This window comes from Tenacibaculum sp. SG-28 (genome assembly GCF_002954385.1).
In the GTDB taxonomy this organism is placed as follows: domain Bacteria; phylum Bacteroidota; class Bacteroidia; order Flavobacteriales; family Flavobacteriaceae; genus Polaribacter.
The window spans coordinates 19,887-69,744 of the sequence record NZ_MQVY01000007.1 but is presented as its reverse complement, the minus strand read 5'-3'; the positions used below and the strand labels follow the sequence as shown (position 1 = coordinate 69,744).

Here is a 49,858-nt window from a genome sequence, read left to right as displayed (position 1 = left end):
GCGCATTTTTTTCTTGTATTGTAATGTTTTTTCAATTTTTGAATGTGTTCTATCAGGTATGATAAGCGGTGCTATTTATGCTTTTACATAATTAGGATTTTAATTGTTTACATTTTGTTGGTATGTTATTGTTCTCTTTTTCTGTTGCAAATAGCATACTTCCTTTTTAGATTTGATATTTTGCGCTGACTTCTTACTATAAAAGGCATATGCTATATCTTCTAACTACTTGTCATATGGTTTAATTATTTATATTTGTAGAAAGTCATTAGAAATTGTAGATTGTTTTTATTTATAATTTTATACCATCAAATCTATGAATAAAGAAAATATACTATTGGTTATAATTATTGTTAGTTTTATTTTAATACTTCTCAATTCTATATTTGCTTCTAATGAAATGGGTATTTTATTTTGGTTGTGAATAATTGGAAATGCGCTGCTAATCTTCGCAATGTTTTTGACTTTACAATTTAACACAAAAGAAAAAGAGAGTTGATTTTATGGGATTATTGAATAAGTTAATAGGAAATGCAAGTGAGGTTTCTTCGGAGAAATTAACCGAAAAATATGGTCGGCTTCTCATTGAAAATGAAGTTGTTGAATTAGGTTTTAAATTGTTACGTGATACTTTTATGTTTACTAGTAAACGATTAATTCTTATTGATGTACAAGGTTTAACCGGTAGTAAAGTGGAATATAAATCCTTACCCTACAAAAATATCTCAAGAATTTCCTTAGAAACAGCAGGGACATTTGATTTGGATGCCGAATTAAAAATTTGGATTTCTAGTGAAAATACCCCTTCCGTTAGTAAAAAGTTCAACAAGAGTATTGATGTATATGAGGTACAAAAATATTTGGCTAAAAAAATAATGTAGGCATTTAAAATAAAATGACAACAGTTCTTTATTTCGATTTTACCAATTATTTTCGTATTACAATTGATTTAACTATTATTAGGATACCATTCGATGGAATTTCTAAAACAATATATTAACCAAATCTCTCCTATATCGGAGCATACCTGGAACCATCTCTCCAAACTCTTTGAGAAGCAGCATTTAGCTGCTAATGCCTATTTTATTGAAGAGAGTAAATATGCTAAGCAAATTGCATTTTTAGAAGAAGGAGTGGTAAGAGCCTTTTTTACAAACAGCGAAGCAAAAGAATACAATAAGCAATTTTTCGTAGGGCCAAGTATGATAGGGGCTTATACTTCTCTATTAAATAAGCAACGGAACTTAATACCGCAACAGGCTTTAACGGAATGTGTAATTTGGGTAGCCGAATACGCAGCGTTGGAAAGATTGTTTTTAAAATTTCATGATTTAGAGAGATTGGGTCGAAAGATTGCGGAATTTTATTTTTTAGAAAAGGAAAAAAAGGAGTTGGAAATGGCTTTAATGAATGCAACAGAACGTTATTTACTTTTTAGAAAAAAATTTCCTAATTTAGAGCAATTAATACCGCAATATCACATCGCATCCTATCTTGGTATTTCTGCAACACAACTTAGTAGACTTAGAAATAAGTTGACAAAAAAGAAGTAGTAGTAAGGCATTCTTTACATAGGTAAACGCTTTTTACAATGTTTCGAAGGAGTTTTGCTTTTCAACATAAAAAAGTTAAAGCATGGAACAAAAAAATTTAAATCGTATACTACTATGGAATTTCCTTTTAGCCATATTATTTATACAGTCGTGTGCATTAAAACCTACGGCCTGGCAGGCTCCAACAAAACCTGCTTTAGAGGTTAATGATAAATTACTAACTGCCACAAAGATTCCATTAAATGGGTGGTACGGTCCTGAAGATATTGTTTTTGATCAACATGGAAATCTGTATTGTGGTGTTCACATTGGTAAGCGAGATTTTAGTGATGGGAAGATTCTAAAAATTTCTCCAAATGGAGTTGTTCAGGAATTTTACGATGCTAGTTCGTGGGTTTCTGGTTTACATTTTGATTCGAATAATAATCTTATAGCCTTAAGTCATAGGCAAGGACTTATAAGTATTTCTCCAAACAAGGAAGTTAAAGTACTAGCCAAGACAGATGAAAAAGGTAGGCCTTTCTTAATTCCCAATGGCCTTGATATTGCTACGGATGGAAATATTTATTTTTCCAATACCTCTCATGACGCCCCCTACGATATCCAATATGGTAGAAAATTGATTTTAGAACTACAACCAAATGGGGGATTATACCAATACAATCCAAAAACTAAAAAAGTCACCACACTTATTGATGGTACTTATTTTGGTAATGGCGTTGTTCTTTCTAAAAATGAAGATTTTATTTTGATGACAGAAACAACTAAATATCGAATTCTTAAATATTGGTTAAAGGGAGCTAAAAAAGGAGAGAAAGAAATATTTATGGACAATCTTCCAGGTTTTCCCAATGGAATTTCTATGCGTAAAGATGGTAGTTTTTGGCTTGGATTTTCTACAAAAAGAAATGATGCATTAGATAAAATCCATGCTAAAAAGGTATGAAAAAATTTATTTATGCTCTCCCGGAATTCATGCAGCCAAAGCAAGATGAATACGGTATTGTTTTACATGTTTCTGAGAACGGAAAGATAATATCTTCCTTATGTGATACAACAGGAGAAGTTATTCCAGAGGCAGGAGCCGTAAAGGAAAACAATGGTGTTTTATATATTGGCGGGGATATTCTTCCGTATATTGGAAGGTATGTTGTAGAATAACGATATACAGCAACGAACTGGTATATTAAATCCGATCACCAAAATGGTACATGCCATATAAAACCGTTTTGGTGGTACTGTTTTTTAGCATGGCATTCATTTTTGAAAGTAACTTGCGCAACTCTTGCGAGATATCTTTTGATAACTTTTAATTTCTAGTTATCTTGTAGAAAGTTTAATAATAGTAAGATGCACAAGGATCTATGCATTTTTACATGATTTGATTTAAAATGATTCTATCTATTGTTTTAATGTCTTTACTTGCCGGTATTACTGTTTTCTTTGGCGGAGTATTAGCTTACTATTTTGATGCTCATTTTGAGGATACTCCTTCGAAATATCAATTTATTCATACGCTAATGTCTTTTGGTGCAGGAATTATTCTTTCTGCCGTAGCATTAGTTTTAATTCCAAAGGGCATGGAGGAATTGGAGCTTTTGCCAATGGCATTTTCTTTTGTCATAGGAGCAGTATTGTTTATGTTCATAGATCGCTACCTTGGTAAAAAAGGAGGTAAAACAGCAACACTTCTAGCTATGCTTATGGATTTTATTCCAGAGTCTATAGCACTTGGAGCAGTATATGCTATTGAAACTAATATGGCAACTTTATTAGCATTGTTTATAGGGCTTCAAAATTTACCAGAGGCATTTAATTCTTTTCGAGATCTTACAAAGAGTGGTTTTTCTGCTAGAAAGACATTGTTTCTTTTTTTTATTTTGAGTTTTTTTGGAATTGTTGCAGCATTAATAGGCCATTTTGTATTGTCGGAATATCCTGATTTAACCGCGCATTTGATGACCTTTGCCAGTGGCGGTATTTTGTATTTGCTTTTTCAGGATATTATCCCGGAAAGTAAATTACAAAATAATTACAATACTTCTCTTGGGGCAACCTTAGGTTTTTTAGTTGGTATTATTGGAGAAAAAGTGATTTAATGCAGGTTCTCATTATTTAAAAGTGGTATCGTAAATAACCACTTTCTCCAAACAGGAAAGTGGCTGTGATATCGGTTTATGCGCCAGGTAAATTGCCGCTCCCTTTTGCTGGTAAATAACTATTTGTGGAAAGGTAGGTATCTACTGAAAGTGCTGCTTCACGACCCTCAGATATGGCCCATACAATTAAAGATTGTCCTCTTCTCATATCTCCAGCAGTAAAAATATGAGGGATATTTGTCTTGTAGTTGTTAGCTTTATAATTACTATTTTCCTCTAAGTTTATACCCAACTGTTCACTTAATGTTTTCTCCGGTCCTGTGAAACCAAGCGCTAAAAGCGCTAAGTCACAAGCCCAGATTTTTTCTGTATTCTCTTTTTCAACTAAGGTTGGTCTTTTTCCAGGAGCAATTTCCCACTCCACTTCAACTGTTTTTAAAGCGGTAAGGTTTCCATTACTGTCGGTTATAAACTCTTTGGTGTTAATTAGCCAATTTCTGTCACATCCCTCTTCGTGAGATGAAGTAGTTTTCAGGATGATTGGCCAATATGGCAAGGTGCTTTTTCACTTCTTCCTATTGGTGGTTTCGGCATTATTTCAAAATTTGTAACTGATTTTGCACCCTGTCTATTGGAGGTACCTACACAATCTGATCCTGTGTCACCACCACCAATTACGATAACATTTTTATTTGTCGCACTAATTATAGCACCGTTAATTGGTTTGTTAAAAATTTGTTTGGTCTGTTGGGTTAAAAAATCCATTGCTTGGTGCACTCCATTTGCGTCTATTCCTTTTACTGGGAGACTCCTTTTTTTGGTAGCACCTCCACAAAGTACAATAGCATCAAAATAATCTAAATTTTTTACATCGTAGTTGACCCCAACGTTTACGTTGGTTTTAAATATAATCCCTTCCTTTTCTAAAATGGACACTCTTCGATCAATAATTTGTTTTTCTAATTTAAAATTTGGAATTCCATAACGAAGCAAACCGCCTACTTCATCCTCCCGTTCAAAGACGGTTACGTTATGTCCGGCTCTGTTTAATTGCTGAGCTGCAGCCAAACCTGCAGGGCCAGATCCTATAATTGCTACTGTTTTTCCCGTTCTTTTTTTAGGAGGTTCGGGCACTATCCATCCATTCGAGAATGCTTTTTCTACAATATTTTTTTCGATATTTTCTATAGAAACCGGATTGTCAACTAAGCCCAAAACACATGCTTTTTCACAAGGAGCAGGGCACAGTCTACCGGTGAATTCTGGGAAATTATTGGTAGCATGTAATAATGCAGAAGCTTTTTTCCATTCCCCTCGATATACCATATCATTAAAATCTGGAATTAAATTTCCTAAAGGACAGCCACTGTGGCAAAACGGAATACCACAATCCATACAACGCGATCCTTGCTCTTGTAATTCCTTTTCGTGTAAGGCTATGGTAAATTCTTCGTAGTTATTAATTCTCTCCTGTACAGTTTTTGCTCCTTCGTTTTTTCTTTCTATTTCTAAAAATCCTCCTATCTTACCCATAATTATGCTGATATTTTTTTCAATATTATTTCTTGTTTAGATAGCTTTTTTAATGCTTTCTTATAGTCTCTTGGAAATACTTTTAAAAAGTATTGTTTGCAATTTTCCCAATCGGCAATAAATGCTTTGCCAAGTGCACTATTGGTGTAGTTTACATGCGTTTCAATATGCTCTTTTAATACGTCATAATCTTTTTCCTTTAAAGGGTCAAGATCTACCATTTCTGTATTACATAACGTACTAGAAAAATCCTTGTGTTTATCAAAAACATATGCAATACCACCACTCATTCCTGCAGCAAAATTTCTTCCTGTTTTACCGAGAACTACCACAGTACCACCAGTCATATATTCACAACCATGGTCTCCAACGCCTTCAACAACTGTAATTACCCCAGAGTTCCGAACAGCGAATCGCTCTCCTGCGATACCGTTAATATAGGCTTCTCCACTAGTAGCGCCATATAAGCTCACATTTCCAGTTATGATGTTTTCCGAAGCTTCAAAGGTGGCATTTTCTGGTTTTTTAACAATTAGTGTTGCACCAGAGAGTCCTTTACCCAAATAATCGTTTGTTTCTCCGGCTACGGTTAAAGTTATTCCTTTAGTGGCAAAAGCACCAAAGCTTTGCCCGGCAGATCCGGTGAATTTAAGGTTGAGGGTATGATTTGGTAAGCCATTTTCTCCATGTCTTTTGGATATTTCATTACTTATAATAGCACCAACCGCTCTATCGGTATTTTGAATGGTGTACTCTAAAGTAGTTTCCGTTGCATTTATAATGGCAGCTTTTGCATCGTTTAAAATTTTAGTATCCAATACATTTTCTAGGTTGTGATTTTGCTTTTCCGTATTGTATTTAATAGTTACTTTTTCAGTTTTTGGTTGGTGTAAAATAGCGGAAAGATCAATTCCGTTAGCTTTGTAATGGTTTATGGCTTTGTTGGGATTTAGTTTTTGAGTTTGCCCAATCATTTCATTTAAGGTTCTAAATCCAAGTTGTGCCATGATTTGTCGTAACTCCTCTGCTACAAAATACATAAAGTTGATTACGTGCTCCGGAGTCCCTTTAAAGTTTTTTCGAAGTTTAGGATCTTGTGTTGCAATTCCTACAGGGCAAGTATTCAGATGACAAGCCCGCATCATGATACATCCTGAGGCAACCAAGGGGGCTGTAGCAAAACCAAATTCTTCTGCCCCCAATAGCGCAGCTATTGCAACATCTCTTCCAGTTTTTAACTGTCCGTCGCATTCTAAAACCACACGGTTTCGCAATCCATTCAGTTCTAGGGTTTGTTGCGCTTCTGCTAAACCTAGTTCCCAAGGCAATCCTGCATGTTTGAGTGATGTAAGTGGTGAAGCACCAGTTCCGCCATCAAATCCGGAAATCAAGATAACATCGGCCTTGGCTTTTGCTACTCCTGCTGCAATGGTTCCAACTCCAACTTTCGATACTAGTTTCACATTAATTCGAGCCTCCCTATTTGCATTCTTTAAATCGAATATTAGTTGTGCTAAATCTTCAATAGAATAGATGTCGTGGTGTGGCGGCGGTGAAATTAATCCAACATAAGGTGTCGAGTTTCTTACTTCGGCAATCCAAGGAAGTACTTTTTCTCCTGGTAATTGTCCGCCTTCTCCTGGTTTTGCACCTTGTGCCATTTTAATTTGTATTTCTTTGGCGTTGGTTAGGTAATTACTAGACACACCAAATCTGCCAGAGGCAACTTGCTTTATAGCACTGTTCTTCCAATCGCCATTTGCTTCTCTAAGGAAACGCTGTTTGTTTTCTCCACCTTCCCCAGAGTTACTCTTTCCGCCAATTCTATTCATCGCAATAGCGAGATTCTCATGTGCTTCTTCGCTGATGGATCCATAAGACATTGCACCAGTTTTAAAACGTTTAACTATTTCTGTCCAGGGTTCTACTTCATCAATAGAAATAGGATCTAGGTTGTGGAATTCAAACAAACCTCTAAGGGTCATTAAATTTTCATTCTGCTTGTTGATATTGTCGGCATATACTGTATAGCTCTCTTTACTTTTTGCACGAACTGCTTGTTGTAATTTTGCTACTGTTGTTGGATTAAACATGTGTTTTTCTCCATTTCTTCGCCATCGATAATCGCCACCTATTTCCAAATCTAGCGCCGCGTTGTAGTCTTCTAATTTAAATGCTTTATCAAATCGCTTTTGAATGTCTTTGTCTAAAACCACCAAACCAATACCCCCGATTCTCGAAGGCGTAAAAGGAAAATATTTTTCAACAAAAGTTTTCTTGAGTCCCAATGCTTCAAAGATTTGCGAGGCTCGGTACGAATGCAGTGTTGAAATACCTATTTTATTCATTATTTTCAGGAGTCCTTTTCCAATCGCTTTATTAAAGTTTTCTACGGCAGTATCCTCGTCTATGTCCTTTATTACCTTTGTTCTTACTTGTTCGCGAATAATCTCATTAACCAAATACGGATTTATGGCACTTGCACCGTAGCCAAATAACGTAGCAAAGTGATGCGGTTCCCTTGCTTCAGCCGTTTCTAATACAATGCCAAATTTGGATCTTTTTTGTAGATTGTTTAACGAATGGTGTACAAAAGAACATGCAAGAAGCGCAGGAATTGGTGCATTGTCTTTATCGATATTTCTATCGGAAAGAATAATAATATTTGCGCCTTCAAAGACTGCTTTCTCTACCGCAACAAGTATGTTGTCTAATGCCTTTTCAAGGCCATTTACGCCTTGTGATATTGGATATAAAATTGGGATAGAAACGGATTGGAAGTCTGGATGGTCTATGTTTTTTATCTTGTGCAGGTCATCGTTAGAGATTACAGGGTTGTTGATGCGCAGTTTTTTGCTTGTTCCGGAATTATATCAAAAATATTCTTATCGCCTCCTATAGCCAAACTTATGTCGGTAATCAGTTCCTCTCTGATACCATCTAATGGAGGGTTGGTAACTTGGGCAAATAATTGTTTAAAATAGTTATATAGTATCTGCGGTTTATCCGAAAGTACTGCTAGGGGAGTATCTGTTCCCATAGATCCAATAGCTTCTTTAGCTAAGGATGCCATAGGAATTATAATAGTATTTATCTCTTCAATGGTATATCCAAAGGCGCGCAATCGGGTATGGTAGTTTGTTGGTTCAATGGGTGGAATGTGATTCTTGTATGGAACTTTTGCTAATGGTAAGGTGTGTTCTGCCACCCATTTTTGGTACGGTTTATCGGAGATTATTTTTGTTTTTATTTCTTCATCTTCAATAATTCTCCCCGCATTCATATCTACCAAGAACATTTTTCCTGGTTCTAATCTTCCATGTCTCTCTACATTTTCAGGTGCTACCTGAACCACTCCAATTTCAGAAGACATAATAACAAAACCATCCTTGGTTACCGTGTATCGCGATGGTCGTAAACCATTTCTGTCCAATAGCGCACCAATATAATTTCCATCGGTAAATGGTATAGAAGCGGGTCCGTCCCAAGGTTCCATAATACAGGAATTGTATTCGTAAAAAGCCTTTTTATCTGCCGACATGGTTTGGTGTTTTTCCCATGCCTCTGGTACCATCATCATCATTACCTCTGGTAAAGACCTGCCTGTCATCAGCAATAATTCAACCACCAAATCCATAGATGCAGAGTCTGATTTTCCATCCCTAACAATAGGGAATATTTTATGGATGTCTTCGCCAAATAATGGGCTTTGCATCAATTCTTCTCGGGCGCGCATCCTACTCACATTGCCACGCAGGGTATTGATTTCTCCATTGTGACACATGTAGCGAAAGGGTTGTGCTAAGCTCCAAGCAGGAAAGGTATTGGTTGAAAATCTCTGGTGTACTAATGCTAGTCGCGTAACCACATCCGTTTCTTTAAGATCTTTATAATACCTACCGATGTCTTCCGGAATTAGTAACCCTTTGTATATAAGTGTTGTCGTAGAGAGGCTAGAAATATAAAAATAATCTGCTTGTGACAGTTTAGAATTGGCGATGGTATGTTCTGTTATTTTTCGTGCAGCAAACAATTTAGCGTTGAATGTAAGTTCATCTATAGCTTCGTTGTTTTTATCAATAAATACTTGTCTTATTTTGGGTTCGGTTTGTGCTGCAATTTTTCCCATAAAAGAGGTGTCTACAGGAACATCTCTCCATCCAATTATTCGAAGACCTTGCTTTTCTATTTCTTGTTCAAATACGCTAATACAATACGTCGATTGGTTAGAGCTTTTTGGCAAAAACACCATACCAACAGCATATTCACGAACCGCAGGAATTGTAAAGGAACACACTCGATTAAAAAAGGCATGGGGTATATCAATTAAAATACCTGCACCATCTCCTGTTCTTCCATCGGAACTAACGGCTCCTCGATGTTCTAGCTTTACTAAAATTTCTAAAGCATTATGTATGATCGTATTCGATTTTTCTCCATTCAGGTTACAGATAAAACCTGCACCACAATTATCTCTTTCAAACTCACTCAAATATAGTCCTTGGTCTTTCATCTTTTAAATTTTGTGTTTTAGTGTTCGTTTAATCTGAAGTCTGGATAAGAATTTATTCCGTGTTCGTATTTATCTAAGCCTTCTAATTCTTCGCGTTCCGTAACTCTTATACCACTTATTTTTTCACCGTGAAAAGGATTAGAAACGAGGATATAATGCAAAGGGCAGCATAGCAAATCACTCCAATGCATTGTGATAAAAATTGCTCCCATCCCGCTAGATTTCCAAATATGCCAACTGCTATGGTTCCCCATATTCCACAGAATAGATGAACGGCAATTGCACCTACAGGATCATCCAGTTTTAATCTGTCAATTAAGCCTACTGCAAGAACGACAATAATACCTGCTATTGCGCCAATAAGGATTGCATCTGAGGGAGACATTTGATCGGCACCGGCAGTAATTCCAACAAGACCTCCTAGTATCCCATTGAGAAACATGGTTAAGTCGAAATTTTTATAGAGTGCGGTAGAGGTGATAAAGGCTAGTACACCACCAGCAGCTGCTGCTAGACATGTTGTTACTAGAGTTAAGGAGGTAGCAGTTGGATCTGCGGATAATACAGATCCACCGTTAAAGCCAAACCATCCTAACCATAATATCAAGACTCCTGCTGTTGCAATTGGTACGTTATGACCCGGTATTGCCTGTGCCTTCCCGTCTTTAAATTTTCCAATTCTCGCCCCCAGTAAATACACTGCAACTAAAGCTGCCCAACCACCAACAGAATGCACTAGGGTAGAACCAGCAAAGTCATAAAAGGGAGTTTCTAGCCTGTCTAAAAAGCCACCTCCCCATTTCCAAGATCCTGCAAGAGGATAGATAAAACCTACGTATAGTATTGTGAAAATGATAAAGGGGCCTAACTTCATTCGTTCTGCAACAGCTCCAGAAACTATAGTTGCAGCGGTAGCAGCAAACATGCCTTGAAATAAGAAGTCAGTCCAGTAGGTATAACCTTTATTATAGGCTAAATCTAAACTTCCGTTTTGTAGAGGAGGCTCTAATCCAAATCCGGAGAAACCAAAAATTCCTAACGAATCTTCGGCGAATCCTGGGTACATCAAATTGAACCCTATAAGACAGTATAACAACAGTCCAACGGTTATTATAAATATATTTTTGAATAAGATATTAATCGTATTTTTTTGGCGCGTAAGACCTATTTCTAAAAATGCGAATCCTAGGTGCATAAAAAATACTAATGCTGTACAGAGCATCATCCATACATTGTTTAAAGTAAGTATATCCATTGCTTTTCTTGTTAGTTTAGTGTGTCTCCTCCTTTTTCTCCTGTTCGTATTCGATAACTTTCTTCAATCGTAGAAACGAAAATTTTGCCATCACCTATAGCACCAGTTGCAGCGGCTGCTAGAATTGCATCTATAGCAGCTTTTTCAAATTCATCATTTACAACGATAGATAAGTACCTTCTTTGGATATCACTGGTATTATAGGCTACCCCTCGATATACGTGTCCTTCTTTTTCATTCCCAAGCCCCGTTACATCCCAGTAGGAAAAGAAATTAATACCGGCCTTATGAAGGGCATCTTTTACCTGATGAAATTTAGATTTTCGTATAACCGCTTCAATTTTTTTCATTTGTTATATTGTTTTTGTTTTGTGAGTTGAAATACCTTCAAGATTATATTTTCCATTCTTATTTGTATTCCTATGTTTTTGTTTCCTTCATTTACACAATCTGATACCGTGAAAATTGAGTTTAGGAGTGTTATTGTTGTTTTAATTCTTTTATATATCTTTTAGATTGTAAAATAATGCTAGTGCTAAATCCTGAAATAAAGCGATAAATATGTGTCATATTATTAGATTTTGACAAACTGTTTTCTACTCTAAGTGGTTGCACGGAGTTGCTAATTTTCAATTTTTAGTGCACATAAGCAAATGAGCTTTAGAAGTTTAGGTTTCTACAACGTTTTCGCTGCTAGGAGGGTATTAAAAAAAGAGGGCTAAAAATTTTTATATGATAAAAGCAAGTATGCTGTAATGCTATAAAATGCGAACTGCTTAATTTCTGCTTCTTTTATTATTAATTTGATAAAAATGCATTTTCCACAGAAAAAAAACGATATCCATTAAATTATTTTCACCAATTCGTTGATTTTGATGATTTTTTTTTACAAAAAACATAAATTTGTTGATAATTCAATAATTATTTAGAATTAATAAAAATAAAAAACTATAAAATAGCTGTATTTTTACCCCTATGAACTATACAAACATTTACCTTCTCCAAATTCAGTATTTAGGATTTCGTTTTCACGGTTGGCAGAAACAGCCAAATCTTAAAACAGTGCATTGGGCAGTGGATAAAACACTTAAATTTGTTTGTAAAGGAATTCGCAATAAATCAATTGGGGTAGGAAGAACCGATGCCAAAGTATCGGCTACAGATTTCTACGTACAGTTGTTTATTGATTCTGCGGTAGTAAAAGAAGATTTCATCAATTCTTTCAACAAAAATTCTCCAACAGATATTCGCTTGGTACAAATACAAAATATTGAGGATGCTTCTTTCAATATTATCCAACATCCAAAAACGAAAGAGTATCGATATTATTTTTCTTTTGGGGAAAAGAACCATCCATATGCAGCTGCCTTTTTAACTGGAATTATAGACGATTTAGACATTGGTTTGATGCAACAAGGAGCGATGCTTTTTGAAGGGTTTCACAACTTCAAGAGATATTGTACAAAACCATCCGAGGATACCAAAGTAGAAAGGCGTATAGAGTTTTGTAGAATCGTAGTAAATACAGATTTAACCGCGTCTTTTTTTCCGGAAAGGAGTTATGTACTCGTAGTAAAGGGGCAGGGTTTTTTGAGAAATCAAATTCGTTTAATTATGGGAGCTCTTTTTGATTTGGGAAAAGGAAACGTAACGCTAGATTTTATAAAGGCATCCTTGGATCCAAAAAGTTCTATTTCGTTTATAAAATCTATAGCCCCTTCTTCTGGTCTTCATTTACATAAAGTTCAATTTGAAAACGTGAAAGAGATGTAGTTTAGAGGTTTTATTTTTTGCCCAATTAAATTGTAAAAAAAAAGCCTTTCCAAACATATGGAAAGACTCTTTGTTTTATAGGAAACTATTCTTTAGTCTTTTAGTAAGCTTCTTGAAATAACTATTTTCTGAATTTCAGAAGTTCCTTCGTAAATTTGCGTGATTTTGGCATCTCGCATTAATCGTTCTACGTGGTATTCTTTTACAAAACCATTACCGCCATGTATTTGCACAGCCTCTACGGTGTGTTCCATGGCAACTTTAGAAGCATATAACTTGGCCATTGCACTTGCTCGGTCGTAATTGATTCCAGCGTCTTTGTCACAGGCAGCTTTCATCACTAAATGACGAGCAGCTTCGATCTCTGTGTACATGTCGGCCAATTTGAAGGCAATTGCTTGGTGGTTGCAAATTTCCGTTCCAAATGCTTTACGCTCTTTGGAGTATTTTAGCGCAAGTTCATAGGCTCCTGAAGCAATACCTAATGCTTGTGCAGCGATTCCGATTCGACCTCCAGAAAGCGTTTTCATTGCAAACTTAAATCCAAATCCATCTTCACCAATTCTGTTTTCTTTTGGAACTTTAACATCGTTAAATTGAAGTGTATGGGTATCTGATCCACGTATTCCTAATTTATCTTCTTTCGGACCAATATGAAAACCTTCCATACCTTTTTCCACAATAAAAGCGTTAATTCCTCGGTGTTTTTTGCTTCTATCGGTTTGGGCGATTACTAGATATACATCCGAACGTCCTCCGTTGGTAATCCAATTCTTAGTTCCGTTCAATAAGTAATAATCTCCTTTGTCTTCTGCAGTGGTAGCTTGTGAAGTAGCATCACTTCCTGCTTCTGGTTCACTCAAACAAAAAGCACCTATTTGTTCTCCTGTCGCTAATTTGGTTAGGTATTTTTCTTTTTGTTCCTCCGAACCGTAGGCTTCTAAACCGTAACAAACCAAAGAATTGTTTACAGATACCATAACCGATGCTGAGGCATCAATTTTAGACAATTCCTCCATGATCAGTACGTAAGAAATAGTATCCATTCCGCTACCTCCATATTTAGGATCAACCATAATTCCCATGAAACCAAGTTCTCCCATTTTTCGTACTAATTCGTCAGGAAAAGTTTGTTTATCGTCTCTTTCAATAACTCCTGGTAATAATTCGTTTTGCGCAAAATCTCTTGCAGCATCACGGATCATTAAATGCTCTTCAGTAAGATTAAAATCCATTTATTTAATTTGTTAATATGATTGTTATATTCGTAAAAAATGCGCTCAAAGATACTTGTTTATAATCATATTATCAAAAAATACGGGGTGTTTAATTCATTAAAACTAATTTTTATCTAATTTTTACCAAAATTTGATAATTTCATTTTTAAATGCAATGAAAGAATGATCTCTATATTCGCAATATGGGTGAGAAAATATTTTGTTTAGGAGTAATGTCAGGGACCTCACTAGATGGTGTAGACATTGTATATGCTGTCTTTAATCCGAAAAGATATTCCGAGTTTGAGATTGTTTATTCAAGAACAATTCCATATGCGAGTTCTTGGAAAAATATACTGCAAAAAGCAATTACATACAACGATTTAGAGTTAGAAGAACTATCTGTTGCATATGCGCAGTTACTTGGTACGATGCTTCAAGATTTTATACATAGTTACCACATTACAAAAATTGATTTTATCGCAAGTCACGGTCATACCATAAAACACCAACCAAAATTAGGGTATACGCTTCAGATTGGAGATGGGCAAACAATAGCAAATAAAACCAAAATACCTGTGGTATGCGATTTTAGGAGTCAGGATGTAGCTCTGGGTGGGGAAGGAGCCCCTTTAGTTCCTATCGGTGATAAATTACTTTTTTCAGAGTTTGATAGATGTGTGAATTTGGGAGGTTTTGCGAATATATCATTTGAAAACAAACAAAAAGATCGTATTGCCTTTGATATTTGCCCTGTAAATATTGTACTAAACCATTATGTGCAAGACCTAGGCTTTGATTTTGATGATGGTGGGCAAATAGCAGCAAAAGGTGTTTTGAATCACCAATTGTTAGAACACTTGAACCGCTTAGATTTTTATCAAAAAGCACCACCAAAATCACTAGGATTAGAATGGGTACAGGATATTGTATTTCCGCTAATCGAAACGAATAATTTTTCTATTCCTTCTATTTTGCGAACTTTTACGGAACATGCGGCAATACAAATAGCGTCCCATATTAAAGAATCTAAACATGTGCTCTTTACTGGTGGGGGAGTTTTCAATAGTTTTTTAATTCAAAGGATTGCATATCATACAAAAAAACAATTAGTGCTTCCAAATAAAGAACTTATTGAATACAAAGAGGCTCTCGTTTTTGCTTTTCTCGGGTTGCTAAGAATGCAAAACCAAACGAATTGTCTTGCTTCTGTTACCGGGGCATCTAAAGATCACTGCTCAGGAGTTATTTTTTATCCACAAGAGTAAGTTATGTAGTGGGTATAACCAATAAATTTTACACGGTTTGAAGTAAAAATGTTTATTTCCCATGCATAACCATAGATAAACTACTTTATGTTAGAAAATATATAATTTTTACACTAAGTTTGTGTATTGAACAAACTTCAAAAATCAGTAATATGGATCAGCTTTAACCCCACTATATGGGGAAAATATTTTGCAATAGTTTCAAAAGCTATGGAAAAGAGGATAAATAATAAAGTTGAAAAATTTTTAAACATTAAAAATGAAAGAATTACTTAAGAAATATGAAGAAAAACAACCAGAGATAGTTTTTAATTGGAAAGATTCTGAAACGGAGGCGGAAGGCTGGACGGTCATAAACTCACTACGTGGAGGAGCAGCTGGAGGAGGAACAAGAATGCGTAAAGGCCTAGATAAATACGAAGTAATGTCACTTGCTAAAACCATGGAAGTGAAGTTTACCGTTTCTGGTCCTGCCATTGGTGGTGCTAAATCAGGTATAAATTTTGACCCACACGATCCTCGTAAAAAAGGAGTTTTAGAGCGTTGGTATAAGGCCGTTGCTCCTTTGTTAAAAAACTATTACGGAACAGGTGGTGATTTAAATGTAGATGAAATCCATGAAGTTATTCCGATTACAGAAGATAGTGGTGTATGGCATCCGCAAGAAGGTGTTTTTAACGGACACTTTAAACCAACCGAAGCAGATAAAATTAATAGAATAGGGCAGTTACGCATGGTGTGATTAAAGTTTTAGAAGATGAAAGTTTATCGCCAAGTGTAGCCAAAAAATATACCGTTGCCGACATGATTACCGGATATGGTGTAGCAGAGGCAGTTCGCCATTACTACGATATTTACGGTGGAAGTGTGAAAGGAAAAAGAGCCATTGTACAAGGCTTTGGAAATGTTGGCTCTGCAGCCGCATATTACTTAGCTCAGATGGGAGCAAAAGTAGTGGGTATTATCGATAGAGTTGGTGGCGTGATTAAGGAGGAAGGTTTTACCTTTGAAGAAATTCAAGATTATTTCCTAGCCAAAGACGGTAACACGTTGGTAGCAGAACACATGATTCCTTTTGAAGAAATAAATACTCGTATTTGGAACTTACCATGTGAAATATTTGCTCCTTGTGCGGCTTCACGATTAGTGCAGCAAGATCAAATTAACAAAATGATCGATACTGGTTTAGAAGTTATCTCTTGTGGTGCAAATGTTCCTTTTGCAGATCCAGAAATCTTTTTCGGTGCTATTATGGAAGATACGGACAAAAAAGTAAGTTTAATTCCAGATTTTATTTCGAATTGTGGAATGGCTAGAGTGTTTGCCTACTTCATGGAACGCCGCGTTGAAATGTCGGATCAGGCAATTTTTGAGGACACCTCAAATACCATTAAAAAGGCATTACAAAGAACTTTCGCACGTAGTGCATCAAAAACAAAAATAAGTGAAACTGCTTTTGAAATAGCTCTTAAAGAGTTAATGTAAAAGTATAAATTAAATAGTAGTATGTTTAAGTATTTTTTAGGAAACAGTCCTAAGTGGTTTAAAATGACAATGATTGGATTTTTAATATTCAATATTTTTTCATTTTTTATTCTTGGTAAAACCATAACAGCGTGGCTTTTTATTGGAGAGTTTATTTTTACCCTTGCCATGGCTTTAAAGTGTTATCCATTGCAGTCGGGAGGCTTATTAGCGATAGAGGCTTTAGCATTAGGATTAACAACGCCTGATAATGCCTACCACGAAGTCAATCAAAATTTAGAAGTTGTACTTCTTTTGGTATTCATGGTCGCAGGAATATATTTTATGAAACCGCTATTGATGTATATTTTTAGTAAGGTTTTTACCAAAATTAAATCCAAAATACTTTTATCACTTCTGTTTGTTTTTATATCTGCAGTACTTTCTGCATTTTTAGATGCTCTAACTGTTACTGCAGTACTAATTAGTGTAGCAGTTGGTTTTTATGGCGTTTACCATAAAATTCATTCCAATATATCCGACTACGATAAAGATGGAGTGCTAGATCGTAAAGAGTTAAGCGGAGAAACGTTAGAACAGTTCCGAAGTTTTTTAAGAAGTTTAATCATGCACGGAGTAGTGGGTACTGCCTTAGGTGGCGTGTGTACCCTTGTGGGAGAACCTCAAAATTTATTAATTGGGGAAAGAATGGGTTGGGATTTTATCCAGTTCTTTCTGCAGATGGCGCCAATCACAATTCCTGTCCTTTTTGCCGGATTACTAACTACAATTGTATTAGAATCTACAGGATGGTTTGGTTTTGGTGCTAAATTGCCAAAGGTAGCTTCTGATATTATTGAAGGATATACTGCGGAAGAAGATGCAAAGCGAACAGAAAAACAAAAAATCGGTTTAATCGTGCAAGGTATTGCTGCTCTTTTATTGATCGTTGCTTTGGCATTGCATATCGCCCCTGTTGGATTTATCGGTTTGGCGCTGATAATCGTACAAACTGCCTTTATGGGAATTATTGACGAACACCAATTAGGTCCTGCATTCGAGGAAGCACTTCCTTTTACAGGCTTGTTAGTTGTGTTTTTTGTAATCGTAGCGATGATTCATGACCAACATTTATTCAAGCCAATTATCGATTGGGCGTTACAGCAAGACCCAGCAGAACAACCTGGTCTTTTTTATATTGCAAACGGATTTTTATCGGCTATTAGTGACAATGTATTTGTTGCAACGGTATATATTGGGGAAGTACAGAGTGCATTTCAAAATGGAGAGATTAGTAGAGAGCATTTTGAGAAACTTGCTATTGCTATAAACACAGGAACAAACCTTCCTAGCGTCGCAACACCGAATGGCCAAGCTGCCTTTTTATTTTTGCTTACTTCTTCATTAGCACCGCTCATTAATTTATCGTACGGTAAAATGGTTAAAATGGCCTTGCCCTATACCATAGTGCTTGGGGTTTTAGGTTATATTATGGTAAAAATTACCTTGTCATAGGCAAAAAAGCACAACGATAAATTGTATATATTTAATCCTGAATTGTAAGATTCAGGATTTTTTAAACAATTAAAGACCATCACAATCGTTAATTATAATAATTTAAAACAATTTTAATGGGAGTTTATTTTCAGAATGAAGCGCAAGAAATAGAAGCAGTATCGCAAGAAAAAACGTTGTCTATTTATAATTTAATAATGGATGGAGGGCTTGGTGGACAGCTCATAATAGCCTTGTTGTTTATTTTATTGGCAGTTGCATTATACATTTATTTTGAACGTGTTTTTGCCATTAAGGCAGCCTCGAATGTAGACAAAAATTTCATGAATCAAATCAAGGATCACATTACCAACGGGAAATTAGAAAGTGCTAAAACCTTGTGTGCTAATACGCCAACACCGACGGCGCGCTTAATTGGTAAAGGCATATCCAGAATAGGGAAACCACTTGATGATATTAATACTGCTATAGAAAATGCGGGGAAGCTAGAGGTGTATCAATTAGAGAAAAATGTAAGTGTTTTAGCCACTATTGCTGGTGCTGCTCCGATGATTGGTTTTTTAGGTACGGTAATCGGAATGATTGTAGCCATTCACGAAATAGCAAATTCTGGCGGGCAAATTGATATAAAAATGTTATCGGATGGCTTGTATACGGCAATGACTACTACTGTTGCAGGTTTAATAGTTGGTATTGTTGCTTACATTTCCTACAACCATTTGGTAGTTCGAACGGATAAAGTGGTGTATCAAATGGAAGCAACCTCAGTTGAATTTTTAGATTTATTAAACGAACCAGTGTAATGAATTTAAGAGGAAGAAATAAAGTGGATCCTAGTTTCAATATGTCGTCGATGACCGACATCGTATTTTTGTTACTCATTTTTTTATGTTAACCTCTACTTTAGTGACGGTAAGCGCAATTGATGTGATACTCCCGAAAGCAGGAGGTAAAACAGAGAATCAAACCTCTGTTGCGGTTACCATAACTGAAAATTCTTCTTTTTACATCGATAAAAAAGAAGTTAGTGCTGCACAGTTAGAGCTAGAATTACTAACAAAAGTTGGTGTAAATAAAGAAAAAACTGTGGTTATTAGAGGCGATCAAAATGTACCTTACAAACTAGTGATGCAGGTTATTGACATAGCTAATAAGAATAAACTTAAAATGATTTTAGCGGTAAAAGGAAAATAAGACGATCTTCAGTGAGGTAATTGCTTATTTTTAGGTTGGATGTACAGTTATGAAATATTTGAATACAAAACATAAGAGAAAATCCGCAGGGCTAACGATGCTAATTTTATCCCTTCTACTTGTTGGGATATTTAGTTTTGGAATGACCTATCTCGACCCTCCTGTAGAATACGGCGTGGCAATAAATTTTGGAAATTCAGAGGTTGGTAGCGGCGCACCCGTCAAAGAGGTAAAACAAGAGAATACTACTGCTATGCCTGAGGAAATTCCAGAAGCATCTACTGCGGAAACTTCAGAAAATACTTCTGAAGAAGAAGTGCTAACGAATGACGCGCAAACAGAGGCTCCAAGTGTAGCAAAGCCTAAAGAGGAAAAAGAAAACAACGAATCGCCTGAAAAAGAAGTAGAACCCGCAAAACAGCCAGAACCAAAACCATCACAAGCCACAAAGAACGCGTTAGAGAGTTTAATGCAAGGAGCGAACAGTGAAGGAGCTACAGCAGGAGAAGGGGACGATATAAAACAAGGGTTGAAAGGGAATAAAGAGGGCGATATTAACACTTCGAACTATTACGGAAATACACGTAGCGGCTCCGATGGAAATTACAATTTGGCTGGTAGAAAGGCCCTTTCAAAACCCAAACCAAAAGATGGTTGTCAGGAAGAAGGCACAGTAGTAGTGAGTATTGTGGTAGATAAAACCGGTAAGGTTATTGCAGCAGAGCCTGGAGGGAGAGGCTCCACAAGTGCTGATTCGTGTTTGAATAAAGCTGCTAAGGAAGCAGCCCTGAATACTACTTGGAATGCTGTTCCAAATGCTTCTCCACAAAAAGGAAGTATTATTTACGTGTTTACCTTAAAGTAGCAAATTACATTAAAACTTAAGATATAAAAGTATGACCTATACAGAGGCTACCGATTGGATGTTTGCACAATTGCCAATGTACCAACGACAAGGAAAAACTGCTTTTAAAAAAGACCTTACCAATACTATTGCTTTAGCGGAGGTCTTGGGGAATCCGGAAAGGAAATTTAAGGCTATACATGTTGGAGGAACTAATGGTAAAGGTTCTACAAGTCATATGTTGGCATCTATCTTACAAGAAGAAGGGTATACGGTAGGCTTGTATACTTCTCCGCACTTAAAACGTTTTACAGAACGCATTAAAATTAATGGGGAGGAAATTTCAGAGCAAGCCGTGATTGCTTTCGTACAAGAATACCAAGCTTTTTTAGAACAGCAGAAACTCTCCTTTTTTGAGATGACTGTTGGGATGGCCTTTTTAGAATTCGCTAAACAAGAAGTAGATATTGCTATTGTTGAGGTAGGTCTCGGCGGACGTTTAGATTCAACAAATATTATACTCCCAGAAGTTTCGGTTATTACTAATATTGGTTTGGATCACACCCAATTTCTCGGGGAAACTTTAGCAGAAATAGCTTACGAAAAAGCGGGTATCATAAAACCAAACGTACCTGTGGTTATTGGAGAGCGTCAGGAGGAAACAGCTTCTGTATTTATTGAAAAAGCAAAGGCATGCAACGCTGAAATATGTTTTGCTTCCGACAGTACAGTGGCATTTACAACGGATTTACAGGGAACTTACCAAGCGCATAACGTCAAGACTGCTATAGCTGCCTTGGATTGTTTGCAATCGGTATCCGTTTCGGAAAATAGTATTGTAAATGGTTTACTTCACGTGGTTAAAAATACAGGGCTTAAGGGTAGATGGCAAATACTGCAGGAATCACCAAAAATTATTTGCGATACTGCCCATAATAAAGAAGGACTAGGGCATACCATGGCGCAACTTAAAGGTGAAAAATATCAGCATTTACACGTTCTTCTGGGTATGGTAAAGGATAAAAAAATAGAAGACATATTACCATTATTCCCTAAAAAAGCCACCTATTATTTTTGTAAACCAGCAGTGCCGAGAGGACTGTGTGAAATAGAATTAAAAGAAAAGGCAAAAAAGTTTCATTTATTAGGCGATAGTTATGCATCGGTAGCGGAGGCGGTTAACATACTGAAGTTGAATATGCAAGAAAAAGATATCGCATATATTGGCGGAAGTACGTTTGTTGTAGCGGAAGTTTTATAGAAAAAATCACAAAAAATCATTGTGGATTTTAAAAACTGTTATATATTTGCATCCGCATTAAACAGGCAAATCGTTTAAAAATATTTAACGTATTTTCTGTTGCGAAACTCAACCTTAACGAGTATAAATTAAGGGCGCGTAGCTCAGTTGGTTCAGAGCACTTGGTTTACACCCAAGGGGTCAGGGGTTCGAATCCCTTCGCGCCCACAAACTCAACCTTAACGAGTATAAATTAAGGGCGCGTAGCTCAGTTGGTTCAGAGCACTTGGTTTACACCCAAGGGGTCAGGGGTTCGAATCCCTTCGCGCCCACTCATAATAGCTATCCGATTTGGATAGCTTTTTTATTGCGTCACTTTTAGTTGTTTTTCTTAAAGACAAGACTTCTAATGTCTTAAATTGATACGCTGGTGCACTAAATAAGGGCGTTAGTCTTATTTTTAATGGTAGTATGGTTTATATTTTGTAGCTTTAGTTTGTAAAGGATATTGTTCTCATAAAATAATCTTCAGTTCTTTTTTTTCTATCTAGAAAGATTTGAAATTACATCGTTAGTAACAACTAACTATTACTAAAAGCTAACCATAATGTTTGTAAAAATGTTATGGTTTTTTATTTTTACTTAACCTTCTAATGTAATTTTGTATGCGAGATATTTTTTTAGTTGTCGTTGGCATTATCTTTTGTAATTATTATGGTTTTGCACAGGTGAAATTTATATCGAAACTTCCAAAAGACTTAAAGGAAGTTTCTGGTATTGAACTGGATGTAAAATCAGGATTACTTTGGATGTGTAATGATAGTGGTAATCAACCTATTCTTTATGGTGTTAGTACCTCAGGGATTATAGAGAGAGAAATAACCATAGACGCTAAAAACAAAGATTGGGAAGATATTACCTTCGATACGAAAGGTAATTTGTATATAGCAGACATTGGAAACAATGAAAACAAGAGGAAACACCTCACTATTTATAAAGTTTCAGCCAAAGATCTAGCATCCAAATCTAAAGTTTTTGCTGCGGAAATTGAGTTTTCTTATCCAGACCAACGATCCTTCCCACCCAAAAAGAAGCATCATTTTTTCGATGCAGAGTCTTTGTTTTTCTTTAATGAATTTTTATATGTTTTTACCAAGTCAAGGGTAAATAAGCAATACGGCAAAACAACTTTATATCGAATCCCTGCGAAAGCGGGAAAACACAAAGCTGTTAAACTTGGCAGTTTTGAAACTTGTAACGACAATTCTAGTTGTTGGGTCACTGCTGCAGATATGTCACCAGATACTTCAAAAGTAGCGCTGCTGAATCATAATACTGTATATCTCTTTAGTAACTTTTCGGGAGATCAATTTTTTAATGGCAAGGTAAAGACATATCCACTTTCGCATACTTCTCAAAAAGAAGGCTTAGTTTTTAAAGATGATAAAACGTTATATATCACCGATGAAAAGTCTCACGGAAAGGGCGGTAATCTTTACGAATTTACCTTAGATCACATGCCATAAAAGCGTAGCCCACCCCAAAACAAGTAATAACCCTCCTAAAGGAGTCACAGGGCCTAGAGCTTTCCACTTATTCCCAAAAGCATCGGTAAGCACTAAACCGTAAATACTAAAAGAAAATAAAAAAATTCCGAGTATAAAACTCCAACCAAGTAGGGTATTGGGTTCTGGTAAGGAAAATCCTATTACGAGTAAAACTAGTGCGTGATACATTTGATATTTGACACCGGTTTCAAATGCTTTTAATTGTTCCTGGTCTAGTTTCTTTTTTAAAGCATGTGCGCCAAAAGCACCAAAAATAACGGCTAACATTCCGTAAATCGCTCCAAATGATAAAATAATTTGTGTCATAAACTTTCTTAATGCTATGTTTTTTCTAATGTTATTACGCTGTATATGTGTTGTTTATTTAGAAGGAAAATCCAACACTAAAAGCAATACGGTCTTCCTTACTATTTCCTCTGAAATACGATACATTTAAGGTTATAATATCAACACCAGTTATCCATAAAGACCCACCATAGCTCGTGTGCCAGGTCTTGTTATCCGGTTCTTTTGGACTCCAAATTCTACCGTAATCAAAGCCTCCCGTAATCCCGATTTTTATCGGTATTATTCCGGTTTGAATTTCTCCAAAACGCAATCGTAAATCGTTACTGTGATAGAAACTTTCTTTTCCTGTAAAGCGCTCTCTATTGTATCCTCTTAAATTTCTATCTCCACCTAATGTTGCCGCTTGGTAAAATTCAAATCGATTTCCAAAATTTATATGTGTTCCTATCTCCGAAGCCCAAACTAAAGAACGATTTTGCACCAAGTTTTTATAGAGTGCTAAGGAACTTTTTAAATAGCCAAAACGTCGGTTAAAGTCATCAACTTTTGCTTTTGCACCGATAGATAAATCAAAGTGCATTCCTTTCGTTGGAAAGCTTGCTTCATCTACTCGCTGATGATTTACATTGACCTCTCCGCCCAAGAAATAATTTCGTTCGAATATATTTATGGCACTATCTTCAAAATCTTCAATATTTCTTCCTGGAGTATTTTGTATTTTAATTCCTTCTATTGATGAGGAGAATCGCAACGAATTACCTCCCCTAAATCGTCTTACTAGAGACGGACTAAAGCTTAATTCACTTTTTTTAACGCGATAATAGTCCAAGTCGTTTTTTTGATCATATATACTCTCATTACCCCAACCGAAGAAGTTGATAGAATAATTGTCGCTGGTTGCAACCGCATTAAGGAGTAGATTCCATTTGCCTAATATTTCTGTAAATTCCCCATTATACTTTATTTCAAATCCACTTGTTGCCGAAAAATAATTTGCACCCAAACTCTGTTTACTGCCGAAAGGGTATTTTTTGTATGCTTGTTTGGTGTAGGTAGCGGTTGCGCCAAAAAAGAAACCGTCATCAGGGTTAATTCCTAGAGATGGAATTACGATGGTAGTATTATTTTTAATATCGTGAATATTATAGATGTTTCTAACGTAATTATCGCTTCTTTTGTCGGCGGTTTCTTTGTTTTTAAGCAGCGTATTTGTTTTGGATTTAAAATCGTATACTTTTGTTTTTTTAGACCAACCAGAAACTGTTGAACTATCGTTATACGTATCTTCATCTTGTCCGCCTACAAGTCGCAGGAGAATTCCATCATTCACATCGCCACTAACATTAAAAGTGTCTTTTCCATTCAAACCAAAAATTTGAATTTCTTTCGTGATTTCATTGGAGAAAATTCTCTCGTATAAAACGCTGTTTTTTCTGCTTATTACAACTTTGGTTTTTGCATCATTTACTCTAGTTACGGTAAAAACATCGTCTTTATCAGTTCCGATAACATAGGCAATTTTGGCAAATCTTTCGTAGTATCTTTTAGCAATGCTCGGAAGTTTATCTCTCCTAGATTTCAATTTGGAAATAATCTCTGCTCCATCAATTTTATAGATTTCACTTGGTAGTTTTTTTATAGAGGCTTCAATGATTTCATCTGTTAAATGCTCCTGGATAAAAGTAGCTTGTTTCTGCCATGCCTCAAGAGGAAGAGCATTTAAAAACTCCGCATCAAAATATTTAGGATAGTAGTTGAACCATTTCATGTCTTTGATGTCGTCGTCAAAATTTTGCATGTTTTTTACCTCGGTTATAAATGCTTTAATTAAAGGAATCATAACACCATCAAATCTAGAAAATGGCTGATCTCTATCTCTCGGTATTGGGCGATACATAGTTCTGCCATCTTCTTGCTCGAATGAGGCCCAACGCCATTGGTCTTCATGACGATCCCAATCTCCTATAACCATATCAAAAAGGCGCGATCTAATTACCCAATCCTGATCGATATAATGTTTGCCATTTTTTCTTATTTTTTCTAAAACATCATAGGTGCTTATGATGTCTTTTGAATTTCCAAAACTGTTTACGTCCTCCCGATTATGCGCCGGTCTTTCCTCTAGTAAATATAGTTTGCCTCCAAAAAGGTCGTTATAGTTTCCTAGCTGTGGCTGTTTGGGCATGTAATACAGCTTTGGATTAGTGTGGTAAATATGCACCGCTTTTGCCATATCAGGAATCACAAAGGCTGCGAAAGGGTCAGAGGTGGTGAATAAATCATGAACGACATCGATTAAAAAAGTGTCGTCTAAAATGCCATCCATAATCCTACTTCCATCTTTTTCCATCGTTCGAAGCATGTATTGTTTTCCTTCCGAATTTTCTAGGCGTAAGGAGTTTGTTTGTTGTCCGCCACCTTGTCGGATAGGAGTTAATCCACCAAAAACACTATCTAGCTCTAATACTGGCACCTTGACCTTGGTTCCGTATTTATCTCGGTTTAAATCTCCCCAAATGAATTTGTGAAAACCGCTTACATCTGTTTGGGATTTTGGATAAATAGAAGCTTCTACAAATTTATTGTGTTGGTTGTATTCGCTAAAGTCTATATCGGTTTTTCCTTTGAAAGAAGGTATAATTTCTTTACTGAATAACAGTTTGTTTTTATCGGTTTTATTGGCAGCGTAATACGAAACTACTGACGATCCATTTTCGTAAAATGTGAGTTTAGCAAAGCCCTTATTACCATAGGAAAAAGGAGCTTCAAAACCAGCTCTAGCTGCAGATTGCTTTGAACCCGCACCACTAACTATCTGTTTTACCCCCTCTTTTTCTATGTATTGAAGGTTGTGTTCATGACCACTAACAAAAATGACATTTTCTTTAAAATCTTCTACCTCTGTTTCTATAGCTTCAATAAATTCAGCATAACTTTTATTGAAATTGTCTGTTTGAATTCCTGCATTTGCACGGATAATATTTTTGAGGGATCCAAGAATGGGGAGTGGTTTCATGTGATCCTTAAACGAAAAATGACCGCCATGTGGACCGTTACTATACAAAGGATGGTGTAATGCTACCACTACATTCTTGTACCGATTTTTTTTAAGTATTCTTGAAAACTCTTCTAAAAAACGATCTCTAGTTTTGATGTCACAATCTTCGTTAATGGTAGGATGATTATCCCAATCGGTTATATACCATTTACTATCAATGAGTATTAAGGTGAGCGAATCGTTTAGTTCTACTTTTTTGATACCACAGCCATTCTCCGGCAAAAAAGACTTTTTACCCAAGGTGTTTTCCACCATTCTTTCTTGCCTTTTCAAACCTTTTAAACCATTATACCAATCATGGTTTCCAGGAATAAAAATAGGATAACCCTTATAGTTTTTTACTGCGTCTATTTGAATTTGTAATCGATGTTCTGCTAACGCTCTTTCTTTAGTGTTTTTTTGGGCATTCCTAATGGATAGATATTGTCGCCCAAAATACTAAGCTGCTGTTTTCAGAAGCGTCCTCCAAATGCTCTTTAAGGTACTCTAAAGTTGGTAAGGTTTCCCCCATCGGCGCATTCCCAGCATCCCCAATTAGATAAATTGTGTGGGATACTTTATTTTCCTCATAATTAGAACTAATAACTTTTTTCGGCGCATCTTTATCTGCAAATTGTGTTGTGTACGTAGCACAGGCACTTAAAAAGAAAAAACAAAATAAGAAAGGGAAAGCTGTTTTCATATTACTTGTCCATATTAAGGATAGAATAATTAATATATTTTGTGACGATAATAGCAGTTACGATGGTTACGTAAAATTGACCAATTAATCCAATTAAAATGGTAGCCTTTTGGGCTATTGGAATTGCAGGAACAATATCACCATATCCAATGGTTAGCAAAGTTATGAAAGAATAGTATAATAAGCCATCATTTAAGTGTTTGAGATCTAAATCTTGATGAATATACACACCTGTAAAGGCATCTACATAGAGTAAGTCTATAGCAACAAAAAGATAAAACCCAACAAATCCAAGAGATATATATCCAGCTATTAGGCCAACGATTACTTTTCGATCAACTACTTTTTCTTTCCATACCTGCTTGATAATATGCCAGGTAACAACAATATTAATTATAAAATAAATGAAAAAGCGTATCAATTTATTTCTGGTGTTATCGGGTTCCTGTAAAATTAATAGGCCTGACAATATAATAATGGAGATTAGAAATAATCCGATACAAAACCACATTGTTTTTCTATTTTTAGAGACAATTAAGACTCCGGCTAAAGCACCAAGAGAAAAAAATAACGGCAGTAAAATAGTATTGAATAATTGTATCGGAACCACCAGTGAACCAAATAAAACTATTAGTTGTATACAGAGATATAGTTCAAATCTAATCTCGTAGAGAAAACTGTGCTTTAATTTCATCAATAATTAATCGGTCTTCTGAAATCGTAAGATTTCAGCACCTTCTGCATTTTTCAAAATTAATTGATTCTTACTTATTGCATATGTTTTTGTTTCTGGTAATAAGTTTAAAAATTCGCTTTCTAAATCCATATTAAGACACATCATTCGGGTGCTGGCGATGTTGTTGCCTATCTCTAATACAGTTTCACTGACCTTGTCAATTTGCCCATTAAATCTATTACATACCGCCTTTCCCATTATTTTTTTATCACTTACTTTTATTTCTAACCTCGGTCTTTCTTTTTCATTCTTGAGGCTAATGTCTTCTTTTTGGATTTGTGTAAGTACCCAAATATCAGTTAATTTTAGTTTCAAATCAGCGTTTTTAGATAGTATTTTAATCAATTTATATTTTTTAGAAGAGGCATCCGCAGGTAGGTTTGCAGTATCTAAATCCTCTACTGCTATTTTAAGCTGGTATACATACCCTGGCACATAGTCAAATCCTTCGATTTGATCATAGAAATTTGTCCATTTGTCTTCTTGTATTTCTCCTTCCTTTTGCACCAAAAGGCATTTCATCGGACCAACACCTACGCAATCCGTTTTATAACTGTTTACCCAAATTGTTTCTTCCATGATTTTAGAACTAGTTGTACATGCTGTAAATGTGATTAGACTTAAAAGTAAATAGAATGGTATATTTTTCATTTGTTTTTCGTTTATAATTTCTTCGAAAGTTAACTAAATGTAAGCATTTTTTGATTTTTGCTAAGAAATTTTTGCTTTTATTTTTCTTTTTCGGTGGCAAGTAGTGTTTCGTAATGCTCAACAGTATCTATGTCTGCAAGATACTCGTATTTAATAGCTACGGGAATTGCATTGTTTTTGATAACATCTCCAGCGCCTTTATCCCCTTTTAACTGTAACAATAAATCGAACTTAGACCTTGGAAATATTGCTGGAACCCCAATTTTATGCCCGTAATTGGCCGCAACAATACGATTTTTGTTACGCTTAAAAGTAGTGGTTAGTTTTTCTAAAATAACAGCGGATACTTTAGGTTGGTCTGCTAGCATAATTAAAACGCCATCAGTATTTGTATTTTTAATGGTAGTAACCCCAATAACAATACTAGAACTCAAACCTTCTAGGTACTCTTTATTTTCGATGATTTCAATTTTTTTATTTTGGATGCTACTTCGAATTTGCATTGCATTCGCACCGAGAACACAAAAGATTTTGTGTGTGTTTAACTTTAAGGCATTTTGGATAGTCCACCCTAATAGCGTAGTATTTTTGTAAGGTAATAATTGCTTGGGTTTTCCCATTCTAGTAGAGGAACCAGCAGCGAGTATGAGCATGGCAATATTCATGTTTTATAAATGAATTTGACCTGTTATTTCTTTTAAAGAGTACACTTCTTTTTTTCTTCGAATAGCCAAAATTTCTGCAACAATAGCTAGCGCAATTTCTTCGGGTGTAATCGCTCCTATTGCAATTCCTGCAGGCGTATGGATTTTTTCTAAAAATTCTTCTGTCATCTCAGGTTCTAGTTCGAGTAATGCATCGAATAATTTTTCTCTCCGTTTTGCCGCACCCAACATACCAATGTACATTGGAGTTGCATGTAATAAACGTCGTAGGTATCGAAGGTCATAACTAAAGTTGTGGTTCATAATAACTACGGCAGTATGAACATCGATATTATGCAAAACAAATCCTTCTGGGTGATTTGCAATTACCTCTTTTGCCCCGGGAAACTCCCCAGCTTTGTGTTCTTTTTTTACATTGGTTACTACGGTAACTTCCCATCCTAACAAGTGCGCTTGTTGGCATAGCTTAATAGCATCATGTTCTCCACCGAGTATGAGTAACTTAAAAATAGGTTGTAATTTTTGATGAAAACACAGAAGGTTTCCGCTTTCGGATACTGAAAAGTTCGGATTTAGAGCAATACTTTTGTTCGTAAAGTGAATTAGGGATCCGAAGGAGTGTGAGCTATGTTCTTTTTTTTGGTAGTAGGAACTTACCTTGAACGGACATCGATTTTCTATAGCCGAAGAAAAATAGTGTTGCATATTTTCCGAAAGAACTAAAGGTTCTAGTAAAATATATAACAATCCTTCACAGCCTAATCGATACCTGCCATCATAAGTGATTACCGCCGCTTTTTTACTTTTAAAAACGGAAAAAGCTCTGCGCTGCACCTCCTTCTCCACACAGCCACCACTTATTGCACCAGTAAGTTCTCCATTTGAAGATATTAGCATTCGAACTCCCGGTTGTCTGTAGGAGGAGCCATCTAAATCTACTACCGTAGCAAGTATGTTTTGTATGCCTTGCTTTTGGTATGCACTAGCTTTTTGAAATAGTTCTTGAAGTTCGTGAGTCATACAGAAATAACTTTCTATAAAATTACAGATTTTTTAGGATTTCATTTGGTATTTTAAATAGGTTTAAGTTTTATTTATGATTTTGTAGCATTGAGAAAGAGAGTAGGTGGCTTCATTTTGTATATTACCGGTATTCTTCTTTTTCATATAGGTTGTGAATAGTGATGATTAAAAGGCCAAAAAGTACTGCGAAAACGATTAGAATGGTACTTATTAGTCCGCTTGCCACAAAAGACATTCTGATCAAAATGGTAGATACTATAAATCCGGAATTTCGTATGATTTTGTGAAACTTGTCGGTGTAAAAAAAGGAAAATAACAACAACACCACATCTACTAATATAAGCACCGTGAAAAACGTATCAAAAAATATATTATTAACACTAGGCAGGCTATTTAGGTTTAACGAAACCCAGGAAGTCCATTCAAAAAAAGCTAGTAGCGCTATACAAAAGAATACAGGTACTAAAATAACTGCAATCATCTTTTTTCTGTAGATAAATTTTTCTATGGGTTTTGTAATACTTTTATTAGTTTGGTATACCCGTTTTCCTTGTTTTTGAAATAGATAAATTAGATAAAATAAAAGTATAGAAGCTATTATATCGTAAGTAAACTCAATATCCCCTTTAATTTCAAACCATCCAGTTGATAATTTTAGGTTTGCCAAATCTTTAAATAATTTTCTAATTAATATCAGCGATATAATTTCATATTGTTTGGTAATGTAGGTGGTGAAAGATTTTGGTAAGTAGTAAATTAAAAGGTATACTTCATAAATTAAAATAAAGGAAAAAGGAGTGTAGATCGCTGAAATCGGATTTTTTAGTAAATCCTCATTGTCAAAAGTTATCCAATTAAATCTACAAATAAATATTAAAATAAGATGCAGTAAGAAACTGACTAGCGCTATTTGTAGAATTACTTTTTCTATTTTTTCTCTAGATTTTTCAGAAAGAAAATATGTGTATAATTTTTCAAATCTCAAGATTCCTAGGTTTGCGTAAATACAATAGATTTGTAATTATGTAATTGTTTTACAGGTTCTTACAATGGTAAATTTAAAGAATATTGTTCATATATCCTACTTGCTATGATATTATGTTATCATGGCATTGTTAGAAGTACAATCATTCTATTTGTACTTGTAGTTCTTTGTAGGTATGCGCTGCTAGGTCTAAAGTTTCAGTGGTAATTATACTTAGTTTTATGACCTGTACCAATAGCGAACGAACGAAAGTGGTTTTGAAATCCTAAGAACGTGCTCGTATATATTAATAACGTCTTTTTCGTCTTAGAGGTATTTTTTATTTATATTCTTACATAATTATTATGTCTTTTTAAACAATTAGGGATGAGGTTATTATTTACACCATACGATTAAAAACATCGATTTAGCACTATGGATTTACTTAGTCCTTACGCACTGTAATATCAAGTTGTAACTTATCGACTTTAAGCTGCAATTGGTCTAAATATAACCTCCAACACCCATTAAAATATTTAATTTTATAATGCTATTTCCATTAATAGCTTTGTTATAATTATTTGAGGAAAAGAAGTGTTTTTTTGGGAAAGTACTTCTTTTCTTGTTTTATGAGGTCTTTACTTGTAAAGATTGTATTTAAGTTTCCGAATTAAGCGCTTTCGTAAATAGGAAAGAAGTTTAATAGTAAGGGTTTTTAATCGGTTTTCTAATGGTTTTCCCTAGTGTGTCTTTCAGTAGTATCCCTTATTTCATAGTTGTATTTAATGTTTTAAATTTACAATATGTTCGTTGGCCAAACTAACAACATAGAAACCCTTCTACTTATGCTCCCATTGGGAGCATATTTTTATTGCAAAGACAGTGAATAGTACATAGTATTTCTAAACTCTATAACTATATCGCTCTTCTAGAGTACTAGAAAGATTCTCCAATTCTAAAGTATACACCCCAATCATCTTTTCCGGCGGCAATATCGATACCTACATTCATTTTGTTTTCTGGGAATGCCGCATATCGAAATCCTGCCCCAATACTTGGTAAAAGTTTTCCATTATTATCTTCGATATTAGATTCGAAAATAGAACCTAATCCTGCAAAGCCAACTACTCCCATTTTATTTTTAAAATTATAACGATATTCTCCTTGAACTGCAACCAGCTGCTTACCTCTATATTCTCCTTGTGAGTATCCTCTAAGATCGGTTCCTCCAACTACTATTAAGTTATTGAAAGGAACATCTCCTAAGCCAAATGCTCCATAAGCTCTAAGTGCAATGACATCTTTTGCTCGCTTCGGAGTAAAATAATAATTGTACTGTAATTCAATTTGATTAGATTCGTCTTCATTGCCCATAAAACTAGGATAGGAGGTAAGCCCTAGATGTAGTTTGGAGCCTTTATTCGGATAGTATACATCATTTCTTTTGTCTCTTAAAAAACTAATTCCTAATCCATTTAATGTTACTTCCTCTTGAATCGGATTTTCAAATTTATATTCATTATCAAATTTGGTGAATAAGTAGTTTGCGCCGACGTACAATCCATCTCCAATTTTACGTTGTACCTCTAATTTAAAGAAGTTTGCTCCCGTTTGATAGTCTATAAATTGAGAGGTTGCACCACTCTGAAGAAATTGCGAATTAACATTACCAATACCTCCTCCAATGGTCATTCGCCAACTATCCTCCTTAAAATATAATTTTGAAAAAGCGAGTCCAAACCATGTGTTGTTCGTGGTGTAAATCCCCATAAAACCCGAAATAGAAGGGGGAGAGATCGTATCTTTTTTATTTGTTTTATACATTATCATCGGGACTGCTCCAAACATAAAATCGTACGTTCTATTGTAACTTATATAAGGTATTACCTTGACTTTTTTGGCCTTTTTTTTCTTCTTTTTTTGTTCTTCTTGCGCCCATGAATTGTTCGAGGTGACTAATAATAATGCCACTACAAAAAATTGTATTATCCTTATTTTTTTTCCATTTTCATACCTCTACTTTGTTAATTAATACTGTATCCTTTCCCTTTAATGCATGCAGAAAAAGCGTTTTTGAAGTTTGTTTTCATTTCCTCTTCTGCTTTAGAAATAGTTTGGCTATTGCGCATTTCTTGCCTTTTCTTCGCGTTTCTTCGTGCTCTTCTTCCACTAATAGCACCTGTAACAGCTCCAACTGCAGCACCGTCTCCTGCATTTCCGGTAACTGCACCAATGGCAGTTCCTGCCAATGCTCCCCTTGCTGCCCCTTTTATAGCAGCTCCTTGTGGTTCGGTACCTGAGCCTTCCAACGTTACCTTTGTAGGGTTGGCTGGATCATAGCCGGTTTGTTGGTATGCCCATACATAGCAGGCTTTACAGTCTTCTTTTTGTTGTATACTGTCTTGGTTTCGGGCAGGAAAAATATAAAGGCCTAAACTTTTTGTGTAATTGGCAGGTAACGAAAGCGTAATCTCTTGTTCTTTCGTAACGCTCACTTTTTCCTGACTGAAGCTAGGGCTGTAAATTGCCAATACCAAAAGGTTAAAAAATATGGAAATATAGGTTTTCATCAGTACGATTTTTAAATTTTTTAAACACTGTAAGGTACTTCTCAACTTGGTCTACAAGAGAAGTTCATTTGTTTTAGAGGTTTTTAGCATTCTTTTTAACATTAATGTAGGTCAGATTTAAAGTTACGCGAAACATTTCTGAGCGAATACCGTTATCTTCAAGTAATAGTCCACCGTAATCGACGTGTAAATCTATAAGTGGATGAAATTGGTAACCAATCCCCAAGCTACCACCAAATGAATTAAAGGAATTGCCATCTTTCGTATTGTTGGTAGTGGTTTCTCCTCCCAACTGATACCTTGAATTAAAAGTGGCTCTTAGTTTTTTGTTGAACTTATGGATAAGATGACTTTCTACTATGAATAGTGGCGCTTGTGTTTTTTCGTCAAAAGCAATACTCTCATCATTTTTTGTAAAAAATCGAACGCTCGGAAAAATCTCTAAGTTCGTTTTATCGGCTTTTTTAACTAGTGGAATAACCATAGGCGTGCCCAATTCGAAAGTTGCTCTATTGGTTCCGATGTTTACCAGTTCATTTCGGCTGTAAGATCCGGAATACCAATACCTGAAATAACCACTTAAAAAGAATTCTGGTTTTTTTGTGCATATTCTTCTAGCGATAATGATTTACCATTTATAAGGCCAACTTTTAGTCCTATAAAACCATCTGAGAAACCACTTTTATCGTTATATCTCTCCTCCAATCTAGGTAGTTTTAGCGTAGAAGAAATCGAGGTAGGATTCATCATCGCTAAAATTTCAACATGCTGTCCTTTTATGGCAAAGGTATAAAACGCTGTAATAGGATAAGAATTTGCAATAATGTCAAGGTTTGGTGTAAAAAGATCACCGTTTACCGATATATTCTGATTCAGATGTAGGTATTTCACATTGATTCCCCATAAATGTCTCGGTTTTTGAAAGTGACTGTATGGACCGTCTCCTTGTGCGAAGCTATTGGTAAAGGTTAGAAGTAAAATAACTACTACGAATTTTATAATTACTTTCATGTTTAACGATATTTATTGTAAGGTTTTTCGATGCTGATTCTAATATACGGAATTTATTTTGCCTTGTTTATGCACTAAAAAAAAACAAGCATAAATTTTCTCCAGTTATCGTTTCTTTATTGCGTAATTTGTTTGTATGAAACAACTTACCCTAAATTTAGGAAATACTATTTGAAATCTATTATTAATCGATTGTAAAAGGATCTTTCATTTGTTTTTATGTGCCTTTACATAAGTTTCTAGCTTTAAATAAGGTAATCTAACAAGCATAAATTCCGGTTTCCTTCTTTTTCTTAATTGTTAAACTTTCTCATTTCGAAATGCAGCCTCTACTTTAGAATCACAAAAACTCTTCATCCTATTCGAATTTCGTAACGCAGGGTTTTACTATTTTTACCTAAAAAGTATAGGACAACATTGCTCTGAACATATTTCCTGTCATACCTTCTGCATTTTCTCCTAATACAGATCCATAGGTGAGTTTCAGTCCTATTTCTCTTGAAAAGTACATTCCAAACGTTCCTCCTAGTTGAAAGGTGTTGAATTTATTGTCGTTAGCGACATTGTTTACGGAGGTTTCTCCTCCAAGGCGATAAAAACTATCCACAGACACCCACATCATTTTATTCAATTGTTGTGTGACATGACTCTCTAATCCAAATAGCGGTTTTTGTGATAAAGAACCTGCATCATTTCTTAATTCTTTATTTTTGGTAAATATCGAAAAGGATGGTAATACCTCAATAGAAGTGACTTTGGGGGTTCCCCAATTAAAAAACTTCATGAATGGAGCTCCAATTTTGAATTCCCATCTGTTGGTACCTAAATTTAGTAAATCGTTAGCATTGTACTTACCCGTAGGTGCTCTAAACGATAAGGTAAGATCAATTATGGTGTTGTATTTAGTCTTTGCAAAGCCTTCTAAATTTACACTGGGGGCACCATAAATATTATAAACCCCAACCACATATAAATCGCCAAGGCCATTCGTACATCCATTAAAATTAGGAATTCCACCACTAGTATCTCCATAGGTTAACATAGCAACTATTGCAGCAGTTTGCCCATTGATCGCAAATAAATTAGTGTACATTAGCCCAAAAATATTGGTATTAAAATCAGCCTCTTTTTCAAACAATGCATTATCGTACACTTGGTTTGATCCAACATAGGTATATAATGGCGTAATAATGTTTGTTCCTTTAGGTTGCGGCCAATAGGCTCTTGGACCATCTCCCTGTGCATTGCTTGACATAAAGCTAATGCAAAATATACACGTTAGGTAAAAGTATAATTTTTTCATTCTTTTCTTTTTGTTATGGTTGAACTATATTAAACCAAAATTCAAAGGCATCAATCTTAGAAAGTAAATTTGTAAAAGCCTTTGCATCCCCATCAATAGCAATCTGTTTGTTTTTTAGTAAATCTGCAAAATTGGCTTCTCCAAGGCTTACTTTATTCAAATCAGAACGCGACATGTTAATTGTAGCGGTGATATTTTTAGCAACGTGCTTACCCATCCTAGGCATTACCGAACCATTACTTACAATTAAGGCAAGTTTCTCGTTGGTATCGGTAAGGTTAATGTTAAAATTATACTTTAGATCGGCATTTTCGTACCCTTTGAATCGCATGCCTAAATATTCAAAATATAGTTGTGTATCCATACCTTTTATCATGTCTGGTGTTGCCGTAGAACCCATATTTATTTTTTTAACAGGGGTTCTCAGTTCTTTAGCACCGGTTAGATAAAAGTTTCTCCAAGGACCTGATTCTGCCTGGTAACCTAATTGCTGGTATGCATCTGCTAACAGATTTTTTGCTTCTTGATTGTTCGGGTTAGCAAAGACAAGATTATTTAAACATTGTGCCACCCATCGGTAATCTCCCTTGTCGTAATATTCTTTTGATTTTTTTAGTACGACCGCTTCACCTCCCATCATTTCTACAAATCGCTTCCCGGAATCTTCAGGGGTATGCGGATCTAAATTAGCCGGATTGCCATCAAACCAACCAAAGTATAGTTGGTATTGTGCTTTCACATCATGGCTTACGGATCCGTAATAACCGCGATTGTAAAATTCTTTATTTAAGTTTTCGGGCAGTTTTATCATTTTTGCTAATTCGATAGGTGTATATCCTTGATTGGCAAGACGTAAGGTTTGGTCGTGTATGAAACGATAGGTGTCTCTTTGTTTCTCTAGATATGGAATGATGTTCTCATTACCCCAAGTAGGCCAGTGGTGGGATCCAAACGAAACTATCATTTCTTCTCCCCACGCTGCAATACATTCATCAATATACCTACTCCATTTTTGCCCGTTTCTAACCTGTGCTCCACGTAAGGTGTATAGATTGTGTAGGGTGTGGCTTAAATTTTCGGATTGGCAAAAAGCCTTGTAGGATGGGAAATAAAACATCATTTCTGCTGGTGCTTCTGATTCTGGGGTATATATAAACTGTATTTCAATACCGTCTACCATCTGAGAAAATTTAGAACTGGCACTTATGATACGGCTAGGTTTCACAATTCCTGTATTTCCTTTAGCCGAAGTTGTTCCCAAACCACTTCCTAGACTTCCGGTGTCTGTTTTTGGTAATAAATTACCGTACATATAAGTTGCTCGTCTTGTCATTGCATTTCCTGCCATAACGTTTTCACTAATGGAATGTTCGAAAAAACCTTCCGGTGCAAGAACTTCTATTTTTCCCGAGGTTACGTCCTCGGAAGATAGTAACCCTTTGACACCACCAAAATGATCAACGTGAGAATGCGTAAAAATAACCGCTTTAACAGGTAATTTCCCTAAGGTTTTATCCACTAGCTCCATAGCTGCTTTAACTGTCTCTGGGACGGTTAGGGGGTCAATGATAATCCATCCTGTTTTTCCTTTAATTAAGGTCATATTTGCAAGGTCAAAACCTCGAATCTGGTAGATGCCCTCTGTTACTTCAAATAATCCATTGATGGCAATCAATTGGCTTTGTCTCCAAAGACTAGGATTTGCAGTATTTGGAGCATCTTTGTTAAGAAATTTAAATTGCTCCATGCTGTAAGATACTGTTTTGTCTTCTTTGAGAATTACGCCATCAGCAATAGTTGCTAAAAAACCTTTTTGGGCATTTTTAAAATCTGTTGAATCATTAAAGTTAAGATAGTTTTGTATTTCTTTTTGCTTTGCAATGGTATATTTGGTAGCTTCTAAATTAGTTTTTGTTTGCTGTGTTTCTTTACTGTCTTCAGTTTTTTCATTGGATGTGCAATTCAACAGAAGAGAGAAACATACAATTGCGTATACAACTTGGATTACTTGGGTTCTCATAAATAGTATTTTTTCATTGTAATAAATTATTTAAAAATAATAAAATATCTTAAAAGATAATTTTTTAAGTTTCTAGTTTTGTTAATTTAACCATTAATGTGTTTTTTTTAGCGTTGAATACACCATTTCTTGCGATAAAGTAGAAGTTTATCCTTTTGTTTCAAGTTTTCATATTTGGGCAGCTTATTTACCGATTGGAAAATATATAGTAAATTTTCCGTGTAGCATAACGAATTATTATTGGTAGTGCAGTGTTTGAAAATTTAAGAACTACACGACAACATAGAACAGCCGATCTTATGCCTTGCCCATTCGGGGCGTTTTACAAACCAATATTCTTTTTCTGGTTGTTCTTCGTACGGGTTTTTAAGAAGGATAGCTAATTCTTCTAAAAGTGTATAGTTACCTTTATTTGCTTTATCAATCGCCAATTGGGCCATGTAATTTCGCAGCACGTATTTCGGGTTTACAGCATGCATTGCTTTTTTACGAAAAACATCTGATTTGCTTTCCTCTTGAATTCTGTCGAGGTACGAAGATAGCCAATCGTTCCAGTATACTTTTATTTCGTTTTGCAATTCCGATAGGCTGTAAAATGCAGGTTTGATTTTATCAAAAGCTACAGGTATGGTATCTTTTTTAGTAATCGTTCCTAATTTTCTAAAAAAAATAGTCATATCAGTCTCTGTAAGTTCCAGGGTCTCTTCTAGTCTTCCAATAAGTTCGATGTCATTTTTCTTTGGAACTAGTAATCCAAGCTTACTTCGCATCATTTCCAAGGATTTTTTTTCAAAAATACTGTCATATGTATCTAAGATTTCCTGTATTGGTTTTACTTCATGAATCAGTGGGTATAGTGCATTTGCCAATTTGTAAAGGTTCCACAATCCAATAAATGGTTGGTTGCCGAAACGATATCGTTTATGCTGCGCATCGGTAGTATTTGGAGTCCATGCTTTGTCGTATCCCTCAAGCCAACCATATGGTCCGTAATCTATAGTTAATCCGAGAATAGACATGTTGTCTGTATTCATTACGCCATGCACAAATCCAACCCGTTGCCAATGAACAAGCATCTCAATGGTTTTGTCTCTAACTTTGGATATAAAATCCAAGTACTTACTTTTACCCGAAGCAGTAATTTCTGGGAAAAAGTGTTTTATAGTGTGGTCGGATAACTGTCGCAATGCAACTAGATTGTTTCGTGCTGCCAATAGTTCAAAATTTCCAAATCGAATAAAGGATGGTGCCACTCTGCAAACGATAGCCCCTTTTTCATAAGCAGGATTTCCATTATACATGATGTCTCTCATAACTTTATCACCGGTTAAACTTATCGATAATGCTCTTGTAGTAGGAACGTTGAGGTGCTCCATAGCTTCGCTGCACAAGTATTCTCTAATAGAAGATCGAAGTACTGCTAGACCATCGGCCGACCTGGAGTAAGGCGTTTCTCCAGCACCCTTTAATTGTATTGCCCAGCGCTTGTTTTGATGCACTACTTCCGTAAGATTTATAGCTCTTCCATCCCCGAGTTGTCCTGCCCAATTTCCAAACTGATGCCCACCATAGCACATGGCATAAGGATGTGTTCCTTTTAGTAATCTATTTCCCGTGACAATCTCTTTAAAATAACTTGTTTTTGCCTCCTTTCTATCAATCCCTAACTCCAATAACATTTCTTCCGAAACATGCAGTACTTCCGGATTACTCGTTTTTTTGGGAGTAACATACGAAAAGCATGCATCGTAAACCTGGCGGCGTGAATTTTCTATCATTTTATCCGCTGGTAATTCTTTAGAATAAGATTCGTTTATATTGAGCTGCATGGGTAATTAAATGTCTGTTGCATGTTTATTTTAATCAGGGTTTTTAAATTTCTTCTAATTGTAAAGAAATAGAATTTACACAATAGCGCAAGCCACTTGGTGGAGGACCGTCTGGAAACACATGTCCTAAGTGTGCATCACAGGTATTGCACAAGATTTCTACACGAATCATTCCGTGTGAAGTGTCTTTGTGATATTTTACAGCATTTTCTTGAATCGGTTGCGTAAAACTAGGCCAACCTGAATTCGATTCGAATTTTATCGCAGTATCAAAAAGTGGTGTGTTGCAACAGGTACAATTATATTTTCCATCTGAGAAAGAAGAACAATGCTCGCCGCTAAAAGGTCTTTCTGTTCCCTTTAACCTTGTTATAGTATATTGTTGAGGGGTCAGTATCGATTTCCATTCCTCGTTGGATTTTTCAATTCTATTGCTGGGATTTGGAGTACCGTTTTGGGTGTAATCCATAATATTTTTCCAAGTAAGCATACGTAATAAATTTTGGGTTTGTTCTTGCTCCTGTCTTCTTACAAATTTACAATTATTAAAAATGATAAAGAATAGTTATTTTTACCTACTTTTTAAGCAGTTTTACTATGAAGGATATAATAGCCAAGAGCGAGCATCATGTGCTTTCTTTTTTCAATGCAAATTTGAATACAAATTACGTATATCACAATATTGCACATACCCAGCGTGTGGTTCAACAAGCAGCGGTATTGGCAGACTTAGAACTGTTAGAGGAGGAAGAAAGACAAAAACTTAGTGTGGCAGCTTGGTTTCACGATACGGGGTATGTATTGCATCCTTTAAATCATGAAGAAGAAAGTGTGCGTATCGCAACTGAATTTTTAACTAAATTAGGAGCAGAGCACTTTATCGCAGATGTTTCACAAGCAATACTCGCAACCAAACTTGGAGAGAAGCCCATAACAAAATTAGGCAGGTTGTTAAAAGATGCAGATTGTTCTCATGTAGGTAGTGAAAATTACAATGAATATTCCGAACTGCTCAGAAAGGAGTTTGAACTCTCGCAAACTAAAACTTTTACAGATCAAGAATGGTTGCAGAGTAATATTAATTTCTTGGTACACAAGCATCAATTTTACTCTGTTGGAGGTGCTAAACTATGGGGTACACAAAAATCTAAAAATATTGCAGTGCAGTTAAAAGCGCAAAAAAAGCTAGGTCGTCTTAAAGAAAAGTTAGTGCAAAAAAAAGAAGAAGTGACGTCGCCAAAAAAAGTAAAGGAAGCTCCTGGTAGAGGTATTGAAACCATGTTTCGTGTTGCATTGCGAAATCACATAACGCTTAGTGATATAGCAGATACGAAAGCTAATATTTTACTGTCTGTGAATGCCATTATTATTTCAATGACGATATCTACTTTGATACCTAAGTTAGATAATCCATCTAATGCATATTTACTTATTCCATCTGTTATTTTTATTTTTTTTACGATGGTTTCTATCATTCTATCGATTTTGGCAACCAGACCAAATGTAACCCAGGGAAAATTTACTAAAGAAGATGTAGCAGCAAAAAAAGTAAACCTGATTTTTTTGGGAACTTCCACAAAATGAGTTTGACCGAATTTGAATGGGCGATGGACGAAATGTTAAAGGATCGCGATTATCTGTATGGCTCGTTAACCAAGGATCTCTATTTTTTAGGATTAGTATTAAATAGAAAGTACAATTTGTTGCGAACTACCTATACGGTGTTTATGATTGGTTTAATTGTTAGTGTTATCGCATTTGTGGTTGCGTTTTATTTACAGAGTTCGGCAGCACATTCTGTTTGATTATGTACTTTCTTAGGAGAGATAGAATACTTAATATTAGTGTTTCTTGAACTCTGATAATATCTGATCTACAGTTAAGGTATTTTTTTTAGAAAAGTTTTTTTGATAAACAACCGCTACACGTAGAGCTTTTAGGCCAGAAACTCCTTGTAAATCTTCTAATTCTAAATATTCCACTTCGCCAAGTAATTTTTTAGATTGTAGATATTTAATGTACTTTATATATTCTTCAGCATCTTTGTCTTGGGAATATACAATCGATATCTTATTAGGAACAGTTAAGCGTTCCTCCGAATTCTTTAAATGGGCTTTGTCAATACGTTTTTTTATAATTTCATAACGAATATTGTAGGCGCCATCTACATCAAATTGTTTCTCTTCCATGCGAAATTTTATAGATAATGAATTGCTGTGCACTAAAATTAGAGATGCAACCTCAAGAGGATATGGCAATTCTTTCCTCATCTGATGCGCAATATTTTCCAATTCACACATATTTTGAAGTTGCCACAATCTTAAATTATACAAGTAAAGAAAATCGAATGTTTTTGCTTTAGTAAGCGATTGCCCAATGTACATGTTGTATTCCACGCCATCGGTTTTGTAACGCTCAAAATAATGAGGAAACATTTTCTGTGCTTCTTCTTGTTTCGTGTCTAGATATTTTGCCAACTTATCATTTAATTTCGTAACGCTTTCCTCATATAGCTTTCTCTTATGATAGATTACATGAAGATCCGGGTCTATGGTTTCCATGTATTGCTGCACGAGATCTTTTAAAGAGTTATTCTGTTTTTTAAAATGGTTAAATACAGGATAGATATCTTTTTTTAAAAAATCTAGTATAGACACTTCATCTCCGGCTTTTAGCCCTAGCTTAATTTCGGTTAAGTACGCTTTTACTCTGAAGCTTAGTTCTTTGTAAATTGGTAAGTTTTCAAGTACAGAGGCTTCGTTTAATACTGCAATAGCTAACTGAAGTTGCTTCGTTAGATCTTCCTTAATGGATTTATTTCTCTCTTCTGAAGACCCCTTTACATCAATTTGACCGTACAATGGAAAGACATTTGGGAAAATAATTTCCTCAATTTTGGCATCTTCATTTTTGAAATTTAATGCTTGTTGGTAATTTTCCGCGGCTTCATAAAATCGCCACTTTACAGCAGGATGTATGGAGGTGTAGTGCTCTTGAATTGTAGCTTCAAGTATGTTTAAGAACTCTTCTGAGTTTCTATCTGCAGAAGCCTCAAAAACAGGAAGAATATCTTTGAGTTTGTATTTGTTAACTGTATTCAATTGGTATTCTTTAGGAGCCCCGATTTCTAATAATACAGCTTCCTTTTTATTAGAGGTATTAATAGGTAACAATATGATACTCCCAATATTATTCTTTTTCAATCGCTTGTAAAAAGCATTTTCTTGGGTAATGGCACCATATTTTGAGATGTCAGAAATTACCACGTCTTTTTTCTCTTTGAACAATTGTGCTATTATATGGTCACAAAAAAATCTTTGCAAGTAACAGAGGTGCTATCTTCTAATAGTATGCTTTCGGATCTTTTAACTCGCAAAGATCTTTCGTTTACGTTACCAACATCAAATACAGAATATCCAACTTTTAAATCTCTTATAGCAAAAAAAGCACTGAGGTTTTTTTGTAAATTTTTTAATATGCTACCATCGTCTTTACGCAAAAGATTTGTCCGAATGGCTGTTAAGGTCTCGTCTACCGAAACATCAAATAAATTCATGATGGCAAATCCCTTCAATATATAAGACTCTGGAGGGAATTTTTCTTTCCAAAGTGCAATATTATCAAAGTTTTCCAATAATAATTTATAGTCTTCTTCTGTGATTACAGGAGCTTTATCCGTAGGGATAACCTCCATGAAATCGGCATTAATGGCTACTTTGTAGTGCTTTGTGATTCCTAGTTTTTGATCGGGTATATCAAAATAGAAAGGGCGTTTTAGATCAACGGTAAATTTATAGACGTAGTTTAGAATAAAAGTACATACAAAAATATACATTGTGTCGTCTTCAAAATTACGCACTTTGAGTTCGTAATCTTCCCCAGCATTTTCTAAAATAGTCTTAAAACGCTTCGTAAATTTAAAGGAAGTAAAGGAGAAAGGTATGGTGGCTGTTTTTATTTCATTTGTAGATAGTATTTCAGGAAACAATGCCGCCAAAAGTAAATCTATGGTTTCATTGTGTTTTTCTAGCAATGAAAAGTTAGAAAATCCCGAGATTAATTCAGGGTACTGTTCAATTTGTTTAAGCAGTACTTTAGAGGTTTGGTGAAACGGGTGCGTTTTTAGCGCATCACTCGCATATCTTTCGATACCATCAACTATCTTTTTGAAACTAATACTAAAAGATATGGGTAACTCTAATTTTTCAACGCCTTGTAAATTTCTTATCTCCATCGTATTTAATTTACCTTAGGTAAAAGTACAAAAATACTAATTTCATGTGGCTTTCGTATGTGCACATACGATTTCTGCCTAAAATTATAATTTTGTAAGTAGTTGAATTATTATTGTTAAGAAGCCTTAAAAGGCTTGTAAAATCTTATTTTTGTCGGAAATAAATACTTATCGGTACCCCAGTAAAATCATAAATTTCTCGCAATTGATTTTCTACATATCTTTTGTAAGGTTCTTTGATGTATTGCGGAAGATTGGCAAAAAAAGCAAATTGAGGTGTATGCGTTGGCAACTGCATGCAATATTTTATTTTGATAAATTTACCTTTGGTAGCTGGTGGCGGATTATGCTGCATAATTTCCAGCATTGTTTCATTTAATTTACTGGTTTGTATACGACGTTTTCTATTTTCAAAAACTTCCACAGCAGTTTCAATCGCTTTAAAAATTCGTTGTTTGGTCAAAACTGAAATAAATACGATTGGAACGTCAGTAAAGGGTGCAATCTTTTTTCGGATTTTTTCTTCAAAGTCACGCATTGTATTTGTTTCTTTCTCAATTAAATCCCATTTATTCACTAAAATTACGATGCCTTTTCTGTTTTTTTCTGCAAGCCAAAAAATCTTTTCATCTTGCCCTTCAAAATCTCTTGTAGCATCTATAACCACAATGGCAACGTCACAATGCTCGATCGCTCGGACAGCACGCATTACCGAGTAAAATTCTAAATCTTCTTTTACTTTCGATTTTTTTCTAATTCCGGCGGTATCAACTAGGTTAAAATCAAAGCCAAATCGGTTGTATTTCGTGTCGATAGAATCTCGTGTTGTACCCGCTATATTGGTGACAATATTTCTATCTTCTCCAATTAAGGCGTTGATAAAAGAAGATTTACCTGCATTTGGCCTTCCAACAACAGCGAAACGAGGAAGTTCTTCTGCAGCCTTTTCATCGTCGAACGGAGCAGGAATTTCCGCTGCGATGGCATCGAGTAGGTCTCCAGTCCCACTTCCGTTAATGGAAGAGATCGTGTAGTAATCTCCAAGACCTAAATTGTAAAATTCAACCGCATCTACATCACGCATCGCATTGTCTACTTTGTTAACCGCAATAAATAGGGGTTTTTTAACTTGGCGGAGTATTTTTGCCACTTCATCATCCATTGGAGTAATACCTTGTTCGACATCTACTACAAATACAATAATATCTGCCTCGTCTATGGCTAGTTGCACTTGTTTTCGAATTTCACCTTCAAAGATATCATCAGATCCTACCACATATCCACCCGTGTCTATAACAGAAAATTCTTTTCCATTCCATTCTGATTTTCCATAATGTCTGTCTCTGGTAACACCACTAACAGAATCAACAATGGCTTCACGACGTTTTACCAAACGATTAAATAAGGTAGATTTTCCTACGTTGGGTCTTCCAACTATGGCTATAATATTACTCATTTTGCAAAGGTAGTGTTTCTGGAAAATAAAACCACTATGGTTTTGAAATCTATAATTTAAAGCGACTAGTTTTAGAGGAAATTAGTGTTTTGTAGTAGTTGTAATAAAAAAACAAGCCCACGAAGGCTTGTTTTTACAGTTGCGAGTTGCTAATAGTTGATTATAATTGTCTGGGAAGAAATTATGAAAGTGAATTGGAGAGTAACTCTGCAACTAATTCTGATGAAGCTGGATTTTGTCCTGTTATTATATTACCATCCTCTATAGCATAGGGATGCCAGTCTTCTTTTTTCGAATAGATTCCACCGTTTTCTTGTAGCATATCTTCTACTAAAAATGGAACAATAGCTGTTAATTGAACTGCTTCTTCTTCTGTATTGGAAAAACCAGTTACTTTTTTATTATTTACCAATGGAGAACCATCCGAATTTTTAGTGTGTTTGAATACCGCAGGTGCATGACATACTGCCGCTATGGGTTTGTTTTGTGTATTAAAGCTTTCAATTAGTGCAATTGAGCTTTTGTCTTCTGCTAAATCCCAAAGTGGTCCATGGCCACCGGGATAAAAAACTGCATCGTAGTCTGCGGCATTAATCGTGTTTAATGGTTGTGTATTGGCAATTGCGTTTTGTGTCTCTGTATCGGTATTGTATTTTTCTGTTGCAGGAGTTTGGAAGTCTGGAAGTTCACTTTTTGGGTCTATTGGAGCCTGTCCTCCCTTTGGCGACGCAATAGTAATCGCAAATCCTTTCTCTTTTAACTTATAATAAGGAGCTGCAAATTCTTCAATCCAAAATCCTGTTTTTTCTCCTGTATTTCCAAGCGTATCATGGCTTGTCATTACAAATACTATTTTTTTCATTTTTCTTATTTTACGTGAAAAGGTATTCTATTCGAATACATTACAAAAATATAAAGGAGGAGAAATGTAAAAATTGATGTATGGTAAGAAATTATTTTTTCAATATAGATTTTCTTATTCTACTGAGACTCTCTGTTGTTATTCCCAGATAAGAAGCAATGTGGTAATTGTTTAGGTTCTTTTCTATTCTGGGATACTTTACTAAAAATTCTTGATAGCGAACGGTTGCAGGTTTTGCTAAATTTGATAATATTCGACGTTGAAAACTTGCGAAGGCTTTTTCTAATTTAAGGCGAAAGAAAGTTTCTAGTACTGGAATTCTTTTGTACAATAATTGCATGTCTTTCTCCGAAATTTTATAGACAACAGCAGTTTTTACACATTCAATATGCAACATTGCTTTGCTCTGTGAGAAGTAAGCAGTGTAATCGCTAATCCACCAATCTTTGATAGCAAATTGTAGGGTGTGTTGTTTTCCGGTTTCTTGTAAATAGTAGGTTCTTAAACAGCCACTTTCCACGTAGTATTGGTGTTGTACCAATTCTCCAGCCTTTAAAAGTATGCTTCCTTTGGGTAGTTCTATTTTCTCAAAACAAGTTGCGATTTGTCTTCTTTCCTCAGCACCTAAGGAATAATCTTTAAATACCGATAACAGAATTTCGTTTTCCATAGTTAAAAAAATGAAATCTAGTCTTTATATCCAAAGCGCTTTAATTGTCGTTCATTAGAACGCCAATTCTTATTTACTTTGACATACAAATCTAAAAATATTTTTTTATTAAAAAATTGCTGTAAATCTTTTCTTGCTTCTGTTCCAACTCGTTTTATAGCACTGCCTTTATGCCCAATAATGATTCCTTTTTGCGTTTCACGCTCTACCATAATTACCGCACGAATTTTTATAATGCCTTCCTCCTCTATAAAACTCTCGGTTTCTACTTCCACGGCATAAGGAATTTCTTTTTTGTACTGTTGAAGAATTTTCTCTCTTACGGTTTCATTTACAAAAAAACGTTCTGGTTTATCTGTCAGTTGATCTTTGGGGTAAAATGGAGGTCCCTCTGGTAATAATTCTATAATCTTGTAAAAAACAGTTTCTACATTAAATTTTTCAAGCGCCGAAATAACGTACACAAAAGAGCTAGGGACTTTCTTTTTCCAATATTCCACTTTTTCTTCCACTTCTTTTTGTGAAGATTTATCTATTTTATTAAGTAAAAGAATAACCGGAATTTTACTGTGAATTATTTTATTGAAAAATGCCTCGTTTTTGAGTTCCTTTTCCCCAACCTCTACCATGTATATCAAAACATCGGCATCTTCAAAAGCAGATTTTACAAAATCCATCATAGATTCTTGAAGTTCATAAGCTGGTTTTATTATTCCGGGGGTATCTGAAAATATAATCTGATAATCTTCATCATTCACAATACCAAGAATACGATGTCTTGTGGTTTGTGCTTTTGATGTAATAATGGAAAGTTTCTCGCCAATTAGAGCATTCATTAAGGTTGATTTTCCAACATTAGGGTTTCCAATAATGTTTACAAATCCTGCTTTGTGTATCATATTACAAAGATACGTGCTTTTTACGGAAGAAATGATTTTTTAAAGTTCTGTTACTGTTTCTGTTACGATAATTAAAAGACAAAAGCCTATTATTCTTTGTGTTTCAGGAATAAAAAATCGTATCTTTGTAACATAAATCGCGGGATAGAGCAGTAGGTAGCTCGTCGGGCTCATAACCCGAAGGTCACAGGTTCGAGTCCTGTTCCCGCTACAAGGCGTAAGCTACTGATTTTAAACGGATTGTTACGGAACAATCCGTTTTTTTATGTCTATAACTTTCTTACTTTTACGTACCGTAAACGCTACCGTAAACGTTTTTGATATGAAATTGAATTTTTCTGAGCCTAAAATCTACACTGGGGGAGTGTTGATTTCGGAGTGGTCTAAACTGTCTCGTACCCAACAAAAACAGGCTTTATCTAAGGATTGGTTTTTGTATTATTCTTTTCGAGATCCTAAAACCAAACGCCTAAAACGACAGCCGCACATCAAGGCTGGCGTAAACAAATTTAAAACCAAAAAAGAACGCATCTCGTTTTTAATGACTTTGCAAAAGGCTTTGGTAGAACTTTTAAAAGCAGGCTTTGATCCTTACCAAGACAATACCGAACTAAAACGCAAGTTTTTTGACCGTGAAGAAGCTCCTGCAGTACAAGAAATTATTCCCGAACCCATACAAGCTCCGGTTAAAAAAGTTCGTGCTGCTAAAAAGGTAAAAGCAAGATCAAAATCAAAAACAAAGAAAGCACAGGGGAAGACCTGCAAAGAAGCCATTGCTTTTGCCATGGAGTTAAAGCAAAAGGTAATGAACCAAAACACCTGGTCGCGTTATCGCAGTAGAATCGGAAGGTTTGGTATTTGGCTTACCGAAAACGGATTTATAAACCAACCAATTACAAGCATAGAAAAGAAAGACATGAGCAGATACCTCAACGAGGTACTGCAAAAAACAAGTGCTATAAACAGAAACAACACCCGAACGGATTTGAGTTCTTTATTTCAGGTAATGGTAGATAACGAACTGTTACAGATAATATTATCCAAAGAATACCGGTATTAAAAACCACACCAAAACGCAACAAGACCTACACCCCAGAGATGGAACAAAAACTGTATTCGTATTTGCAAAGCACCGATCCGAGTTTGTATTTGTTTGTACAGTTTATCTCGTACAATTTTTTGCGCCCTATTGAGGTATGCCGATTGCGGGTAGAGGATATTGATGTAAAGGACAAAAAGCTATATGTAAAGACCAAGAACCAACCGATAAAGACTAAAATTATTCCGGATATCTTATTGCAGCAATTACCCGATATGGAAGGTGTGGATCCGAAAGCCTTTTTGTTTACCAAAAATGGCTTACTAGGCAGTTGGAAGGCACAAGCATCGCATAAACGTGGAGAATTTACCGGAAGGTTTAGAAAGGTAAAAGACTACTTTGGATTAGACGATCGATATGGTTTGTATAGTTTTAGACATACCTTTATTACCAAACTATACCGAAAAATACGGGAGACCAAAACCCCATTTGAGGCCAAAAGTCAGTTGATGTTAATCACCGGACATACTAAAATGGAAACCCTTAGCCATTATCTCAGAGATATTGATGTAGAATTACCCGAAGATTACTCTTCGTTATTGCAATAAAGCAGGTAAAAAGACTATTTTTTTCTATTTAAAGGGTTACCGTAGGTACTTTATCGTGCACTAGCCTACTTTATCGCGATGTAGAGTGTCGTAGAGTGAATTAGCCGAACTAGCTACATTAGAGTCACACGCTTTATTTTATTCCTTGTATACTTCGCCTGTTTTTCAATACAGAATAGAATTTGGATGCAAAAGTGGTATATCAAGTAGTTAAAATGCTCCCTAAAGGTGAGCAAAGGATACTATTTGGTATG

The 49,858-nt window shown here is 35.4% G+C and carries 38 protein-coding genes, 3 tRNA genes and 6 pseudogenes; 20 read left to right on the top strand and 27 right to left on the bottom strand.

The window, feature by feature from the left end; all coding sequences use genetic code 11:
* Positions 1-503: 503 nt before the first annotated feature.
* The 5 genes from BSU00_RS12605 to BSU00_RS12585 all read left to right on the top strand — a co-directional run bounded on the left by BSU00_RS12605 (position 504) and on the right by BSU00_RS12585 (position 3,652).
* Positions 504-881: a PH domain-containing protein gene (locus BSU00_RS12605; RefSeq protein ID WP_105004691.1), complete on the top strand. Its 378-nt coding sequence runs from the start codon at positions 504-506 to the stop codon at positions 879-881.
* Between the two features lie 93 nt (positions 882-974).
* Positions 975-1,553, top strand: a complete 579-nt coding sequence (locus BSU00_RS12600; protein WP_105004690.1) for a Crp/Fnr family transcriptional regulator — start codon at positions 975-977, stop codon at positions 1,551-1,553.
* A gap of 82 nt (positions 1,554-1,635) precedes the next feature.
* A complete protein-coding gene (locus BSU00_RS12595; protein ID WP_105004689.1) occupies positions 1,636-2,499 on the top strand; it encodes an SMP-30/gluconolactonase/LRE family protein in 864 nt (287 codons plus the stop codon).
* Positions 2,496-2,714 (top strand): hypothetical protein, encoded by a 219-nt coding sequence (locus BSU00_RS12590; protein ID WP_105004688.1) that lies wholly within the window; start codon positions 2,496-2,498, stop codon positions 2,712-2,714. Before BSU00_RS12595 ends, BSU00_RS12590 begins: the two co-directional genes overlap by 4 nt.
* A gap of 230 nt (positions 2,715-2,944) precedes the next feature.
* A complete protein-coding gene (locus tag BSU00_RS12585) occupies positions 2,945-3,652 on the top strand; it encodes a ZIP family metal transporter (protein WP_105004687.1) in 708 nt (235 codons plus the stop codon).
* 76 nt (positions 3,653-3,728) lie between these two features.
* On the opposite strand, the pseudogene BSU00_RS12580 reads toward BSU00_RS12585, so the two are convergent.
* The 4 genes and pseudogenes from BSU00_RS12580 to BSU00_RS12565 form a co-directional block, all read right to left on the bottom strand.
* Positions 3,729-5,185, bottom strand: a pseudogene (locus BSU00_RS12580) (glutamate synthase subunit beta).
* 2 nt (positions 5,186-5,187) lie between these two features.
* A pseudogene (gene gltB / locus BSU00_RS12575) lies at positions 5,188-9,698 on the bottom strand (glutamate synthase large subunit).
* Between the two features lie 17 nt (positions 9,699-9,715).
* Positions 9,716-10,953, bottom strand: a pseudogene (locus tag BSU00_RS12570) (ammonium transporter).
* An 11-nt stretch (positions 10,954-10,964) separates the two neighbouring features.
* Positions 10,965-11,303 (bottom strand): P-II family nitrogen regulator, encoded by a 339-nt coding sequence (locus BSU00_RS12565; protein WP_105004686.1) that lies wholly within the window; start codon positions 11,301-11,303, stop codon positions 10,965-10,967.
* Positions 11,304-11,928: 625 nt separating this feature from the next.
* Here BSU00_RS12565 and BSU00_RS12560 point away from each other — a divergent pair.
* The gene (locus BSU00_RS12560; protein WP_105004685.1) at positions 11,929-12,726 is read left to right on the top strand and encodes a tRNA pseudouridine(38-40) synthase TruA; all 798 of its coding nucleotides are present in this window, start codon (positions 11,929-11,931) and stop codon (positions 12,724-12,726) included.
* Between the two features lie 92 nt (positions 12,727-12,818).
* Here BSU00_RS12560 and BSU00_RS12555 read toward each other — a convergent pair whose 3' ends face one another.
* The gene (locus BSU00_RS12555) at positions 12,819-13,961 is read right to left on the bottom strand and encodes an acyl-CoA dehydrogenase (protein WP_105004684.1); all 1,143 of its coding nucleotides are present in this window, start codon (positions 13,959-13,961) and stop codon (positions 12,819-12,821) included.
* Between the two features lie 185 nt (positions 13,962-14,146).
* Between BSU00_RS12555 and BSU00_RS12550 the strand changes: the two genes are divergently transcribed.
* The 10 genes and pseudogenes from BSU00_RS12550 (at position 14,147) to BSU00_RS12505 (ending at position 22,994) form a co-directional block, all read left to right on the top strand.
* Complete coding sequence (locus tag BSU00_RS12550) at positions 14,147-15,211, top strand: anhydro-N-acetylmuramic acid kinase (RefSeq protein ID WP_105004683.1); 1,065 nt, start codon at positions 14,147-14,149, stop codon at positions 15,209-15,211.
* Positions 15,212-15,470: 259 nt separating this feature from the next.
* A pseudogene (locus BSU00_RS12545) lies at positions 15,471-16,696 on the top strand (Glu/Leu/Phe/Val dehydrogenase dimerization domain-containing protein).
* 21 nt (positions 16,697-16,717) lie between these two features.
* Positions 16,718-18,190, top strand: coding sequence for a sodium/proton antiporter NhaB (gene nhaB, locus BSU00_RS12540; RefSeq protein ID WP_105004682.1), 1,473 nt, complete (start codon positions 16,718-16,720; stop codon positions 18,188-18,190).
* 116 nt (positions 18,191-18,306) lie between these two features.
* On the top strand, positions 18,307-18,993 hold the full coding sequence (locus tag BSU00_RS12535; protein ID WP_105004681.1) for a MotA/TolQ/ExbB proton channel family protein: 687 nt from the start codon (positions 18,307-18,309) through the stop codon (positions 18,991-18,993).
* A pseudogene (locus tag BSU00_RS12530) lies at positions 18,993-19,384 on the top strand (ExbD/TolR family protein). The gene BSU00_RS12535 and the pseudogene BSU00_RS12530 overlap by 1 nt, the downstream one beginning before the upstream one ends.
* A gap of 49 nt (positions 19,385-19,433) precedes the next feature.
* Positions 19,434-20,249, top strand: coding sequence for an energy transducer TonB (locus BSU00_RS12525; RefSeq protein WP_105004680.1), 816 nt, complete (start codon positions 19,434-19,436; stop codon positions 20,247-20,249).
* A 31-nt stretch (positions 20,250-20,280) separates the two neighbouring features.
* Positions 20,281-21,489 carry a folylpolyglutamate synthase/dihydrofolate synthase family protein gene (locus BSU00_RS12520; protein WP_105004679.1) on the top strand — a complete coding sequence of 403 codons (1,209 nt, stop codon included), beginning with the start codon at positions 20,281-20,283 and terminating at the stop codon, positions 21,487-21,489.
* A gap of 132 nt (positions 21,490-21,621) precedes the next feature.
* A tRNA-Val gene (locus BSU00_RS12515) sits at positions 21,622-21,696 on the top strand.
* Between the two features lie 29 nt (positions 21,697-21,725).
* Positions 21,726-21,800 (top strand) — tRNA-Val (locus tag BSU00_RS12510).
* 333 nt (positions 21,801-22,133) lie between these two features.
* Positions 22,134-22,994, top strand: a complete 861-nt coding sequence (locus tag BSU00_RS12505; RefSeq protein ID WP_233188744.1) for a hypothetical protein — start codon at positions 22,134-22,136, stop codon at positions 22,992-22,994.
* Here BSU00_RS12505 and BSU00_RS12500 read toward each other — a convergent pair.
* From BSU00_RS12500 to msrB, 16 genes are all read right to left on the bottom strand, one after another.
* Positions 22,977-23,342, bottom strand: coding sequence for a DUF423 domain-containing protein (locus tag BSU00_RS12500; RefSeq protein ID WP_105004678.1), 366 nt, complete (start codon positions 23,340-23,342; stop codon positions 22,977-22,979). The two genes, BSU00_RS12505 and BSU00_RS12500, sit on opposite strands and share 18 nt — an antisense overlap.
* A gap of 58 nt (positions 23,343-23,400) precedes the next feature.
* Positions 23,401-26,694: a ShlB/FhaC/HecB family hemolysin secretion/activation protein gene (locus tag BSU00_RS12495; protein WP_255402359.1), complete on the bottom strand. Its 3,294-nt coding sequence runs from the start codon at positions 26,692-26,694 to the stop codon at positions 23,401-23,403.
* Between the two features lie 97 nt (positions 26,695-26,791).
* Positions 26,792-27,064 (bottom strand): hypothetical protein, encoded by a 273-nt coding sequence (locus BSU00_RS12490; protein ID WP_105004676.1) that lies wholly within the window; start codon positions 27,062-27,064, stop codon positions 26,792-26,794.
* 1 nt (position 27,065) lies between these two features.
* Entirely contained in the window at positions 27,066-27,758 is a 693-nt protein-coding gene (locus tag BSU00_RS12485) for a potassium channel family protein (protein WP_105004675.1), read from the bottom strand.
* Positions 27,759-27,764: 6 nt separating this feature from the next.
* The gene (locus BSU00_RS12965) at positions 27,765-28,451 is read right to left on the bottom strand and encodes a DUF4377 domain-containing protein (protein ID WP_158254438.1); all 687 of its coding nucleotides are present in this window, start codon (positions 28,449-28,451) and stop codon (positions 27,765-27,767) included.
* A 77-nt stretch (positions 28,452-28,528) separates the two neighbouring features.
* On the bottom strand, positions 28,529-29,116 hold the full coding sequence (locus BSU00_RS12475; protein ID WP_105004674.1) for an NTP transferase domain-containing protein: 588 nt from the start codon (positions 29,114-29,116) through the stop codon (positions 28,529-28,531).
* A gap of 3 nt (positions 29,117-29,119) precedes the next feature.
* Complete coding sequence (locus BSU00_RS12470; RefSeq protein WP_105004673.1) at positions 29,120-30,136, bottom strand: XdhC family protein; 1,017 nt, start codon at positions 30,134-30,136, stop codon at positions 29,120-29,122.
* A 124-nt stretch (positions 30,137-30,260) separates the two neighbouring features.
* Entirely contained in the window at positions 30,261-31,124 is an 864-nt protein-coding gene (locus tag BSU00_RS12465; RefSeq protein WP_233188743.1) for a hypothetical protein, read from the bottom strand.
* A gap of 915 nt (positions 31,125-32,039) precedes the next feature.
* Positions 32,040-33,074, bottom strand: coding sequence for a BamA/TamA family outer membrane protein (locus BSU00_RS12460; RefSeq protein WP_105004671.1), 1,035 nt, complete (start codon positions 33,072-33,074; stop codon positions 32,040-32,042).
* 53 nt (positions 33,075-33,127) lie between these two features.
* Entirely contained in the window at positions 33,128-33,673 is a 546-nt protein-coding gene (locus BSU00_RS12455) for a glycine zipper family protein (protein ID WP_146104860.1), read from the bottom strand.
* Positions 33,674-33,746: 73 nt separating this feature from the next.
* Positions 33,747-34,205: a hypothetical protein gene (locus BSU00_RS12450; protein ID WP_369820341.1), complete on the bottom strand. Its 459-nt coding sequence runs from the start codon at positions 34,203-34,205 to the stop codon at positions 33,747-33,749.
* 47 nt (positions 34,206-34,252) lie between these two features.
* On the bottom strand, positions 34,253-34,684 hold the full coding sequence (locus tag BSU00_RS12445; RefSeq protein ID WP_105004668.1) for a hypothetical protein: 432 nt from the start codon (positions 34,682-34,684) through the stop codon (positions 34,253-34,255).
* Between the two features lie 397 nt (positions 34,685-35,081).
* Positions 35,082-35,939, bottom strand: a complete 858-nt coding sequence (locus tag BSU00_RS12440; RefSeq protein WP_105004667.1) for a transporter — start codon at positions 35,937-35,939, stop codon at positions 35,082-35,084.
* 61 nt (positions 35,940-36,000) lie between these two features.
* Entirely contained in the window at positions 36,001-38,007 is a 2,007-nt protein-coding gene (locus tag BSU00_RS12435) for an alkyl/aryl-sulfatase (protein WP_105004666.1), read from the bottom strand.
* Between the two features lie 263 nt (positions 38,008-38,270).
* Entirely contained in the window at positions 38,271-39,836 is a 1,566-nt protein-coding gene (locus BSU00_RS12430) for a YdiU family protein (protein WP_105004665.1), read from the bottom strand.
* Between the two features lie 43 nt (positions 39,837-39,879).
* Complete coding sequence (msrB, locus tag BSU00_RS12425) at positions 39,880-40,326, bottom strand: peptide-methionine (R)-S-oxide reductase MsrB (RefSeq protein ID WP_105004664.1); 447 nt, start codon at positions 40,324-40,326, stop codon at positions 39,880-39,882.
* Between the two features lie 107 nt (positions 40,327-40,433).
* Between msrB and BSU00_RS12420 the strand changes: the two are divergent.
* Positions 40,434-41,641 (top strand): annotated as a pseudogene (locus tag BSU00_RS12420) (Pycsar system effector family protein).
* 36 nt (positions 41,642-41,677) lie between these two features.
* Here BSU00_RS12420 and BSU00_RS13575 read toward each other — a convergent pair.
* The 6 genes from BSU00_RS13575 to era form a co-directional block, all read right to left on the bottom strand.
* Positions 41,678-43,123, bottom strand: a complete 1,446-nt coding sequence (locus tag BSU00_RS13575) for a hypothetical protein (RefSeq protein ID WP_233188742.1) — start codon at positions 43,121-43,123, stop codon at positions 41,678-41,680.
* 8 nt (positions 43,124-43,131) lie between these two features.
* On the bottom strand, positions 43,132-44,070 hold the full coding sequence (locus BSU00_RS13570) for a hypothetical protein (protein ID WP_233188741.1): 939 nt from the start codon (positions 44,068-44,070) through the stop codon (positions 43,132-43,134).
* A gap of 145 nt (positions 44,071-44,215) precedes the next feature.
* A complete protein-coding gene (der, locus tag BSU00_RS12410; RefSeq protein ID WP_105004663.1) occupies positions 44,216-45,526 on the bottom strand; it encodes a ribosome biogenesis GTPase Der in 1,311 nt (436 codons plus the stop codon).
* A 181-nt stretch (positions 45,527-45,707) separates the two neighbouring features.
* Positions 45,708-46,388 carry a type 1 glutamine amidotransferase domain-containing protein gene (locus tag BSU00_RS12405; RefSeq protein WP_105004662.1) on the bottom strand — a complete coding sequence of 227 codons (681 nt, stop codon included), beginning with the start codon at positions 46,386-46,388 and terminating at the stop codon, positions 45,708-45,710.
* Positions 46,389-46,479: 91 nt separating this feature from the next.
* Positions 46,480-47,058, bottom strand: a complete 579-nt coding sequence (locus BSU00_RS12400; RefSeq protein WP_105004661.1) for a Crp/Fnr family transcriptional regulator — start codon at positions 47,056-47,058, stop codon at positions 46,480-46,482.
* 17 nt (positions 47,059-47,075) lie between these two features.
* Entirely contained in the window at positions 47,076-47,990 is a 915-nt protein-coding gene (gene era, locus BSU00_RS12395) for a GTPase Era (RefSeq protein WP_255402356.1), read from the bottom strand.
* Between the two features lie 105 nt (positions 47,991-48,095).
* Between era and BSU00_RS12390 the strand changes: the two genes are divergently transcribed.
* From BSU00_RS12390 to BSU00_RS13560, 3 genes are all read left to right on the top strand, one after another.
* Positions 48,096-48,168 (top strand) — tRNA-Met (locus tag BSU00_RS12390).
* Between the two features lie 111 nt (positions 48,169-48,279).
* Entirely contained in the window at positions 48,280-49,017 is a 738-nt protein-coding gene (locus tag BSU00_RS13565) for a hypothetical protein (RefSeq protein WP_233188740.1), read from the top strand.
* Positions 49,018-49,055: 38 nt separating this feature from the next.
* Positions 49,056-49,604: a site-specific integrase gene (locus tag BSU00_RS13560; RefSeq protein WP_233188739.1), complete on the top strand. Its 549-nt coding sequence runs from the start codon at positions 49,056-49,058 to the stop codon at positions 49,602-49,604.
* Positions 49,605-49,858 lie beyond the last annotated feature (254 nt).

Bases quoted from the DNA above. Each gene is read 5' to 3' on its own strand.
- BSU00_RS12550 (WP_105004683.1), top strand. From the start codon at position 14,147: ATGGGTGAGAAAATATTTTGTTTAGGAGTAATGTCAGGGACCTCACTA.
- BSU00_RS12520 (WP_105004679.1), top strand. From the start codon at position 20,281: ATGACCTATACAGAGGCTACCGATTGGATGTTTGCACAATTGCCAATG.
- BSU00_RS12965 (WP_158254438.1), bottom strand. From the start codon at position 28,451: ATGAAAAATATACCATTCTATTTACTTTTAAGTCTAATCACATTTACA.
- BSU00_RS12595 (WP_105004689.1), top strand. From the start codon at position 1,636: ATGGAACAAAAAAATTTAAATCGTATACTACTATGGAATTTCCTTTTA.
- BSU00_RS12505 (WP_233188744.1), top strand. From the start codon at position 22,134: ATGCGAGATATTTTTTTAGTTGTCGTTGGCATTATCTTTTGTAATTAT.
- BSU00_RS12400 (WP_105004661.1), bottom strand. From the start codon at position 47,058: ATGGAAAACGAAATTCTGTTATCGGTATTTAAAGATTATTCCTTAGGT.
- BSU00_RS12560 (WP_105004685.1), top strand. From the start codon at position 11,929: ATGAACTATACAAACATTTACCTTCTCCAAATTCAGTATTTAGGATTT.
- msrB (WP_105004664.1), bottom strand. From the start codon at position 40,326: ATGCTTACTTGGAAAAATATTATGGATTACACCCAAAACGGTACTCCA.
- BSU00_RS12535 (WP_105004681.1), top strand. From the start codon at position 18,307: ATGGGAGTTTATTTTCAGAATGAAGCGCAAGAAATAGAAGCAGTATCG.
- BSU00_RS12565 (WP_105004686.1), bottom strand. From the start codon at position 11,303: ATGAAAAAAATTGAAGCGGTTATACGAAAATCTAAATTTCATCAGGTA.
- nhaB (WP_105004682.1), top strand. From the start codon at position 16,718: ATGTTTAAGTATTTTTTAGGAAACAGTCCTAAGTGGTTTAAAATGACA.
- BSU00_RS12500 (WP_105004678.1), bottom strand. From the start codon at position 23,342: ATGACACAAATTATTTTATCATTTGGAGCGATTTACGGAATGTTAGCC.
- BSU00_RS12600 (WP_105004690.1), top strand. From the start codon at position 975: ATGGAATTTCTAAAACAATATATTAACCAAATCTCTCCTATATCGGAG.
- BSU00_RS12590 (WP_105004688.1), top strand. From the start codon at position 2,496: ATGAAAAAATTTATTTATGCTCTCCCGGAATTCATGCAGCCAAAGCAA.
- BSU00_RS12470 (WP_105004673.1), bottom strand. From the start codon at position 30,136: ATGACTCACGAACTTCAAGAACTATTTCAAAAAGCTAGTGCATACCAA.
- der (WP_105004663.1), bottom strand. From the start codon at position 45,526: ATGAGTAATATTATAGCCATAGTTGGAAGACCCAACGTAGGAAAATCT.
- BSU00_RS12475 (WP_105004674.1), bottom strand. From the start codon at position 29,116: ATGAATATTGCCATGCTCATACTCGCTGCTGGTTCCTCTACTAGAATG.
- BSU00_RS12525 (WP_105004680.1), top strand. From the start codon at position 19,434: ATGAAATATTTGAATACAAAACATAAGAGAAAATCCGCAGGGCTAACG.
- BSU00_RS12555 (WP_105004684.1), bottom strand. From the start codon at position 13,961: ATGGATTTTAATCTTACTGAAGAGCATTTAATGATCCGTGATGCTGCA.
- BSU00_RS13570 (WP_233188741.1), bottom strand. From the start codon at position 44,070: ATGGAGATAAGAAATTTACAAGGCGTTGAAAAATTAGAGTTACCCATA.
- BSU00_RS12440 (WP_105004667.1), bottom strand. From the start codon at position 35,939: ATGTCAAGCAATGCACAGGGAGATGGTCCAAGAGCCTATTGGCCGCAA.
- BSU00_RS12405 (WP_105004662.1), bottom strand. From the start codon at position 46,388: ATGAAAAAAATAGTATTTGTAATGACAAGCCATGATACGCTTGGAAAT.
- BSU00_RS12430 (WP_105004665.1), bottom strand. From the start codon at position 39,836: ATGCAGCTCAATATAAACGAATCTTATTCTAAAGAATTACCAGCGGAT.
- BSU00_RS12445 (WP_105004668.1), bottom strand. From the start codon at position 34,684: ATGAAAGTAATTATAAAATTCGTAGTAGTTATTTTACTTCTAACCTTT.
- BSU00_RS12490 (WP_105004676.1), bottom strand. From the start codon at position 27,064: ATGAAAACAGCTTTCCCTTTCTTATTTTGTTTTTTCTTTTTAAGTGCC.
- BSU00_RS12435 (WP_105004666.1), bottom strand. From the start codon at position 38,007: ATGAGAACCCAAGTAATCCAAGTTGTATACGCAATTGTATGTTTCTCT.
- BSU00_RS13560 (WP_233188739.1), top strand. From the start codon at position 49,056: ATGGAACAAAAACTGTATTCGTATTTGCAAAGCACCGATCCGAGTTTG.
- BSU00_RS12455 (WP_146104860.1), bottom strand. From the start codon at position 33,673: ATGAAAACCTATATTTCCATATTTTTTAACCTTTTGGTATTGGCAATT.
- BSU00_RS12585 (WP_105004687.1), top strand. From the start codon at position 2,945: ATGATTCTATCTATTGTTTTAATGTCTTTACTTGCCGGTATTACTGTT.
- BSU00_RS13565 (WP_233188740.1), top strand. From the start codon at position 48,280: ATGAAATTGAATTTTTCTGAGCCTAAAATCTACACTGGGGGAGTGTTG.
- BSU00_RS12485 (WP_105004675.1), bottom strand. From the start codon at position 27,758: ATGAAATTAAAGCACAGTTTTCTCTACGAGATTAGATTTGAACTATAT.
- BSU00_RS12605 (WP_105004691.1), top strand. From the start codon at position 504: ATGGGATTATTGAATAAGTTAATAGGAAATGCAAGTGAGGTTTCTTCG.